The 56,384-nt window shown below is 70.6% G+C and carries 52 protein-coding genes (2 of these 52 only partly in view); 16 read left to right on the forward strand and 36 right to left on the reverse strand.

Annotated elements, in window-relative coordinates; all coding sequences use genetic code 11:
* Positions 1 to 788 carry the 3' portion of a DNA/RNA non-specific endonuclease gene (locus tag ACFWJ8_RS11470; RefSeq protein WP_378811453.1) on the forward strand. 31 nt of this gene lie to the left of the window's left edge, so the window shows 788 of its 819 coding nt (coding positions 32–819); its start codon lies off the left edge, out of view; its stop codon occupies positions 786 to 788.
* Between the two features lie 9 nt (positions 789 to 797).
* Here ACFWJ8_RS11470 and ACFWJ8_RS11475 read toward each other — a convergent pair whose 3' ends face one another.
* The 3 genes from ACFWJ8_RS11475 to ACFWJ8_RS11485 all read right to left on the reverse strand — a co-directional run bounded on the left by ACFWJ8_RS11475 (position 798) and on the right by ACFWJ8_RS11485 (position 3,962).
* The gene (locus tag ACFWJ8_RS11475) at positions 798 to 1,442 is read right to left on the reverse strand and encodes an FMN reductase (protein ID WP_378811455.1); all 645 of its coding nucleotides are present in this window, start codon (positions 1,440 to 1,442) and stop codon (positions 798 to 800) included.
* Between the two features lies 1 nt (position 1,443).
* Positions 1,444 to 2,649: an LLM class flavin-dependent oxidoreductase gene (locus ACFWJ8_RS11480; RefSeq protein ID WP_378811714.1), complete on the reverse strand. Its 1,206-nt coding sequence runs from the start codon at positions 2,647 to 2,649 to the stop codon at positions 1,444 to 1,446.
* 197 nt (positions 2,650 to 2,846) lie between these two features.
* Positions 2,847 to 3,962 carry an ROK family protein gene (locus ACFWJ8_RS11485; RefSeq protein WP_378811457.1) on the reverse strand — a complete coding sequence of 372 codons (1,116 nt, stop codon included), beginning with the start codon at positions 3,960 to 3,962 and terminating at the stop codon, positions 2,847 to 2,849.
* Positions 3,963 to 4,084: 122 nt separating this feature from the next.
* Here ACFWJ8_RS11485 and ACFWJ8_RS11490 point away from each other — a divergent pair, with 122 nt between their 5' ends.
* Genes ACFWJ8_RS11490 through ACFWJ8_RS11505 form a run of 4 tightly spaced genes read left to right on the forward strand, consistent with a single transcriptional unit; the run spans position 4,085 to position 9,428 of the window.
* Positions 4,085 to 6,253 (forward strand): alpha-galactosidase, encoded by a 2,169-nt coding sequence (locus tag ACFWJ8_RS11490; RefSeq protein ID WP_378811459.1) that lies wholly within the window; start codon positions 4,085 to 4,087, stop codon positions 6,251 to 6,253.
* A 34-nt stretch (positions 6,254 to 6,287) separates the two neighbouring features.
* Complete coding sequence (locus ACFWJ8_RS11495; RefSeq protein WP_378811460.1) at positions 6,288 to 7,574, forward strand: ABC transporter substrate-binding protein; 1,287 nt, start codon at positions 6,288 to 6,290, stop codon at positions 7,572 to 7,574.
* Between the two features lies 1 nt (position 7,575).
* The gene (locus ACFWJ8_RS11500; protein ID WP_378811461.1) at positions 7,576 to 8,511 is read left to right on the forward strand and encodes a carbohydrate ABC transporter permease; all 936 of its coding nucleotides are present in this window, start codon (positions 7,576 to 7,578) and stop codon (positions 8,509 to 8,511) included.
* Positions 8,511 to 9,428, forward strand: a complete 918-nt coding sequence (locus ACFWJ8_RS11505) for a carbohydrate ABC transporter permease (RefSeq protein ID WP_378811462.1) — start codon at positions 8,511 to 8,513, stop codon at positions 9,426 to 9,428. The genes ACFWJ8_RS11500 and ACFWJ8_RS11505 overlap by 1 nt, the downstream gene beginning before the upstream one ends.
* 54 nt (positions 9,429 to 9,482) lie before the next feature.
* Here the strand turns inward: ACFWJ8_RS11505 and ACFWJ8_RS11510 are convergent, their stop codons facing one another.
* The 3 genes from ACFWJ8_RS11510 to ACFWJ8_RS11520 form a co-directional block, all read right to left on the reverse strand.
* Positions 9,483 to 10,367 carry an alpha/beta fold hydrolase gene (locus ACFWJ8_RS11510; protein ID WP_378811463.1) on the reverse strand — a complete coding sequence of 295 codons (885 nt, stop codon included), beginning with the start codon at positions 10,365 to 10,367 and terminating at the stop codon, positions 9,483 to 9,485.
* Between the two features lie 13 nt (positions 10,368 to 10,380).
* On the reverse strand, positions 10,381 to 11,877 hold the full coding sequence (locus ACFWJ8_RS11515; RefSeq protein ID WP_378811465.1) for a carboxylesterase/lipase family protein: 1,497 nt from the start codon (positions 11,875 to 11,877) through the stop codon (positions 10,381 to 10,383).
* A gap of 126 nt (positions 11,878 to 12,003) precedes the next feature.
* Entirely contained in the window at positions 12,004 to 13,107 is a 1,104-nt protein-coding gene (locus ACFWJ8_RS11520) for a hypothetical protein (protein ID WP_378811467.1), read from the reverse strand.
* Positions 13,108 to 13,309: 202 nt separating this feature from the next.
* On the opposite strand from ACFWJ8_RS11520, the gene ACFWJ8_RS11525 reads away from it, so the two are divergent.
* Positions 13,310 to 14,509, forward strand: coding sequence for an acyltransferase family protein (locus ACFWJ8_RS11525; protein ID WP_378811469.1), 1,200 nt, complete (start codon positions 13,310 to 13,312; stop codon positions 14,507 to 14,509).
* Positions 14,510 to 14,678: 169 nt separating this feature from the next.
* Entirely contained in the window at positions 14,679 to 15,878 is a 1,200-nt protein-coding gene (locus ACFWJ8_RS11530) for an oxygenase MpaB family protein (RefSeq protein WP_378811471.1), read from the forward strand.
* Positions 15,879 to 15,943: 65 nt separating this feature from the next.
* Here ACFWJ8_RS11530 and efeB read toward each other — a convergent pair whose 3' ends face one another.
* The 4 genes from efeB to ACFWJ8_RS11550 form a co-directional block, all read right to left on the reverse strand.
* Entirely contained in the window at positions 15,944 to 17,311 is a 1,368-nt protein-coding gene (gene efeB / locus ACFWJ8_RS11535) for an iron uptake transporter deferrochelatase/peroxidase subunit (protein ID WP_378811473.1), read from the reverse strand.
* Positions 17,308 to 18,537 carry an iron uptake system protein EfeO gene (efeO, locus tag ACFWJ8_RS11540; RefSeq protein WP_378811475.1) on the reverse strand — a complete coding sequence of 410 codons (1,230 nt, stop codon included), beginning with the start codon at positions 18,535 to 18,537 and terminating at the stop codon, positions 17,308 to 17,310. Before efeO ends, efeB begins: the two co-directional genes overlap by 4 nt.
* Positions 18,534 to 19,517, reverse strand: a complete 984-nt coding sequence (efeU, locus tag ACFWJ8_RS11545) for an iron uptake transporter permease EfeU (protein WP_378811477.1) — start codon at positions 19,515 to 19,517, stop codon at positions 18,534 to 18,536. Before efeU ends, efeO begins: the two co-directional genes overlap by 4 nt.
* 99 nt (positions 19,518 to 19,616) lie before the next feature.
* Positions 19,617 to 20,603, reverse strand: a complete 987-nt coding sequence (locus tag ACFWJ8_RS11550; protein WP_378811479.1) for a helix-turn-helix transcriptional regulator — start codon at positions 20,601 to 20,603, stop codon at positions 19,617 to 19,619.
* Positions 20,604 to 20,672: 69 nt separating this feature from the next.
* Between ACFWJ8_RS11550 and ACFWJ8_RS11555 the strand changes: the two genes are divergently transcribed.
* Positions 20,673 to 21,815, forward strand: coding sequence for an epoxide hydrolase family protein (locus tag ACFWJ8_RS11555; protein ID WP_378811481.1), 1,143 nt, complete (start codon positions 20,673 to 20,675; stop codon positions 21,813 to 21,815).
* 90 nt (positions 21,816 to 21,905) lie between these two features.
* Positions 21,906 to 22,925, forward strand: coding sequence for an isopenicillin N synthase family dioxygenase (locus ACFWJ8_RS11560; RefSeq protein ID WP_378811483.1), 1,020 nt, complete (start codon positions 21,906 to 21,908; stop codon positions 22,923 to 22,925).
* A gap of 152 nt (positions 22,926 to 23,077) precedes the next feature.
* Here the strand turns inward: ACFWJ8_RS11560 and rpsO are convergent, their stop codons facing one another.
* On the reverse strand, positions 23,078 to 23,347 hold the full coding sequence (rpsO, locus tag ACFWJ8_RS11565) for a 30S ribosomal protein S15 (RefSeq protein ID WP_005048780.1): 270 nt from the start codon (positions 23,345 to 23,347) through the stop codon (positions 23,078 to 23,080).
* 173 nt (positions 23,348 to 23,520) lie between these two features.
* On the opposite strand from rpsO, the gene ACFWJ8_RS11570 reads away from it, so the two are divergent.
* The 3 genes from ACFWJ8_RS11570 (at position 23,521) to ACFWJ8_RS11580 (ending at position 26,108) form a co-directional block, all read left to right on the forward strand.
* Positions 23,521 to 23,742: a DUF167 domain-containing protein gene (locus tag ACFWJ8_RS11570; protein WP_378811485.1), complete on the forward strand. Its 222-nt coding sequence runs from the start codon at positions 23,521 to 23,523 to the stop codon at positions 23,740 to 23,742.
* A complete protein-coding gene (locus ACFWJ8_RS11575) occupies positions 23,739 to 25,052 on the forward strand; it encodes an MFS transporter (protein WP_378811487.1) in 1,314 nt (437 codons plus the stop codon). The genes ACFWJ8_RS11570 and ACFWJ8_RS11575 overlap by 4 nt, the downstream gene beginning before the upstream one ends.
* Before the next feature lie 108 nt (positions 25,053 to 25,160).
* On the forward strand, positions 25,161 to 26,108 hold the full coding sequence (locus ACFWJ8_RS11580) for a DMT family transporter (RefSeq protein WP_378811489.1): 948 nt from the start codon (positions 25,161 to 25,163) through the stop codon (positions 26,106 to 26,108).
* A 51-nt stretch (positions 26,109 to 26,159) separates the two neighbouring features.
* Here ACFWJ8_RS11580 and ACFWJ8_RS11585 read toward each other — a convergent pair whose 3' ends face one another.
* The 3 genes from ACFWJ8_RS11585 to ACFWJ8_RS11595 all read right to left on the reverse strand — a co-directional run bounded on the left by ACFWJ8_RS11585 (position 26,160) and on the right by ACFWJ8_RS11595 (position 28,686).
* Positions 26,160 to 26,723, reverse strand: a complete 564-nt coding sequence (locus tag ACFWJ8_RS11585; RefSeq protein WP_378811491.1) for a YceI family protein — start codon at positions 26,721 to 26,723, stop codon at positions 26,160 to 26,162.
* A 169-nt stretch (positions 26,724 to 26,892) separates the two neighbouring features.
* Positions 26,893 to 27,261 (reverse strand): FKBP-type peptidyl-prolyl cis-trans isomerase, encoded by a 369-nt coding sequence (locus tag ACFWJ8_RS11590; RefSeq protein ID WP_378811493.1) that lies wholly within the window; start codon positions 27,259 to 27,261, stop codon positions 26,893 to 26,895.
* A gap of 201 nt (positions 27,262 to 27,462) precedes the next feature.
* On the reverse strand, positions 27,463 to 28,686 hold the full coding sequence (locus tag ACFWJ8_RS11595; protein WP_378811495.1) for a PrsW family intramembrane metalloprotease: 1,224 nt from the start codon (positions 28,684 to 28,686) through the stop codon (positions 27,463 to 27,465).
* 94 nt (positions 28,687 to 28,780) lie between these two features.
* Here ACFWJ8_RS11595 and ACFWJ8_RS11600 point away from each other — a divergent pair, with 94 nt between their 5' ends.
* Positions 28,781 to 29,644: a fumarylacetoacetate hydrolase family protein gene (locus ACFWJ8_RS11600; RefSeq protein ID WP_378811497.1), complete on the forward strand. Its 864-nt coding sequence runs from the start codon at positions 28,781 to 28,783 to the stop codon at positions 29,642 to 29,644.
* A gap of 57 nt (positions 29,645 to 29,701) precedes the next feature.
* On the opposite strand, the gene ACFWJ8_RS11605 is transcribed toward ACFWJ8_RS11600, so the two are convergent.
* From ACFWJ8_RS11605 to ACFWJ8_RS11625, 5 genes are all read right to left on the reverse strand, one after another.
* Positions 29,702 to 30,283 (reverse strand): DUF4190 domain-containing protein, encoded by a 582-nt coding sequence (locus ACFWJ8_RS11605; protein ID WP_378811499.1) that lies wholly within the window; start codon positions 30,281 to 30,283, stop codon positions 29,702 to 29,704.
* A gap of 105 nt (positions 30,284 to 30,388) precedes the next feature.
* A complete protein-coding gene (locus tag ACFWJ8_RS11610) occupies positions 30,389 to 31,867 on the reverse strand; it encodes an aspartate ammonia-lyase (protein ID WP_378811500.1) in 1,479 nt (492 codons plus the stop codon).
* A gap of 148 nt (positions 31,868 to 32,015) precedes the next feature.
* Positions 32,016 to 32,927: a phosphodiesterase gene (locus tag ACFWJ8_RS11615; RefSeq protein WP_378811502.1), complete on the reverse strand. Its 912-nt coding sequence runs from the start codon at positions 32,925 to 32,927 to the stop codon at positions 32,016 to 32,018.
* A 23-nt stretch (positions 32,928 to 32,950) separates the two neighbouring features.
* Entirely contained in the window at positions 32,951 to 33,283 is a 333-nt protein-coding gene (locus ACFWJ8_RS11620; protein WP_378811504.1) for a peptidase, read from the reverse strand.
* A complete protein-coding gene (locus tag ACFWJ8_RS11625; protein ID WP_378811506.1) occupies positions 33,280 to 34,644 on the reverse strand; it encodes an anion permease in 1,365 nt (454 codons plus the stop codon). Before ACFWJ8_RS11625 ends, ACFWJ8_RS11620 begins: the two co-directional genes overlap by 4 nt.
* 204 nt (positions 34,645 to 34,848) lie before the next feature.
* On the opposite strand from ACFWJ8_RS11625, the gene ACFWJ8_RS11630 reads away from it, so the two are divergent.
* A complete protein-coding gene (locus ACFWJ8_RS11630; protein WP_378811715.1) occupies positions 34,849 to 36,945 on the forward strand; it encodes a S9 family peptidase in 2,097 nt (698 codons plus the stop codon).
* Between the two features lie 69 nt (positions 36,946 to 37,014).
* On the opposite strand, the gene ACFWJ8_RS11635 is transcribed toward ACFWJ8_RS11630, so the two are convergent.
* From ACFWJ8_RS11635 to coaBC, 5 genes are all read right to left on the reverse strand, one after another.
* A complete protein-coding gene (locus ACFWJ8_RS11635) occupies positions 37,015 to 38,043 on the reverse strand; it encodes an ATP-dependent 6-phosphofructokinase (RefSeq protein ID WP_378811508.1) in 1,029 nt (342 codons plus the stop codon).
* A gap of 112 nt (positions 38,044 to 38,155) precedes the next feature.
* Positions 38,156 to 40,309, reverse strand: a complete 2,154-nt coding sequence (locus ACFWJ8_RS11640; protein WP_378811510.1) for a DEAD/DEAH box helicase — start codon at positions 40,307 to 40,309, stop codon at positions 38,156 to 38,158.
* 237 nt (positions 40,310 to 40,546) lie between these two features.
* Positions 40,547 to 41,194 (reverse strand): hypothetical protein, encoded by a 648-nt coding sequence (locus ACFWJ8_RS11645; protein ID WP_378811512.1) that lies wholly within the window; start codon positions 41,192 to 41,194, stop codon positions 40,547 to 40,549.
* A 102-nt stretch (positions 41,195 to 41,296) separates the two neighbouring features.
* Positions 41,297 to 42,193, reverse strand: a complete 897-nt coding sequence (locus ACFWJ8_RS11650) for a glycerophosphodiester phosphodiesterase family protein (protein ID WP_378811513.1) — start codon at positions 42,191 to 42,193, stop codon at positions 41,297 to 41,299.
* 79 nt (positions 42,194 to 42,272) lie between these two features.
* Positions 42,273 to 43,511: a bifunctional phosphopantothenoylcysteine decarboxylase/phosphopantothenate--cysteine ligase CoaBC gene (gene coaBC, locus ACFWJ8_RS11655; RefSeq protein WP_378811514.1), complete on the reverse strand. Its 1,239-nt coding sequence runs from the start codon at positions 43,509 to 43,511 to the stop codon at positions 42,273 to 42,275.
* Between the two features lie 65 nt (positions 43,512 to 43,576).
* On the opposite strand from coaBC, the gene ACFWJ8_RS11660 reads away from it, so the two are divergent.
* Positions 43,577 to 44,293, forward strand: a complete 717-nt coding sequence (locus ACFWJ8_RS11660) for an NRDE family protein (protein ID WP_378811515.1) — start codon at positions 43,577 to 43,579, stop codon at positions 44,291 to 44,293.
* Between the two features lie 60 nt (positions 44,294 to 44,353).
* Here the strand turns inward: ACFWJ8_RS11660 and ACFWJ8_RS11665 are convergent, their stop codons facing one another.
* The 10 genes from ACFWJ8_RS11665 to ACFWJ8_RS11710 all read right to left on the reverse strand — a co-directional run bounded on the left by ACFWJ8_RS11665 (position 44,354) and on the right by ACFWJ8_RS11710 (position 52,703).
* Positions 44,354 to 45,217: an aldehyde dehydrogenase family protein gene (locus ACFWJ8_RS11665; protein ID WP_378811517.1), complete on the reverse strand. Its 864-nt coding sequence runs from the start codon at positions 45,215 to 45,217 to the stop codon at positions 44,354 to 44,356.
* The gene (locus ACFWJ8_RS11670) at positions 45,214 to 46,704 is read right to left on the reverse strand and encodes an aldehyde dehydrogenase family protein (RefSeq protein ID WP_378811518.1); all 1,491 of its coding nucleotides are present in this window, start codon (positions 46,702 to 46,704) and stop codon (positions 45,214 to 45,216) included. Before ACFWJ8_RS11670 ends, ACFWJ8_RS11665 begins: the two co-directional genes overlap by 4 nt.
* 16 nt (positions 46,705 to 46,720) lie before the next feature.
* Entirely contained in the window at positions 46,721 to 47,728 is a 1,008-nt protein-coding gene (gene deoC, locus ACFWJ8_RS11675) for a deoxyribose-phosphate aldolase (protein WP_378811520.1), read from the reverse strand.
* Between the two features lie 46 nt (positions 47,729 to 47,774).
* Entirely contained in the window at positions 47,775 to 48,719 is a 945-nt protein-coding gene (locus tag ACFWJ8_RS11680) for a sugar-binding transcriptional regulator (protein ID WP_378811521.1), read from the reverse strand.
* 114 nt (positions 48,720 to 48,833) lie between these two features.
* Positions 48,834 to 49,214, reverse strand: coding sequence for a hypothetical protein (locus ACFWJ8_RS11685; RefSeq protein WP_378811522.1), 381 nt, complete (start codon positions 49,212 to 49,214; stop codon positions 48,834 to 48,836).
* A gap of 46 nt (positions 49,215 to 49,260) precedes the next feature.
* A complete protein-coding gene (locus ACFWJ8_RS11690; RefSeq protein WP_378811524.1) occupies positions 49,261 to 50,232 on the reverse strand; it encodes a bifunctional riboflavin kinase/FAD synthetase in 972 nt (323 codons plus the stop codon).
* Positions 50,229 to 50,672, reverse strand: a complete 444-nt coding sequence (locus ACFWJ8_RS11695) for a hypothetical protein (RefSeq protein WP_378811526.1) — start codon at positions 50,670 to 50,672, stop codon at positions 50,229 to 50,231. Before ACFWJ8_RS11695 ends, ACFWJ8_RS11690 begins: the two co-directional genes overlap by 4 nt.
* 86 nt (positions 50,673 to 50,758) lie before the next feature.
* On the reverse strand, positions 50,759 to 51,127 hold the full coding sequence (locus tag ACFWJ8_RS11700) for a hypothetical protein (protein WP_378811528.1): 369 nt from the start codon (positions 51,125 to 51,127) through the stop codon (positions 50,759 to 50,761).
* On the reverse strand, positions 51,124 to 52,029 hold the full coding sequence (truB, locus tag ACFWJ8_RS11705; protein WP_378811530.1) for a tRNA pseudouridine(55) synthase TruB: 906 nt from the start codon (positions 52,027 to 52,029) through the stop codon (positions 51,124 to 51,126). The genes ACFWJ8_RS11700 and truB overlap by 4 nt, the downstream gene beginning before the upstream one ends.
* On the reverse strand, positions 52,029 to 52,703 hold the full coding sequence (locus tag ACFWJ8_RS11710) for a uridine kinase (protein ID WP_378811531.1): 675 nt from the start codon (positions 52,701 to 52,703) through the stop codon (positions 52,029 to 52,031). The genes truB and ACFWJ8_RS11710 overlap by 1 nt, the downstream gene beginning before the upstream one ends.
* A 94-nt stretch (positions 52,704 to 52,797) precedes the next feature.
* Between ACFWJ8_RS11710 and ACFWJ8_RS11715 the strand changes: the two genes are divergently transcribed.
* Positions 52,798 to 53,664, forward strand: a complete 867-nt coding sequence (locus ACFWJ8_RS11715; protein WP_378811532.1) for an A/G-specific adenine glycosylase — start codon at positions 52,798 to 52,800, stop codon at positions 53,662 to 53,664.
* A gap of 87 nt (positions 53,665 to 53,751) precedes the next feature.
* Here the strand turns inward: ACFWJ8_RS11715 and rbfA are convergent, their stop codons facing one another.
* Positions 53,752 to 54,186, reverse strand: coding sequence for a 30S ribosome-binding factor RbfA (gene rbfA, locus ACFWJ8_RS11720; protein WP_378811533.1), 435 nt, complete (start codon positions 54,184 to 54,186; stop codon positions 53,752 to 53,754).
* A gap of 67 nt (positions 54,187 to 54,253) precedes the next feature.
* A protein-coding gene (gene infB / locus ACFWJ8_RS11725) for a translation initiation factor IF-2 (protein ID WP_378811534.1) crosses the window boundary here: on the reverse strand, positions 54,254 to 56,384 show its 3' portion. Its footprint extends 725 nt past the window's final position; the window shows 2,131 of its 2,856 coding nt (coding positions 726–2,856); its start codon lies off the right edge, out of view; its stop codon occupies positions 54,254 to 54,256.

Here is a 56,384-nt window from a genome sequence, read left to right on the forward strand (position 1 = left end):
GCTTCCTCGGGGTCGAGGTGCCGCTGCCGCGGCCCGCGGACGGCCGCGAGACCCGCGAGCTGACGTATCCGCGCTTCACCGTGCTGCTCGATCCCGCGCGGCGTCTCGCCGCGGTGACCGGGGTGAACATCGACGGCGGGGCGCTGCTCGATCTGCCGAGGACAGGCCAGTGGCGCCTCGACCCGCGCGTCCCCGTCGACGAGCAGGCGGGGCCCGCCGTGTACGCCGACAACGACCTCGACCGCGGGCACCTGGTGCGCCGGCGCGATCCGGGCTGGGGCACGCCCGCTCAGGCGCGCGCGGCCACGGCGGCGACCTTCGTCTACCCGAACGCAGCACCGCAGGCGAGCGGGTTCAACCAGTCCAAAGAGCTGTGGCTCGGCCTCGAGGATCACGTCCTCGAGTTCGCGGATGCCACCGACGAGCGCCTCGCCGTGTTCACCGCGCCAGTGCTGGCCGACGATGATCCGGCGTATCGCGGCATCCGGATCCCTCGCCGGTTCTTCAAGGTCGCAGCGTGGGCCGATCCGGGCGAGGACTCGCCGCAGCTCGCCGCGGCCGGGTTCGTGCTGGACCAGTCCGACCTCATCGACGTCGTGCAAGGAGCCCTCGCGGTGCCGCCGCTGGGCGCGTTCCGCACGTTTCAGGCGCCGATCGCCGACATCGCGACGTTGTCGGGCATCGACCTCGGCCCGCTCGTGACCGCCGACGTCCTGCCTCAGACAGCAGTGCGCGGAGAAGACGGCTGGCGTCTTCTCCGCGCACCGGAGGATGTGTTCCTGGGCTGATGTGCCGGGCTACTCGCCCGACAGGCCGCCCAGCAGGTGTCCGAACGAGCGGCCGTCGCCGAGGTAGTTCGCGGGGTCGAACGGGTCGCTGTCTTTCGCGGGCTCGCGACGGGCGATGGCCTCGGCGAGCTCACGCGCACCGCGGTCGACGCGCTCGGCGAGCGGGGCGACGTTGTCGGCGCTCGCGCCCCAGTCGCTCGACGCCGCGAACACGCCCGTCGAGACGGGCTCGGCGTGCAGGTACGTGAACAACGGCCGAATCGCGTAGTCGATCGCGAGCGAGTGGCGCGCCGTGCCGGCGTTGGCGCCGATGAGCACCGGTTTGCCGGTGAGCGCGTCGGGGTCGAGCACGTCGATGAACGACTTGAACAGCCCCGAATAGCTCGTCGAGAAGATCGGCGTCACGACGATGAGCGCGTCGGCCGAGACGACCGCGTTGATCACCGATTCGAGCGCCGGCGGCGCGAAGCCGGTCAGCAGGTTGTTCGTGATGTCGTGCGCGTAGTCGCGCAGCTCGAACACGTCGACCTCGATCTCGATGTCGCGCTCCGACAGCTGCTTGGCGGTCGCCGCGGCGAGGCGGTCGGCGAGCATGCGCGTGGACGACGGGTTCGACAGGCCCGCCGAGACGACGGCGATACGGCGCGCGGTCATCTCACGCCTCCTTCCGGCCGAGACCGAACGCGGCGCCCGCGGGGGCCACGGCACCGGCGTCCTGGTACGGCGATCCGGCGGTGAGGTTGTCGCCGCGGTTCGCGCCGGGGACGGCCTGGCGGGCCGGTCCGTCGCCGTACTTCGCCGTCACGAGGCCTGCGTGGGTCGGGGCGTCGGGCACGTCGACGGGACGGTCCTTCTGCAGCTCCTTGCGGAGCACCGGCACGACCTCGCCACCCAGGATGTCGAGCTGCTCGAGCACGGTCTTCAGCGGCAGGCCGGCGTGGTCGACGAGGAACAGCTGGCGCTGGTAGTCGCCGAACGTCTCGCGCATGGCGGCGTAGCGGTCGATGACCTGCTGCGGCGAGCCGACCGTGAGGGGCGTCATCTCGCTGAAGTCCTCCAGCGACGGGCCGTGGCCGTAGACGGGCGCGTTGTCGAAGTACGGGCGGAACTGGTTCACCGCGTCCTGCGACTTGGCCGCCATGAACACCTGGCCGCCGAGGCCGACGATCGCCTGCTCGGGGGTGCCGTGTCCATAGTGCGCGTAGCGCTGGCGGTACAGCTGGATGAGCCGCTGGTAGTGCTCCTTGGGCCAGAAGATGTTGTTCGCGAAGAAGCCGTCGCCGTAGTACGCGGCCTGCTCGGCGATCTCGGGCGTCCGGATCGAGCCGTGCCACACGAACGGCGCGACGCCGTCGAGCGGACGCGGGGTGGCCGTGAAGCCCTGCAGGGGCGTGCGGAACTGGCCCTCCCAGTCCACGACGTCCTCACGCCACAGGCGGTGCAGCAGGTTGTAGCTCTCGATCGAGAGCGGCAGGCCCTGGCGGATGTCCTTGCCGAACCACGGGTAGACCGGACCGGTGTTGCCGCGGCCGAGCATGAGGTCCATGCGCCCGCCCGACACGTGCTGCAGCATCGCGTAGTCCTCCGCGATGCGCACCGGGTCGTTCGTGGTGATGAGCGTGGTCGCCGTCGACAGGATGAGGCGCTCGGTCTGGCCCGCGATGTACGCGAGCGTCGTCGTGGGCGACGACGACCAGAACGGCGGGTTGTGGTGCTCGCCGATGGCGAAGACGTCCAGCCCCACCTCTTCGGCGTGCTTTGCCAGGGTCACCGCGTTGCGGATCTTCTCGGCCTCACTCGGGGTCTTGCCCGTCGTGGGGTCCTCGGTGATGTCGCTCACCGAGAAGATGCCGAACTGCATGCCCTGCCAGGTGGTGCTCTCGCTCACGATCGCTTCTCCGCTTCCCCTTTTGTGAAGGTCTATGCAAATGAATGTATCTCGTGCAACGCGTTCGCACCAAGATTATTCCGCCAGGCGCGAAGGCAGATGCCCGGTGCCCGCAACGCAGCCGCCGCTCCGGCGTGCAGCTCACGGTGATCGGACCGCTCAGCGCCGCGTCAGTCCAGCCGCAGGCGGTCGACCGCGGCCTGGATCGCGACAGCGGCGGCCCCGCGCGCCCACGCCGTGAAGCCGGAGTCGTCGATGAACAGTCGCACCGGCTCCGCCCGCGGATCCCGACCGGCGGCGACGGCGGCCCGCACGCGATCCTCGGCGATCGAGAAGAGCCCGATCCCCTCGCCCGCCAGGACCGCCGCGCTCTGGAACGTGAGATTGGCCGCGAGGGCGATGAATCGGCCCAGCGCGTCCGCCGCAGCCTCGACCACCGCGACCGCGGCAGGCTCGCCGGCGACGGCGAGCTCCAGGGCCTCCGCATAGGCGACCGGTCGCTGCAGTGCCGCCGACACCTGGGCGGCGATCGATCCCGACGTGAGCATCGCCTGCGAGCAGCCGCGATGACCCTCGTGGCACAGCGGTCCGCTGTCGCTCAGCGGGATGTGACCTCCCAGCCCGAGCCCCGCTTCGGCCGAGCGCACCACTTCGCCGCCGACGACGAGCCCGTACCCGACACCCGCGCCGATGGTGAGCACGACGAATCCCGCGATGCCGCGGCCTCGCCCGAACCAGCGCTCGGCCTCAGCCAGGGCGACGAGGTCGTTCTCGAGCGCGACCGGCACGCCGAGTTCGCGCTCGAGGATCGCCGCGAACGCGACGTCCTCCCACCCCAGGAAGGGGGCGTAGCTCACGGTGCCCCCCTCGACGGCGCCACCCAGCGCGACTCCGACACCGACGAGCGGGTCGGACTCCAGTGCGCGGATCGCGACGGCGATCTGGGCGGCGACCGCGCCGGGCTCGTGAGTGTCGAGCACCTCGGCACGCCGCGCCAGGAGGCCCGCGCGGATATCGGTCACGACGACTTCGATCGCGTCGCCGGTGATCTTGACCCCTCCGAACCGGCCGAGGCCGGGAGCGACGTCGAGCGGGCGCACCGGGCGGCCCACCGACCCGTCGGCGAGGTCGTCCAGCTCGACGAGGTAGCCCTTGTCGAGGAACGGCTTGGCCAGCCGCGTGAGACTCGCCGGCGACAGGCCGAGACGGTTCGTCAGCGCGCTGCGAGCGATAGGGCCGTGAATGAGCACGGCGCGCGCAAGTGCGCGTTCACTGTCCGTCAGCATCGGCCGCTCCCTCCACACCGGGCAATGTTTTCATTCTGGCACGAATCAGGCCGGCATCCGCGGGTTGCACGCCCGTGCGGCCCACCCTTGCCCTGTTATTATTTCCGTGGTAGAACTAACCCATGCACAGCACCGACCCGATGCTCGACGCCGAGCGCACCGTCGCGGCCCCCGCGCCGCGCCTGATCCACCTCACGCGAGGCGGAACGAGCGTGGTCGTCGACCTGGATGCCTCGCCGGCGCCGGCGATCGTGCACTGGGGCGCAGCACTGCACGGCTCCACCCCCGACACGCTGCACGCGCTCGGGATCGCCGCACGCGCCCAGCGCGTCTCAGGCGGTCTGGACTCCACTCCCGCACTCTCGCTCGTCCCCACGGCGGCGGAAGGATGGCTGGGCACGCCCGCCCTCGAGGGTCACCGTGAAGGCTCGGGCGTCGGCATCCGGCTCGCGCTCGCGGACGCGCAGGCCGGCGAGCACCGTGCGAGCATCGCCCTCGCCGACGCCGAGGCGGGGCTCGCCGTTCGCGTGGAACTGCGGGTGGGTCCGAGCGGACTGCTCCACCAGCGGGTCACCGTCCGCAACACCGGAGCGACGGCTTACACCCTGCAAACGCTCCAGCCGACGTTCCCTGTGCCGTGGGATGCCACCGAGCTCTTCGACACCACCGGGCACCACCTGCGCGAACGGTCGCCGCAGCGGCACCGCTTCACGCTCGGCACCCACGTGCGCGAGAGCCGTCGCGGGCGCACCGGCGCGGACGCGGCGATCCTCGTCGCAGCGGGAAGGCCGGCGTTCGGGTTCGAGCGAGGGCGCGTGCACGGCCTCCACGTGGCGTGGAGCGGCAACCACCGCGTCGTCGCGGAACGCAGCGTCACCGGCGACGCGTTCCTCGCCGGCGGGGAGCTCCTGCTTCCCGGTGAGATCGTGCTCCCGGCCGGCGGATCGTACGGCTCCCCCTGGGTGATCGGATCGTGGGGCGACGGCCTGACCGAATTGTCGGGGCGCTTCCACGACGAGTGGCGTGCTCGGCCGCAGCATCCTCGACGGTCTCGCCCGGTCACGCTGAACACGTGGGAGGCCGTCTACTTCGACCACTCGCTGGAGCGCCTCACCGCGCTGGCCGATGCTGCCGCCGCGGTGGGCGTCGAGCGCTTCGTGCTCGACGACGGCTGGTTCGAGGGGCGCCGCGACGACACCGCCGGCCTCGGCGACTGGACGGTCGACGGCGAGGTGTGGCCCGATGGCCTTCATCCCCTCGTGGACCACGTGCGGACTCTCGGCATGGAGTTCGGCCTGTGGGTCGAGCCCGAGATGGTCAATCCCGCCAGCGACCTCGCGCGGCAGCATCCGGAGTGGATCCTGCGCGGGCGGATGGCACTGCCGCCGTCAGCGCGCCAGCAGCAGGTCCTCGACCTGTCGAACCCCGATGCGTACGCCCACATCGCCGGGCGACTGCACGCGCTTCTGGACGACTACCCCATCGCCTATCTCAAGTGGGACCACAACCGCGATCTCGTCGATGCGGCGAGCGGCCCGGCCGGCGGTGCCCGCGTGCACGAGCACACGCTCGCCGTCTACCGCCTGCTCGACGAGCTGAAGTCCGCACACCCCGGGCTCGAGATCGAGAGCTGCGCATCAGGCGGCGCTCGCGTGGATCTCGGGATCCTCGATCGCACGGATCGCGTCTGGACCAGCGACAGCCTTGATCCGCTGGAGCGGCTCGACAACCAGAAGCACACCGGGATCGTCGTGCCACCCGAGATGCTGGGCATGCACCTCACGAGTCCCGTGGTCCACTCGTCGGGCCGGACGGTCCCGCTCGGACTGAGCGGGGCGGTCGCGCTGTTCGGCCACTTCGGCATCGAGTGGGACCTGACGACGCTCGACGAAGCCGGTCGCGCCGCGGTCGCCCGGTGGGTCGCGCTCGCCAAGAGACTGCGCCCGCTCATCGCCTCCGGGCGGGTCGTCCACGTGGACGACATCGAACCGGGCATCGACGTGCGCGGCATCGTCGCGGCGGACGCCGCATCCGCGGTCTTCACCGTCGTGCAGACGGCGACGAGCGCCGCCTACCCGCCGGGCCGCATCCGGATGCCGGGACTCGACCCCAGCCGCATCTACCGCCTTCGCGTCGTCATGCGGGACGACGAGGAGGCCGGCCAGTCGGCCCTCGAATGGACGTCGTCCTCACCCGTCATGACCGGGCTGGAGCTCGCCGAAGTGGGCGTGCGCCCACCCGTCCAGCGTCCGCAGCAGGCGATGGTGCTCGAACTCACCGCCGAGGACTGAGACTCCCCACACCCCACGCGCAAGGAGGCGCACGATGAGAACCACTCAACGACGATGGATCAGGCCGCTCGCGGTCGCGTTCGTCGCCGCCGCAGCCGTCGCCGTCGGCGGCTGCGCCCAGAACCCGGCCGACGGTGTGACGACCCTGAACTTCTTCCAGTTCAAGGGCGAGGCGCTCGAGGACTTCAACGAGATCATCGCTGACTTCGAGGCTGAGAACCCCGATATCAAGGTCGTCCAGAACCAGGTCGCCGATGCCGACACCGCGATCCGCACGCTGCTCGTGAAGGATCGCGTGCCCGATGTCATCACGCTCAACGCCAACGGCAACTTCGGCAGGCTCGCCCAGGCAGGTGTCTTCTACGACTTCTCCGACGAGCCTGTGCTGCAGACGATCAACCCGGCCGTGCAGGAGATCCTCGCCGACCTCGGCACCCATGGCGACGAGGTGAACGGCCTCGGCTACGTCAACAACGCCAACGGCGTGATCTACAACCAGGACATCTTCGAGGAGCAGGGCCTCGAGGTCCCCCAGACCTGGGACGAGTTCATCGCGGTCTGCGATGCGCTGACCGATGCCGGTATCCAACCGTTCTACGGCACCCTCGGCGACTCGTGGACCGGCATCCCGTCGTGGAACGCCCTCGGCGCCTACCCCGCGCAGGACGGGTTCTTCGACAAGATGCGCGAGGAAGGCGCTGATGTCGGCCCCGACTCCGACGTGTCGTTCGAGAAGGACTTCTCCGAGGCGATGGACCGGCAGCAGCAGCTGTACTCCTACATGCAGGACGGCTATCGAGGCAAGACCTACGACGACGGCAACGCGGCGTTCGCGCGGGGCGAGTCGGCGATGCTGCTGCAGGGGATCTGGGCCACGAACCCGATCAAGCAGGTGAACCCCGACATCCGCATGGGGATCTTCCCCTACCCCACCGACGAGCCCGACAAGAGCCTTCTGGTCTCAGGGGTGGACGTCGTCTTCACCCTGGGCAAGGACAATCCCAAGAACGAGGCGGCGATGCGATTCATCGACTACGTCTTCCAGCCCGAGGTGATCGAGCGCTTCGCGGCGTCGCAGAACATGGTCCCTTCCGTCGAGGGCGCCGAGCTCAGCGACGACCCCGCACTGCAGTCGGTGCGCCCGTACTTCGAGGACGGCAGGATCACCGGCTTCATCGACCATCAGATCCCGCCGGCGATCCCGTTGATCCCGACCGACCAGCAGTTCCTCTTCGACGGCGACGCCGAGAAGGCGCTCCAGACCCTCGATCGCGAGTGGGCCAAGGTGGCCGCCCGCACGATTCCCGTGACGGGAGAATGACATGGCGACCATCACTCAGGCGGTTCGGTCCACACCGGCCGGCACCACCCGCAGTCGAGCCTCACGCACGCGCACAGACTCGTCGCGCGCCCTCCCCGCCTACTACTGGATGGTGTGGCCCGCGGTCATCGCGTTCGCGGCGTTCCACACGCTGCCCGTCGTGGTGGGCATCTTCTTCAGCTTCACGAACTACGCCGGCTACGGCGGATGGAACTTCGTGGGCCTGTCGAACTACCTCAACCTGTTCCGCGACGACCGGGTGCTGCAGGCATACGGGTTCTCGTTCCTGTTCGCGATCGTCGCGACGATCCTCACGAACGTGTTCTCCCTCGCGATCGCCCTGGGGCTGAACGCGAAGATCAGGGCGCGCAACTTCTGGCGCGGGGTGTACTTCGTGCCCTACATCCTCGCGATCCTCGTGATCGGCTACGTCTTCCAATTCTTCTTCTCGAACTCGCTTCCGAAGATCCTCTCGGGCATCCCGCTGTTCCGCGACAACATCCTGACCAACGAGACGTGGGCGTGGACGGCGATCGTGGCGCTCGCCGTCTGGCAGGCGTGCGCATTCGCGATCATCATCTACCTGTCCGGGCTGCAGACGATCCCGTCCGAGCTCTACGAGGCGTCCTCGCTGGACGGCGCGAGCGCCTGGCGGCAGTTCCGGTCGATCACGTTCCCGCTCATCGGGGCGTTCTTCACCATCAACGTGGTGCTGAGCCTCAAGGGGTTCCTCCAGGTCTTCGACCCGATCGTCGCCCTCACCAACGGCGGCCCGGGCACGGCGACCGAATCGGTGACGCTGCTCATCTTCCGGGGCGGCTTCTCGGGCGGCGAGTTCGCCTACCAGACGGCCAACGCGGTGATCTTCTTCATCGTCATCACGGTCGTCTCGCTCCTGCAGTTCCGGGTCCTTCAGCGCAGAGAGGCCGACTTCTGATGACCACCATGACCAACACCGCGTCCCAGCTCCAGCAGGAGGCCGACGCCGTCACGGCGAACGGCCGCCGCAAGCGCCGCGGCGAGACCGACGACGACACGCGCAAGACCAACTGGTGGGCCACCGCGCTCATCGCGGTGTGCTCGCTGACCGTGCTGATCCCCCTCTACCTCGCCGTGGTCGTCGCGCTCAAGACGCCCGAGCAGCTCACGGATGGCACCGGGTTCGAACTGCCCAACCCGATCCGCTGGGAGAACTTCGCGGACGCCTGGGTGCGCACGAGCTTCCCGCAGGCGCTGCTGAACACGGCGATCATCACCGTCGGCTCCGTCGTCTTCACGCTGCTGACGAGCTCGATCGTCGCGTACGCACTGGCACGCAACATCCACCGGCCGTTCTTCAAGGGCGTGTTCTTCTATCTGCTGGCCGCCCTGTTCATCCCGTTCCCGATCATCATGCTGCCGTTGGTGAAGCAGACCTCGATCCTGGGGCTCGACAACCAGGCCGGCATGATCATCCTTTACACGATCTACGGGCTGTCGCTGAACATCTTCATCTACACCGCGTACATACGATCGATCCCGATCGAGCTCGAGGAAGCGGCGCGGGTCGACGGCGCTTCGACGTGGCGCGTGTTCTGGCAGGTGATCTTCCCGCTGCTCATGCCGATGAACGCCACCGTCGGCATCCTCACGTGCGTGTGGGCATGGAACGACTTCATCATGCCCCTGGTGGTGCTGACCGAGCCGTCGGCGCGCACGCTGCCCCTCGCGCAGTACGTGTTCCAAGGCCAGTTCAACACCGACTACACCGTGGCCTTCGCGTCCTACCTGATGGCGATGGCGCCGCTGCTCATCGTGTACATCTTCAGCCAGCGCTGGGTGATCTCGGGCGTCACGCGCGGATCCATCAAGTGACGCGGATCCCGGGCAGCCGCCCGGAGAGCGGATGCCGAGGACTCCGGCATCCGCTCAGCCGTTCGCGTCGGCGAACAGCGCCAGCATGTCGCGCGCGAGCTGGTGCGGCGCGGTCTCGCACGGCGCGTGGCCGGTAGGGTACGTCGCGACGCGCGCGCCGATGCGGGCCGCGTACTGGTCATGCTGCGCCTGCGGCCACAGATCCTGCTCGCCGACCGCGATGAGCTTCGGGATGCCGGCGGCCGCGACCTCGTCCGTCATGTCGGGCGTCGTCATCATGAGGCCGACGACGTCGTCGATGCACGGGCGTCCGGTGACGCCGAGGCGCTCCCGCACGAAGGCGATGCGTCCGGGCGGCGTGCGGTTGAGGTTGTAGCGGATGCCCCACAGGATGAGCCCCGCCGCGCGGTGCGGCGACATGTCGGAGATCGGCCCGATGTGCTTGACGCCGCGGAACACCTGACCCGTCGCCGGCGGCGCCGACATTAGTGTCAGGCTGCGGAACAGATCGGGGCGCGCCACGAGGGCCAGCTCGGTGACGACCCCCGCGAAGCTGTACCCGAGGACGTGGGCGGGGCCGCCGTCCTCGAGGATCGCGATGAGGTCGTCGACGAACAGCGGATAGTCGTAGTGTTCGCGCGGCGGGACGAGGCGGTGGGGACCGGCATCCACCGATCCGTAGTGACCCGCGATGTCGTAGGACTCCACGCGGTACCCGGCCGCCGCGAACAGCGGGAACATCAGGACGAAGTCCTCCTTCGATCCGGCGACGCCGGGCACCAGGACCACCCGCGGAGCATCCGGGTCACCGAGCCGCACGCGCGCGAGGCCGCCGCTCGGAGCGGGGAACACGTCCCGCTCGGTGCCGTCGGGGAAGACGTGCCAGTCGAAGTCGGGGAGAGCCTGGTCGCGCTGCAGCGCGTCGTCGATCGTCGTCATCGCGAGTGCGACACTACCGCTCGGGAAGACCCTCCAGCTCGTCCTGGCGCGGCGCGTAGTCGATGTGTCCGCCGTCGGCGTCGAACGCCTGCACCGGGCGCCGGGCCGACCAGGGCGTCCACCCCGGGTCGCCGTCGACCACGAACGACACCCACGCGCCGTGCATCGCGTCGGCGAGCGCCTGCGGGCCGTCGGGGCCGCCGATGCCGATCGCGTCGGGCTCGGAGAGGCGGTCGAACACGAAGCCGAGCTCCATGACATGTGCCGCGCCGAGGCGGTCGACGGGGCTCTTCCAGCGGAACTCGTACACCCAGGTCGGCGCGGCACCCGCGGCGGAGGCGCGGCTGTCGGCGAACCTCGTGATCGGGCCGCGCAGCAGCATGTCGGTCATGACCTCGCCGAGTACCTCGCCCGGCAGCGCGTCAGGACGCCGCGCGCGATGCGCACGGACCACTCGGGCAGGAACCCGCGCGGCCAGGCGCGCGAGCGTCACCGTCGGCCAGCCGGGCTTGTCGACCGCGCCCGAGGGCACGAGCCACAGCCGGTACTCCTCGCTCGTCGAGCCGATGAGCACGGGGACCGCGCGCCCCTGCCCCGCGAGGAGTGCGTCGAGCGGATTGCGCGGCACGGCCTCGCCGCCGATCGCCAGCGCCACCGTCGGGCCTCCGCCGAGCGGTGAACCGCCGGCTGCCACCTCGGTCTGCTGCGCGACGAGGTCGTCCGCCGGCACGGCGGCGAATCCCGCGCGCGTCAGCGGCGTCTTCAGCCGCTTCGCGATCTCGCGCGTCATGCGCCCGGCCTTCTTCGGCGGCTGCGCGACGAGCGGCCCCGACTGGAGGATCGCCCGGTCGAACAGCTCCTTCGCGTGCGGCAGCGCCAGCAGCGCGGTGAGCGTGTTGGCGCCCGCCGAATGTCCCATCGCCGTCACCCGCGCCGGGTCGCCGCCGAACGCGGCGATCTCGCGACGCACCCAGCGCAGCGCCTCCTGCTGGTCGATCACGCCCAGGTTCTGCGGCACGCCGTCGAGCACCGCGAACCCCTCCTGCCCGAGCCGGTACTGGACCGACACGAACACGATGCCGTGGCGCGCGAACCTCTCGCCGTCGTACGTGGGCAGCGCGGCAGCTCCCCGCGTGAGCGCGCCGCCGTGCACGAAGACGAGCACGGGCAGCGCCGCGTCCGGGCCGCGATCGGCCGGCGTCCACACGTTGACCGTCAGGATGTCGTCGCCGGGCACCTCCACCGAGCCGAGGTAGCGGGCGATCGCCGGGGCGTACGGGCGCTGCGGGGCGGTCGGGCCGAAGGCCGCGGCATCCCGCTCCCCCTCCCACGCCGCCGGCGGCGCGGGAGGACGGAACCGCAGGTCGCCGACCGGCGGCGCCGCGTACGGGATGCCGAGGAACCGGTCCAGCGCGCCGTCGCGCGTGCCGCGCACGGCGCCGGTCGAGATGGTCACGACGGGACGCGCGGCAGCGGCCGTCGCTCCGGTCCCGGTGGCGGCATCCGTCATGTCATCCCCTTTGCGCGGCACCCGCGGCACGCTCGTACTCAGACTCAGCCAGCGTGGGACTCGGTGTCAAGCAGGGACACGCACGGCCCACGTCCGAGGACGCGGGCCGTGCGGCATGTCGGGGCGTCAGTCCTGCGACTCGGCGACCGTCGCCGGCTGCGGCTCCGATGCGCCGCCGGTGGGCTCAGGCTGCACGGCGGGCGACGCAACGCCGACGGGAACGGGAACGGGAACGGCCGGCGCCGCTTCGACCGGAGCTGCGGGTGCGGCGACAGGAACGGGAACCGCCGTCGCACCCTCTGCCGAGGTGGCGGGAGCGGTCGCGACCGCGGGCGCGCCGGCCGCGAGCGGGAACGGGTCGTTGGGGTCGTACAGCGGCGCGGAGCCCTCGCGGCGCACGGTCGCGGCGGCGACGAAGTACTGCACGAGACCCACGATCGACAGGACGACGCCCGCGGCGAGCGGGTACCAGAACACGTTGTACGTGTACTCGCCGTTCGCGTCCGGCTGGGCGAAGGCGACCTGGAAGAACGGGATCGCCGCGCCGACGACGAACACGCCGGCCCACAGCACGACCATCCAGCGCAGCCGCTGCAGCGACGTCTGCTGCATGGCGCCCTTCTTGTCCGGCTTGGCCGGGAGCAGGCCCTGGTGCTTGCGCGTGACCAGCGCGAACACCAGCGCCAGGATCAGGAAGACGACCGCGACGGCCAGCACGATCAGCCAGCCGACGAAGGCCGGGTCGGCCAACGGCGAGACGGGCACCGTGGCGAGGTAGGCGTTGTAGGCATCGGCGCTCGCGGAGTACGCGTCCATGGCGGCGGACAGATCGGTCTCGGCCTGCGAGAGCGCGTCGACGTCCTCCGCACCGAGTGCGCCGGCGATGTCGCCCGCCGCGGCCGCCATGTCGCCGGCCTCACCCGCGAAGTCCTCCGCGTAGCCGGCGAGCTCGGCGTCGGTGGCCTCGTCAGCGATCGACTGGAAGTCGGTCTGCGCGGACTCGGCGGCCGTCTGGAAGGTCTCCGCGGCGGCGGCGGCATCCTCGTTGGACGCCGTCTGGTCCGAGTAGACCGTGGCGAACGCGTCGACAGCGGCACTGAGCGATCCGTCGACCGTGATCAGGTCATCCATCGGGTCCGCCCACGCGGCCCCGCTCGCACCGATGGCGAGCATCACGCCCGCCACGACAGCTGCCACGGTCACTCGCGCACGAGTCGCGATTCCGGCCATCCTGCATCCTCCTCGAGCCGCTTGCGCGGCACTCTCATCAGCTCGCGACGGGTCCGCCGCGGACCGACCCTATGGGAAAGCTGAGAAAACGCCGAATCCGCGAACCATGGCGTGTCGAGTGCCTGCCCGGGGGCGCCACGCGTGTCCCTCGGCGGCGAGCGGGACCGCGGTCGCCTAGTCTGGTCTGCGCCCGGAGGTGACCATGACCGGCCACGACGCCAGACCCCCCGCGACCGCCCCGACCACCGGGGCGATCGCCCGCCCGCGGCGGCGCACGCCCTTCTGGGACAACGCCCGCTTCGCGTGCATCGTGCTCGTTGTGCTCGGACACGCGGTGCAGCGGCTCACGTACGACTCCGACATCGCGCTGAGCGTCTACCTGGTCGTCTACGCGTTCCACATGCCCGCGTTCGCCGTCATCTCGGGGTACTTCTCCAAGTCCGACGCCCCGACCAAGACGCAGATGGCGCGCGTGATCACCGACATCCTCGTGCCGTACCTCGTGTTCGAGGGGCTGTGGACGCTCACGAAGTGGCTGGTCGAGGGGCAGGCGAACCCCAACATCACCGAGCCGTCGTGGACGCTGTGGTTCCTGCTCGCCCTCGGCATCTTCCGGGTCGTGCTGCCGTACCTGGCGCTGCTGCGCTGGCCGCTGCTGTGGACGGTCGTCATCTCGATCGGCGCCGGGTACCTCCCGAACATCGACTCGACGTTCTCGCTGTCGCGCACGCTGGGCCTGCTCCCGTTCTTCACGCTGGGCTGGTGGCTCAACGAGCACGACGTCGTGGCGCGGCTGCAGCTGCTCGTGCGGAGGCCGTGGTGGGTCTTCGCGACGGGGCTCGGCCTCTTCGTCGTCGCCGCATGGGCGGCGTGGTTCTTCGTCGACGAGTGGCGCGACATGAACCTGCGCGAGTGGCTGTTCTACGACGAGAACTACGCGTCGATCGGCGGCACGCAGTGGTGGGCCGGCGGCGTGCGCCTCGCCCTCATGCTGGTCGCGCTGGTGCTCGCGACGGCGTTCTTCGCCCTCGTGCCCCGCGGCACCCACTGGTGGACGCACTTCGGGCAGTACACGATGTACGTCTACCTGCTGCACTCGTTCGTGCTGTACCCGTTCCGCGAGAACGGCCTGCTGCGCAACGCCGAGCCCACCTGGCTGTGGCTGCCGCTGGTCGTCGTCGGTTCGGTCCTCATCGCGCTCGCGCTGGCGACCAAGCCGGTGCGGCGCGTGTTCCGGCCGCTCGTGGAACCTCGCCCGGCATGGCTCTTCGCCGACCGGACCCTCGCCCGGCGCGAGGGGCGCCGCAGCGATCCCACGGGATCGAGGCGACCGCGCGAGCAGCCGCGCGCTGCGCGCGGAGGATCCGGGATGCCGCCACCCGATCCCCGCCAGAACGGCTGATCCCTCTCCGACACCCCTTTGCGATGAGGGGTTGTGCGGCGCGCCCATCACCCATATGTTAACGGCGAATCACATTCGTCCCGGATGGATAGAAGGTGCGGGAACGACGTCGAAGGTGTCGTCGCGGCGTGGTCCATCCCTGTCTGGAAGCAGGTTCCCCATGCCTGAGATGAGCAGGCGTTCTGTCTTGACGCTCGGGGCCGCGCTCGGCCTCGCGGGCGTCGCCCTCCCCCGGGCCGCATGGTCGTGGTCCCCCGTCGGGTCCGTCCTCGGCAGCGGCGCCGGCACCGATCCGCAGTGGGTCTGGGACGACGAGATCGACCGGATCATGGCGACCGTCATCGACTCCGGCCAGGTGCCCGCCGTCAACGGCGCCCTCGCGTCGTGGGTGGACAACGGCCAGCCCGTGCCGGCCGGACTGCCTGCCGACCTCGCCGGGTTCCTCCAGCGCAGCACCGCCATGCCGGCGTGGGCCGACATGGCCAAGCTCCGCCGGGCGGCGGACTTCAACCGGCGCAAGGACACCTACCTGTTCCTCATCTACGGTCTCGGCGGCGGCATCATGAGCACCGTCATCCCGCGCGAGGCGAAGTCCGTCTACTGGTCCAAGGGCGGCGCCGACATGCAGGACCGCGCCGCGAAGACCTTCACGTTCGGGTACGACCTGAGCGACATCGACGCGTTCGAGCGCACGGGGCAGTTCACGGTCACCTCGAACAAGACCCGCCTGGTGCACGCCGCGGTGCGGCACCTGCTCCCCCGATCGCCGTACTGGAAGGCCGTCGCCGACGAGACGATCCCGATCAGCAACCAGGACATCCTCGTCACGTTCCACAGCACCGGCACCTTCGCGCACAAGAAGCTCAAGGAGTGGAAGGTGCCGATGTCGGCCGCGGACGAGGACGCGTTCCTGCACGCCTGGCAGGTCGCGCTGCATTTCCTGGGCGTGCGCGACGAGTACATCCCGGCGACGTGGGCGGCCGCCCACTCGCAGGCGGCGCAGATCCTGACGCCGAAGCTCGCCTGGACGCCCGAAGGCCAGGACCTCGCGGAGGTCCTCCTCGGTCTGACCGCACAGGTCGACCTCGGCGTGACCCGCGGGTTCCTCAACGAGTTCGTGCGCTACCAGCTCGGCAACGACATCGGTGACTGGCTGGGCCTCAAGCGGGACTATGTCTCGGCGGCGACGATCCGCACCGGCTGGCCGGCGTACATCGCCTTCCGCGAGGGTCTGCTGCCGATCGCCCCGATCGGCTTCTACATGTTCGACCAGTTCGTGCGGGCACTCGCGATGGCGTTCCTCAACCGCGGCGGCTCGGGCACGACGACGCCGATCACGATCCCCGACATCAACCGGCCGGGGCTGTGACCGATGCGGTGCCGGGCGGGTGCAGTGCAGACCTGACCGCCTGGCATCGCGGCTTGCGGCATCCCTCAGGAGAACAGCGCCGCCCCGACGTACGAGCCCTGCGCGGCACCTGCGGGGATCGCCCAGATGCCCGAGCCGACGTGACGGATGTACTCGTTCATCGCGTCGGTCGACAGCGAGCGCTGGACGGTCACGAACTGCTCGGGCGAACGCTGGTACGACAGGAAGAACAGGCCCGCATCGAGGCGGCCGAGCTCGTTGTTGCCGTCGACGAAGTTGTAGCCGCGCCGCAGGATCTGGATGCCCTTGTTCAGGTCCGGATGCGCGAGGCGCACATGGCTCGTGACGGGGATCGCGGGGGTGCCGTCCTTCGCCTTCGCGTCGAAGTCGGGCTCGGTGAACTCGTCGCCGCCCGACAGCGGGGCACCAGGGCCCTTGTCGCGGCCGATGATCGACTCCTGCTCGGTGAGCCGCACGCGGTCCCACGTCTCGACGAGCATCGCGATCTTGCGCGCCACGAGATACGACCCTCCGGCCATCCACGCCGGGTCGTCGGATGCCGCCACCCAGACGCTCTTGTTCAGTGCGGCGTCGTCGGTCGCGAGGATGTTGGCCGTGCCGTCCTTGAAGCCGAACAGGTTGCGCGGCGTCGACTGCGCCGCCGTCGTGCGCGATGTGCGCCCGAACCCCAGCTGCGACCAGCGTAGCCGCGCACGCCCGAAGGCGATGCGGCTGAGGTTGCGGATGGCGTGCACGGCGACCTGTGGGTCGTCGGCGCACGCCTGGATGCACAGGTCGCCGCCGGAGTGCTCGGGGTCGAGGTCGTCGCCGAGGAACGCGGGCAGCTTCTGCAGGTGCGCCGGCCGCTGCGCGGCGATGCCGTAGCGGTCGCCCTCGTCGTTCTCGAACAGGGTGGGCCCGAAGCCGAAGGTGATCGTCAGGCCGCTCGCCGCGAGCCCCTGCGCCTCGCCGGTGTCGTCCGGCGGCGCCTCGGGCGATCCGCCGACCGCACCCGTGGCGCTGACGTCGAGCCCCTGCGTCATGCGCGACGCGGCGTACGACCACTCCTGCAGGAGTGCGATGAGATCGTCGCGGTCGGTGCGGGCCATCATGTCGAACGACGCGAAGTGCAGATGGTCCTGCACGGGTGTCGTGATGCCCGCCTGGTGCTTCCCGAAGAAGTCGTAGGCGGATGCCGCCGCCTCGGCCTCCTGCGCGCGGCCGATCGCGGTGGCGGCTGCGGCCCCCGCTCCGGCGCCGATGGCCAGGCCTGCGGCCCCGGCGCCGATGGCGAGGCCGAACAGCCCGCGGCGCGAGACGCCCGGGCGCTGCGCCTCGACAGGCTCAGCGGCCGACGGCGCGGCCCCCGAGTTCGGGAACTCGGTCTCTGAGCCCGGGAACTCGGTCCCTGAGCCTGTCGAAGGGCCGGTCACGCCAGGACGGTGTTCGTGAGCTGCGCGAGCGGCTCGGCGAGCGCGTTGATGAGGTCGGTCAGCTCGCGCTTGTCGTCGTCCGACAGATCGGTGTACGACACGAAGCCGGCGTCGAGCGAGCCGTACTGCGCGAGCGCGGCCTCGAGGTCGGCGTAACCGCCGTCGATCTCGTCGGCGAGCGCCGCGCCGTCGTCACCCTGAGCCTCGGCGAAGTCGCGCACCAGCGAGAACGCCATCTTCGAGCCCTCGACGTTGGCGGCGAAGTCCGAGAGGTCGGTGTGCGACCACCAGTCCTCCTCGCCCTGGATCTTGCCGGTCGCGACCTCGTCGAGCAGTGCGATGGCCCCGTTCGAGATGCCGCCGATGCCCTGGTCCGCGAGCGTCGAGGCGAAGTCGTCGCCGTGGACGTAGTCGTAGAGCTCCTGCACATCGGCGATCAGCTGGTCGCCGTAGGCGGCGCGCTCGTCGGTCGTCGACGGCGCCCAGTCCTGCCACGCCGGGGTCTCACCGTCGGCGTTGAGCGCGTCGGCAGCCGGCACCCACAGGTCCTTCTCGATGCGGTGGAAGCCCGTCCAGTCGAGGCCCTCGGCGACGGCATCCACTTCGCGGTAGTCGATGCGCGGGTCGAGGTCGCCCAGCGCCTCGGCCACCGGCTCGATGCGCTCGTAGTACGCGCGCACCTGCGCGAACTGCGTGCGGGCGGTCTCGTCGTCACCGGACTCGTACGCGGCGACGAAGTCCGAGACGGCGGGCACGAGCTGCCCGACCTGGTCCTTGACGAACGCGGCGTAGAGGTCGACGGCCTGCTGCTTCTGCTCGGCGTCCTCGCCGGTCAGCGCCACCGTGTCGCCCGACACGGTGAACGCGGCGCGGCCCACGCCGTCGCCGGTCATGCCCGGCTTGCAGACGGTGAAGTACTCTCCCGGCTGCGCGACGAGCGTGAGCGTGCGCGACGTGCCCGGCGCGATGTTCTCGACCTCGCCGACGATCCGCAGGCCGTCCTCGGCGAGCAGGTAGAACTCGGTCACGTCGTCGCCCTTGTTGCTCACGTCGAACGTGAGGGTGCCGCTCGTGGCTGCATCGCCCGACACGTCGCAGGCCGAGGCGGTCGACGACACGGTCAGCGCGTCGGTGGCGGCGGCATCGCTCTTGGCGACGCAGCCCGACAGGGCGAGCGCGCCGAGCGCGGTGACGGCGAGGGCCGGGATCAGGCGGCGGGGGGTCATGCTTCTCCTTGCGAGGACAGGACGGAATTCGAGGACGGAACGGCGGCGGGCGCAGCGGTCGCCGGCTCGACGGCGGGAGACGTGGATGCCGTCGCGGCGGGCTTGCGCGGAGCGAAGAACTGCCGGCGCGCCCAGACGGCGCCGACGATCGCGACGTAGAGGATCCACGCGACGACCTGGATCCACGACATGCGCGGCATGAAGCCGATGGTCGCCTGCAGCACGGTCGCGAGGACGGATCCCGGCGGGATCGCGCCGGTGACGTCGAAGGCCCAGCCGAACGGGAACGCGGCCCAGCCGACGAGTACCGCACCGGTGGCGGCATCCACGGGCGCCGCCTCGGTGAACGGCCCGGGGAGGACTCCGGCCTCCTGCAGGTCGTGGATCGCGTACGCCAGCACGCCGGCGGCGACGATGATGAGGAACCCGCCGGTCCAGGCGAAGAAGCGGCGCAGGTCGAGCTTCAGCATGCCGCGCGCGAGCAGCCAGCCGAGCACGACGGCGAGACCGAGACCCAGCAGGGCCCCGGCGAGCGCTGCGGGAGCGTCGCCGAACGACTGCACCATCGACCACAGCAGCAGCGTCGTCTCGACGCCCTCGCGGGCGACCGACACGAAGCCGATCGCGACGAGCGCCCACAGGCTTCCGACGGCGAGCGCCCGGTCGAGCCCGCCCTCGAGAGACCGCTTCATGTTGCGGGCGGTCTTCTGCATCCAGAAGATCATCCAGGTGACCATGGCGACGGTCAGCAGCGACAGCGTCCCGCCCAGGATCTCCTGACCCTGGAAGGTCATCGTGTACGACCCGAAGGTGAGGGTCGCGCCGATCGCCACGGCGAGGGCGACGGCCAGGCCGATCCCGATCCACAGCCGGGGCAGCACGTCCCGGCGGTCGAGACGGGTGACGTAGGCGACGAGGATGCCGACGACGAGCGCGGCTTCAAGGCCTTCGCGCAGGCCGATGAGGAAGGTGGCGAGCAAGGGGATTCCTGAGGTTCGAGCAGATGAGCGGCGCTCCGTCGCACCCGGCACAGCCGGGGACGTCGTTCGGGACGACATCCATCGTAAGGTGAGCCTTACCTATGACGCTACTCGACCCGGTGTCCGGTTGTCCATTCCACCCGTCGCGCGGGCGTAACGTTCGGCGAGCAGTTGCAGATGGGGCACCAGTTCCGCCGGCGAGTCCACGGTGAAGTCCATGCCGAGCATGCCGATATAGGCCGCGATCGTCTCCAGGCTGTCAGCACCCGTCACGAGCACCGAGGTGTCCGGATCGACAGCCTCGACGACCCCCACGGTCGGGTTGATCCGTGCGATGACCCGCTCGGCGGGCGCGGCGATGCGCAGGCGGGCATGGACGTTCCAGCCGCCTGCGGCGATGGAGCGCAGCGCGAACGCCGTGAAGTCGCCGCCCGGGACCGGCACCGGCTCGAATCGCCGGCGCGTCGGCATCCGCGGTTCGATCCAGTCGAGGCGGAAGGTCTCCCACTGTCCGGTCTCGGGATCCCGCGCGACGAGGTACCACCGACGCTGCCAGCTCAGCAGCCGATACGGCTCGACGCGCCGCGCGGCACCGCGATCGTCGAAGCGCAGCCACTCCCCCGCGTGCACGGCCTGGGCGACCGCACTCAGCACCGCCGGATCGACCTCGGGATCGGGTGCGTCGGTACCGATGTTCTCGGGACCGCTGTCGACCGTGGCGGCGACCGCGTCGACGGTGGGCCTCAGGCGCTCGGGCAGCACCTGCAGGAGCTTCGCGAGCGCCCGGGCGCCCGCTTCGTCGACACCCGCGACGCCGCGCGCGACCCGGAGCCCGATCGCGACCGCCACGGCCTCTTCATCGTCCAGCAGCAGCGGCGGCAGCTTCCCCCCTGCCGCCAGCCGGTACGAGCCCGCCCGTCCGCGTTCGGCCTCGACCGGATACCCGAGGCCACGCAGCCGCTCGATGTCGTTGCGGATGGTCCGCACCGAGACCCCGAGTCGTGCCGCGAGTTCGGGGCCCGGCCACTGCGGCCGCCCCTGCAGCAGCGCGAGCAGGGCGAGCATGCGCGCGGAGGTGTCGGCCATCGGCGATCTCCTCAGAGAGTTGCGATAACAGGAAGAAAACGTGCCTGATTGGACCGTAACGTCGAAGACATGAACAGCGCAACCACCCAGACCGCCGGCATCCACCCGTTCCGCATCGACGTGGCGCAGGCCGACGTCGACGACCTGACCGCGCGTCTCTCGCGCACGCGGCTCCCCCAGCCCGCACCGGGCGACGACTGGGAGTCGGGCACCCCGAACGCCTACCTCGCCGAGGCCGTCGCCCGCTGGCGGGACGGCTTCGACTGGCGCGCCGCGGAAGCCCGCATGAACGAGTTCCCGCAGTTCACGACCGAGATCGACGGGCAGAACATCCATTTCGTGCACGTGCGTTCGCCCCACGTGGGCGCGACCCCGTTGCTTCTCGCACACACGTACCCGGGCTCGTTCGTGGACTACCTCGACATGATCGGACCGCTCGTCGACCCCGTCGCGCACGGCGGCCGCGCCGAGGACGCCTTCGACGTCGTCGTTCCCGACGCCCCCGGCTTCGGGTTCAGCCAGCCGGTCACCGAGGCGGGGTGGACGACGGCGCGCGTCGCCGCGGCCTACGACGTCCTCATGCGCCGCCTCGGCTACGACGCGTACGGCATCCACGGCAGCGACAACGGCGCGATGGTCGCCCGCGAGCTCGGCCTGCGCAGCCCCGAGGGCTTCCTCGGCCTGCACGTGCTGCAGCTGTTCTCGTTCCCCTCGGGCGACCCCGCCGAGTTCGAGAAGCTCGAGCCGCAGGACTACGCCGGACTCGAGCACATGCAGTGGTTCCAGTCGGTGGGCGCCTACAACACCATGAACGCGGCGCGTCCGCAGACGATCGCCGCCGCACTCTCGGACTCGCCCGTCGGCCACCTCGCCTACGCGGAGCTGTTCAACTCGTTCGGCAACGGCACGTCGCTCGTTCCGCTGGACACGATCCTCACCGAGGTGAGCGTCGCGTGGTTCGCCAACGCGTCGGCGGGAATGAGCCGCGCGTACCGTGAGAACGCCCTCGCGGATGCTGCACCGCAGGTGAGCGACGCGCGCACGGGGGTCGCCGTGTTCAAGGACGACTTCCAGACGATCCGCGTCTTCGCCGAGCGCGACAACTCGAACATCGTGCACTGGAGCCGCTTCGAGCGCGGCGGGCACTTCGCCGCCCTCGAGGTGCCCGAGCTCGTCGTGGACGACATCCGGACATTCTTCGCCGCGGCGTGACGGGATGCCGGGGCCGGCGCCTGCGCCGGTCCCGGCTTAACCCTGGGCAACAATCGGGCGGATGCCGCGGCATCCGCCTAGCCTCGCCTCATGAGCGACCTCAACCTGCCGATCCTCGACCTCTCCCGGCTCGACGCGGGGCCCGAGGCCGCCGCGCAGTTCCGCGACGACCTGCGAGCCGCGACCCACGACGTCGGCTTCTTCTACCTCACCGGGACGGGCGTCTCGCCCGAGCTCGAGGCGCGGCTGCACCGGGCGGCGCGCGACTTCTTCGCCCTGCCCGAGGCCGACAAGCTCGCGATCGAGAACGTCAACAGCCCGCACTTCCGGGGCTACACGCGCATCGGCGGCGAGCGCACGCAGGGCAAGGTCGACTGGCGCGAGCAGATCGACATCGGGCCCGAGCGCCAGGCGATCAGCGACCCCGACGCGCCCGACTTCGCTCGCCTGATCGGCCCGAACCTGTGGCCGGCGGCCCAGCCGGAGCTGCGCGACGTCGTCTCGGAATGGCACGACCACCTGTCGGGTGTGGCACGCAAGCTGCTGCGCGCGTGGGCGCTGTCGCTCGGCGCTCCCGAGAACTACTTCGACGAGCACTTCGGCGAGCCCTCGACGCTCATCAAGATCGTGCGCTACCCCGGCAAGGAGGACCCGACTCCCCAGCAGGGGGTCGGCGCGCACAAGGACTCGGGCGTGCTGACGCTGCTGTGGGTCGAGCCCGGCAAGGGCGGCCTGCAGGTCGAGCGCGACGGTGACTGGGTCGACGCTCCCCCGGTGCCCGGCGCCTTCGTCGTCAACATCGGCGAGCTGCTCGAGTACGCGACGCAGGGCTACCTCATCGCGACGAAGCACCGCGTCATCTCGCCGACCTTCCCGGACGACCGGATCTCGGTGCCGTTCTTCTTCAACCCCGCCCTCGACAAGCGCCTGCCCCTCATCGAACTGCCGGACGAGCTCGCGGCGCAGGCCCGCGGCGTCACGCAGGACCCGTCGAACCCGATCCACGCCCTCTACGGCGAGAACGCGCTGAAGTCGCGTCTGCGCGCCCACCCGGACGTCGCCGCGATCCACCACGCCGACCTCGTCGCGGCACGCGCCGCCTCGGCGTGACGGCATCCCGGACGATCGCCCGGGAATGACGAAGGCCTCCCCACACCGTGGGGAGGCCTTCTCAAGAATGTTTTGCGCGATTGAACGCTGGTCGATGCCTTATCGACACTTCGTCTCGCCCGCTTCGCGGGCTCGCTCAGTGTGAACTGCGCTTAGCGGCGCAGACCGAGGCGCTCGATGAGCGAGCGGTAACGGTTGATGTCGATGTCCTGCAGGTAACCCAGCAGGCGACGGCGCTGACCGACGAGCAGGAACAGACCACGACGCGAGTGGTGGTCGTGCTTGTGCTCCTTGAGGTGCTCGGTGAGGTCCTTGATGCGCTGCGTCAGCATCGCGACCTGCACCTCGGGGGATCCGGTGTCACCGGGGTGCGTCGCGTACTCTTCGATGATCGCCTTCTTGACGTCTGCTTCCAGTGCCATAGGTGATCCCCTCTCTGCTTGTTGCGCGGTGCCCGTCACCCGATGTGCGAGCTCTCTTTCTCCGCGGCCGATCCAACGGCAACCTGAAGAGTCTACCAGCCCCGCGACGGACTCAGGGACCGCGGGTGCTGCGGCGGACCGCCCACCGCCCGGGCGACAGTAGGCTCGACGACGTGCAGTACACCGTCCGCGTCAAGCCCGGAAGCCGGCGCGGACCGCTGGTCGAGACCCTCGACGACGAGCTCGTCGTCCACGTGAAGGAGCGGGCCGTCGACGGCGCCGCCAACGACGGGGTGGTACGGGTGCTCGCCGACCACTTCGGCGTCGCCCCACGCGATGTCACGATCCTCCGCGGCCACACCGCCCGCATCAAGCGGGTCGAGGTCGACGAGTGAGCGCGGCCGGGGAGCATCGCAGCCACTTCATCGACCTGCGGCCGTTCCGCGCCAGCCCCGCGTTCACGCGCATGTGGATCGGCTCGACCCTCGCGGGGCTCGGCGGGCAGCTGACGATCGTCGCGATCATGCTGCAGATGTTCGACCTCACGGGCTCGACGTTCGCGGTGTCGATGATCGCCGTCGCAGGTCTCGTGCCCATGATCATCGCGGGCATCTACGGCGGAATGCTGGCCGACGCCTTCGACCGCCGCAAGGTCGCGCTCATCGCCGCGACGGTGACCTTCGGCTCCGCTGCGCTGCTGGCCGTCCTCGCCTGGACGCAGCTGGAGACCGTGTGGTGGCTGTACGCGCTCAGCATCGTCAACTCGGCGGCCAACTCGATCGTGCTCGCGACCCGCCAGGCGATCGTGCCGCGCCTGCTCCCCCGCGAGCTGCTGGCCGCGGCATCCGCTCTCGGCGGGATCACGGTGGGGATCATGGTGATGGCAGGGCCCGCTCTCGCGGGCGTCCTCGTCGCGTTCACCGGCTACGCCTGGACCTACACGCTCGACGTGCTGCTCATGACATCGCTGTTCCTCGGGCTCTGGACGCTCCCCCGCCTGCGCCCAGAGGGCGCGATCGTTCGCCCCGGCCTGGAGTCGCTGCGCGACGGCTGGCAGTTCCTCCGCCGGGCGTCGAACATCCGGCTGCAGTTCATCCTCGACATCACGGCGATGACGTTCGGGCAGCCGCTGTCGCTGTTCCCCGCGATCGGGGCGCTGCTGCTCGGCGGCGGCCCGATCACCACCGGCGTGCTCACCGCATCGGTCGCCGCGGGGGCGTTCGTCTCGAGCCTGTTCTCGGGTCGCGTCGGCGCCGTGCGGCGCCAGGGCGTCGGCATCGAGCGCGCCATCCTCGTCTACGGCGCCGCCATCGCCGCCCTCGGCCTCGTGCTCGGGGCCGCGGCCCTCGGCTGGTTCGCGCCCGATGGCGTCGACGCCGACACTCCCAACCTCGTGCTGATCGCGGCCGCCTGCGTCGTGCTCGCCGTGTCGGGCGCCGCCGACAACGTGAGCTCGATCTACCGCAACACGATGGTGCAGGCCGCCGTGCCCGACACGATCCGCGGGCGCCTGCAGGGCATCTTCATCGTCGTGGTCGCCGGTGGTCCGCGCCTCGGCGCCCTCTACGCCGGCACGCTCGCAACGCTCACCGCCCTGTGGTTCCCGCCGCTGCTCGGCGGATTCGTCATCATCGGGATCGTGGCGACGCTCGTGCGGCTCAGCCCGCGCTTCCGCGCGTACGACGCCGAGAACCCGGTGCCCTGACGCGGTGACGCCCCGACACCGTAGCCGGGCGGTCGCACGTCGGCGGATTTCGGACGTCGCACCGGCCCGACGGCACGACGCCCGCGCAGCGCGCGTACCGTGGCCACCGTGACCTCGACATCCACGACATCCGCGGCGCCCGCGACGCGCCTGCCCTCCCCCGGCTGGATCACCGTCCAGTTCGTGCTGGCGGGCATCGTGTGGGGCTCGAGCTTCCTCTTCATGAAGGTCGCGCTCACCGGCATCTCGCCGGCGCAGGTCGCGTGGACGCGCATCCTCCTGGGCACCGTCACGCTCGGCGCCCTCGTGCTGCTGCGGCGGGAGCACCTCACCCGCAGCCTCCGCGTGTGGGGCCACCTGCTCGTGCTGGGACTGACGTTCTGCGTCATCCCGTTCCTGCTGTTCTCGTGGGCGCAGCAGCACGTCAGCTCGGGGGTCGCGAGCATCTTCAACGCCACGACCCCCATCATGACCGCGATCATGGCGTGGCTGGTGTTCCGCGTCGAGCGGCTGAAGGCCCTGCAGGTCGTCGGGATCGGCGTCGGCATCCTCGGCGTGATCGTGATCATCGCGCCGTGGCAGGGCATCTCGCTCGACGGCAGTCTCGTCGCCGAGCTGGCGATCCTCGGGGCCACCGCCAGCTACGGCTTCAGCTTCGCCTACATGCGCCGGTTCGCCTCGAACACCGGCATGTCGGCGCTCGCGTTCACGTTCGGCTACATCGCGATGGCCGGGCTCGTGATGGCCCTGCTCACACCGTTCCTCGTGCTCACCCCGGTGCAGCTGGACGTGCCGATCGTCGTCAGCCTCGCCCTGCTGGGATGCCTCGGCACCGGCATCGCGTACGTCTGGAACCAGAACACGGTGCGCGCGTGGGGTCCCACCCGCGCGTCGACGGTCACCTACATCACCCCCGTGGTCGGGGTGATCCTCGGCGTGCTGATCCTCGGCGAGACGGTCACGTGGAACGAGCCGATCGGCGCGCTCGTCGTCTTCCTCGGCATCCTGCTGGCCCAGGACCGGCTGCGCCGCAGGCCCCGATCCCCGCAGACATGAGAAGAGTGGATGCCTCGGCGCGAGGCATCCACTCTTCGTCGGTCCGTGCGATCAGGCGGGCTGGTGCGCGCCCTGCAGGTCGAGGGTGATCGTGATGTCCTTGCCGACGAGGACGCCACCGGTCTCGAGAGCGGCGTTCCAGGTGAGGCCGAACTCCTCGCGGTTCACGACGGTCTTGGCCGTCGCGCCCGCCTTGTAGTTGCCCCACGGGTCGACGCCGAAGCCGCCGAACTCGAACTCGAACGTGACGGGCTTGGTGATGCCGCGGATCGTCAGGTCGCCGTCGACGAGGAAGTCGCCGTCCTCGATGCGCGTGCCGGTCGAGCGGAACTCCATCGTGGGGTGGTTCTCGACGTCGAAGAAGTCGGCCGAGCGCAGGTGGTTGTCGCGCGCCTCGTCCTTCGTGTCCACCGAGGTGACGTCGACGCTCGCCGCGACCTTCGCGTCGAGCGGGTTCTCAGGCGCGACCAGGGTCGCGCTCTTCATGCCGAACGTGCCGCGCACCTTCGAGATCATCATGTGGCGGACGCTGAACGTCACCTCGCTGTGGGCGGGGTCCAGCACCCAGGTGCCGGTGCGGTAGCCGGGGATGTCGATCGTCGTGGCGTCGGTCATGGGTTTCCTCCGTGGTGGTGAGAGAAGCTGTGGCGCCCGCGTGCTGCGGGCACGTGGGTGACAACGCCACGTCTCCCACGGTCTATTCCCATGAATGTAAAACTCGTCAGAGAAATGGACGGGGCGGATGCCGCAGCATCCGCCCCGAGAACAGCCAGGAGTGTCGGGCTCAGCCGACCTTGATGAGGTCGATCACGAAGATCAGCGTCTTGCCGCCGAGGAAGTGTCCGCCGGCCGGGCCGTAGGCGAGGTGCGGCGGGATGACGAGCTCACGACGGCCGCCCTCCTTCATGCCCGGGATGCCGTCCTGCCAGCCCTGGATGAGGCCCCGGAGCGGGAACTGGATGCTCTCGCCACGGTTCCACGACGAGTCGAACTCCTCGCCGGATTCGTACTCCACGCCCACGTAGTGGACGGTCACGGTGTCGCCCGGCTTGGCCTCGGCGCCGTCGCCCACGACGATGTCGCGGATGACCAGGTCGGCCGGCGCGGGTCCGGCGGGGGCGTCGATCTCGGGCTTGGTGCGGTCGTCAGTCATGCCACCATCCAACCACCCCGAGGCCACGACCGCAGTGCCGGTTCGCCGTCAGGGGAACCGGACAGCACGTCTTGACACCCGCGTGGGGCACCCGGCATCCTGGTGGCAGACCAGCTCAGCGCTCGGGAGTCACGCAGGCATCGCCGCGGCACCGAGCGCTGAGTTTGTCTGCGGGAGTCCCTCGTACGACCGCTGTTCGACCTACGGGGCGAACATCGCCGCCCGCGTCTGCACGATGCGCCCGAGCAGTTCGTGCTCCTGCGCGGCGGCCTGCGGGTCGCGTCCGGTGAGGGCGCGCTGCCGTGTGGCGGCGAGCGCGGTCGCGTCCGAGATGAACGAGCGCATCATCGGCCGGCGGTCGCCGCGCAGCGTCGCCGCCCAGGCCAGCGCCGACTTTCGACCGGCCGCGGTCGCCAGCATGTCGACCTCCTGCGGCGTGAACCAGCCCGCCGCGGCGTAGTCGCCGAGGCGTCGCCTGGTCAGCCGTGCCTCCTCGCGGCGCAGCGCCACGATGCCGAGGATGAACCCGATGAACAGCGGCACCTGCAGCGTCAGGTACAGCACGAAGAAGTCGCCGAACGTCGCCGAGCCGTTCCAGAACGCATGCAGCGCGATCGCGCCGGCGAGCCCCACCAGCCACGGCCCGACCGCCTGCCCTGTCGTCAGTCCCCGCCGCGCGGCGAGGCCGAGCGCGAAGCCCGTCACGCTGGTGAACATCACGTGTGCGAACGGCGAGAGGATGCCACGGAGGAAGAACGTCGTCGACGTCTCGACCGCCCCGCCCTCGATGAAGCTCACGGCGAAGTACTGGATGTTCTCGGTGAACGCGAACCCGGCGCCGACCAGGGCGCCGTAGACGACGCCGTCGACCGGCCCGTCGAACGAGCGGCGCGCGATCGCGAAGATCAGGAGGACGCCGAGCCCCTTCGCGAACTCCTCGACCACGGGCGCCTGCACGACCGTCTGGAGCACCTCGCCGACGCCGGTGCGCAGCCCGAACAGCAGCGTCAGCACCCAGTCGACACCCAGCGCGATGCCCACCGCGGCGATCGCGCCCCAGGCGACGGCGAGCAGCAGCAGCCGACGCGGCTCGGGCTCCCACCGGTCGACGAGGCGCACCGCGAACCACACGCCCACGAGCGGCACGAACGCCAGGATCATGCCGAGGAGCGACGCGCCCGGGCCGAGCGCGTTGAGGAAGTACCCGATGAGCCCGACGAGGACGAGGACCAGCACGCCGACGAGCCAGATCGTCGCCGAACTCCCCCGCTTCGGCGCGGCCGCCGCCACCGGCACCGGCGCGTGCGACGTCGTCGGCGGCACGATCGTCGCGGGCTCTGCGTAGTGCGGCTGGGCGAACGCCGAAGCGAACTCGGGAGGCGTGAGCGAGGGCCGCTGAGGCGCGGCGCCGGGATCGAACGTCATGCGGACAGCCTAGGGGCGGGCACCGAGGGCGGGCGCGCTCGCGGCACGCCCTGTGGACGGCCCCGGCGCGCACCGCGCCGAGTAGGTTGGGGGCATGCGCTTCGCCCACGTCGTTCCGCCCGGCAGCGCCCTGCCGAGACTCGTCCTGGTGGACGGCGAGAACGCGGTGTTCGTCGACGAGCTGTTCGACGGCGCCCCCGCGACGCTCGAGCGGCTGATCGCCGGCGGCGACGGCCTGCTGGATCGGGTTCGGGATGCCGCCGACCGCGGCGCTCGGCATCCACTGAACGCCATGCGGTTCGCGTCCGCCCTGCTGACCCCGCCGGTCGTCCTCGCGATCGGCCTCAACTACGCCGCCCACTCCAGCGAGCTGGGGCTCAAGACCGACTCGACGCCCACGGTGTTCGTGCTGTGGCCGAACTCGCTGGCGGGCCACGACGGCACCACGGCGTGGCCCCGATCGCTCAGCGAGTCCGTCGACTACGAGGCCGAGCTCGGCGTCATCATCGGCACCCCGGCGAAGGACGTCGAGCCCGAGCACGCGCTCGACCATGTGTGGGGCTACACCGTCGTGAACGACATCACCGCACGCGACATCCAGTACTCCGAGGCGCAGTGGTCGCGGTGCAAGTCGTTCGACGGCTTCACGCCGACCGGACCGTTCGTCGTCACGCGCGACGAGATCCCCGACCCGCAGGCGCTGCACATCTGGACCGTGCTCGACGGCACGACACTGCAGGACGCCACCACGGCGCAGATGGTGCGTCCCGTCGCGACGCTCGTCTCGCACCTTTCACGGTCGGCCACGCTGCTCCCGGGGACCCTCATCTCGACGGGCAGTCCCGGCGGCGCCGGGTACTCGCGCGACCCGCAGGTGTTCCTGCGCGACCGCTCCACCGTGACCGTCGGGATCGACGGCATCGGTGCGCTCACCACGCACTGCCGCATCCTCGGCTGAGCAGCGGAGACGACGAAGCCCCTCTCCGGTGGAGAGGGGCTTCGTGCTTTCAGCGGATCACGGGCAGGTGATGGTGCTGCCGTCCGAGAGCGTGTACACGCCGGGGTCGTAGCCGGCGCAGATCTGTGCAAGCGACGAGCCGAGGCTCACCAACACGATCGTGAGGATGATCGCCGCGATGATGCCGAGGACGAGGAAGATCCAGCCCAGGATGATCGCGACCTTCGCCGGCGTGTTCGGGACGCCGGCCTTCTTGCTCTGCGACCGCGCGATATAGCCGAGGATCAGGCCGATCAGCGACGCGAAGAAGACGACGACGAGCGCGACGATGCCGAGGGTCTTGCCGGGCACCGGGGCCCCGGGCGCCGGCGCGCCGTACGGCGCGGGCGGGGCGGCGGCGTACGCCGGAGCGGCACCGGGGGCGGCGGGTGCGCCGTACGCGGGAGGCGCGGGCGGGACGGCACCGTACACGGGTGCGACGGGCTCGGCCGCAGGAGCGGCCGGGGCGTCGTAGGCCGGGGCGGCCGGCGCGTCGTACGCGGGGACCTCGGGCGCAGCCGGGGCAGCGTCACCGGCCGGCGGCACCGGCGGCACGGGCGGCTGCTGCGCCGGGTCGACGGGGCTCTGGGGGTCGGTCATGTGGGTTTCCTCTCGCATGTGACTCTGCACGACGGTATCGGCAGTCGCATGCCCGAGGCAATCGGCCGCGCCGGGGCGGGTTCCCCGGCGCGGCCGATGAACGTCTCAGCGCGGGAGGGTGTCGGACGGCACGATGTCTTCCGCCGCCTGCACGATCGGGATGGCGGCCGTGATGGTCTCCAGACCCGACAGGCGCGCCGGCGAGAGCTGCTTGGTGACCTCGTCGCGCGACATCAGGCCCGCCTCGACGACGAGGTCGGCGACGTTGCGGTTCGTGAGCAGGGCGGTCTTGGCGAGGGCCGCCGACGCCGCGTACCCGATGAACGGAGTGAGGGCGGTGACCACCCCGACCGAGGCGCCGACCATGGCACCCAGGCGCTCACGGTTCGCCGTGATGCCGTCGACGCAGTTGACGCGCAGCGTGTACATCGCCTGACGCAGCCACGTGATCGACTGGAAGATCGAGTGCGCGATCACGGGCTCGAATGCGTTCAGCTGGAGCTGCCCGCCTTCGACGGCCATCGTCACCGTCAGGTCGGCGCCGGCGATCGAGAAGGCCACCTGGTTGACGACCTCCGGGATCACCGGGTTCACCTTGCCCGGCATGATGCTCGAGCCTGCCTGGCGCGCCGGGAGGTTGATCTCGCCGAGGCCCGCCTGCGGACCGGACGACAGCAGTCGCAGGTCGTTGCAGATCTTGGAGAGCTTGATCGCGTTGCGCTTGAGCGACGCCGAGAACGACATGAACGAACCGGTGTCGCTCGTGGCCTCGACGAGGTCGCTCGCGGTCGCGAGGTCGAGGCCGGAGATCTCGCGCAGGTGGCGCAGCACCGCGGGTGCGTAGCTCGGGTGCGTGGTGATGCCGGTGCCGATCGCCGTGGCGCCCATGTTGATCTCGTACAGCAGGTACGCGTTCTCGTTCAAGCGCTGGTAGTCGTAGCCGAGCGTGGTCGCGAAGCCGTGGAACTCCTGCCCGAGCGTCATGGGCACGGCATCCTGCAGCTGCGTGCGACCCACCTTGAGCACGTCGTGGAACTCGACGGCCTTGGCCAGGAACGACTGGCGCAGCAGGTCGAGCTCTTCCAGGAGCGTGCGCAGGTCGAGTCCCAGACCGACCTTGATAGCGGTCGGGTACACGTCGTTCGTCGACTGGCTGCGGTTGGTGTCGTCGATCGGCGACAGGAACGCGTAGTCGCCCTTCTCGCGGCCGGCGAGCTCGAGCGCGATGTTGGTGATGACCTCGTTCGCGTTCATGTTGGTCGAGGTGCCGGCGCCGCCCTGGATGACGCCCACGACGAACTCGTCGTGGTACTCGCCGTCGATCACGAGCTGTGCGGCGCGGTCGATGAGGTCGGCCTTGGCCGGGTCGAGCACGCCGATCTCGCGGTTGGCGCGCGCCGAGGCCTGCTTGACCATCGCGAGCCCCCGCACCATGTCGGGGTAGACCGAGATGGGGCGCTTCGAGATCGGGAAGTTCTCCAGCGCGCGGGCGGTGTGGATGCCCCAATACGCGTCGGCGGGGATCTCCATGGATCCCAGGGAATCGGTCTCGATGCGGGTTCGCGTCATTGCGTCCAGAGCCATGTGTGCAGTCCTCGTGGGTCGTTCACAGCGGTGTGCGGGGTTGTCTTCGACCCTACCCGCGCGACGGGGACCCGGGGCTGTACAGGACGTACACTCAGCGGCTTCGGACCGTACGCGGCGGAGCCGGCGAGAAACCCCGCCGGACCGCTCACAACCGCTTGCGCGAGAACTCCTCGAGCCGCTGCTCCGGCGTGAGCCGCGCCATATGCGCCACCCAGTCGGGCGAGAAGAAGTCGGCGGTCGACGACTCGACGACGGGAACCACGGCGTGGGTGATCGTGTCGTCGTAGACGTGCACGAGGTGGAACGACTGACCGGCATCCATCCCGTTCACGAGGTCCGCGGGACGGGCGAGGTTCATCGTGTAGCACGTGGCCGCGGCCACGCTCACGGGCACGCCGGCGAACGTGCCGCTCGTCGAGAAGTGCAGGTGGCCCGCGAGGATCGCGCGAACGTCGGTCCCGGCGATCACCTCGGCGAACCTCCCCTGGTCGCGCAGCTCGAGGATGTCGAAGAAGGGGATGTGCGACGGCAGCGGCGGATGGTGCATCGCGAGGATCGTGCCGAGCGGCGCCGGCGTGGCCAGCACCTCGCGCAGCCATTCCAGCTGCGCCGTGTCGAGGTCGCCGTGGTGCCAGCCGGGCACCGTGGAGTCCAGGGCGATGAGGCGCAGCCCGCCGAGGTCCCACACACCCGTGACCGGCTCCTCGGTCGGCGTCGCGTCGAGCAGCTCACGCCGCAGCGCGGGGCGCTCGTCGTGGTTGCCCGCCACCCACACCACCGGCGCGCCCAGGCGCTCGGCGAAGGGCTCGACCGCCGCGCGCAGCGCGCGGTACGCCTCGGGCTCGCCCAGGTCGGTCAGATCGCCGGTGAAGACGATCGCCGCGGGACGGATGCCGGTGGCCTCGGCCGCTTCGAGCGCCCGGCGCAGATTGGCGGCGGTGTCGTAGCGGCCGCCCAGCGGCGGATTCCCGGCCAGCAGATGCGTGTCGCTGATGTGCAGCAGCGTGCGTCGTGCGGGCGGATGCTGGCCGAACTGGACGGGAGCCGCAGGGAACATGCCCCCACCCTAGGCGGTGGTGCTCAGTGCCCGAAGACGATCAGCAGCAGGCCGCCCAGCACCGCGAGCCCGCACATCCCGAACGAGGCATACGCGCCGACGAGCGCGAGGCGCTTCTGCCCGTCGGTGAGCGGCGACTTCTTCGCCGCCTTCGCCGCGGCCTTCTCGGCGCGACGCGCCTCCTTCTCGGAGATGACGGTGATGGCGTCGGTGAACTCCGCGGGTGCCACCACGGGCACACGTCCCGCGCGCACCAGCAGCCGCACGGCGATGGCATAGAAGCCCACGACGAGCAGCGACGCGATGAGGGCCGCGACGAACACCTGCACGAAGGCGAGCCAGTCGATGTCGATCACTTCTTGTCGCCTCCCTTGCTCGGGCGCGCGGCCGACTTGGCTGCGGCATCCGCCTTCGATCGCTCCCCCGCGGCCTTGGCATCGGCCTTCGCCTTCGCCTTCGCGGCGGCCTTCGCCTCGGCCTTGACGCGCGCCTCCTCCTCGGCGCGGAGGCGGGCCTCCTCGCGCGCGATGCGGCGCTGGCGGCGGGTGGGCGGCGGGTTGCGCTTGACCTTGACCGCGAGGCCCGAGTCGGCGACCTCGCTCATGGCGTTGCTCGCGTTGACCTCGTCGCGCCGCGAGCGCAGGAACAGTCCGACGATGATGATGACGGCGAGGACCGCGTCGATGAAGACGCCCCACCCGCCGAGCCACGTGACGATCAGCGCGGCGACGGCACCGACGGCGCCCGCGGCGGGAAGCGTCAGCAGCCAGCCGATCGCGATGCGGCCGACCGTGCGCCAGCGCACCGTCGACCCGCGGCGACCGAGGCCGGAGCCGATCACCGAGCCCGATGCGACCTGCGTCGTCGACAGCGCGAAGCCGAACGCGCTCGAAGCCAGGATGGTCGATGCGGTCGCGGTCTCGGCCGAGAAGCCCTGGGCAGGCTTGACGTCGGTGAGGCCCTTGCCGAGCGTGCGGATGATGCGCCAGCCGCCGACGTACGTGCCGAGCGCGATCGCGAACGCACACGCGAAGACGACCCACGTGTAGGGGTCCTCCTGGCTCGAGCTCTGCCACCCGGCCACGATCAGCGTGAGGGTGATGACACCCATCGTCTTCTGGGCGTCGTTGGTGCCGTGCGCGAGTGCGACCAGCGACGACGTGAAGATCTGGCCCCACCGGAAGCCGTCGCGGCCGTCGGGCTTGCTGTCGTACCGCCGCGTCAGCAGGTACGCGAGACGGGTCGCCGCGAACGCGATGACACCGGCGGTGAACGGCGCGATGACGGCCGGGAGCACCACCTTGCCGAGCACCTCGCCGAAGTTGATCGACGACAGCGACATCGTGCCGACGATGGTCGCGCCGATGAGGCCGCCGAACAGCGCGTGGGACGAGCTCGACGGCAGACCCAGCAGCCACGTGAGCATGTTCCAGGTGATGGCGCCGATGAGGCCCGCGAAGATGATGGGCAGCATCTCCGAACTGGATATGGCGTCTTCGTTGATGATGCCGTGCGAGATCGTCTTCGACACCTCGGTCGACAGGAACGCGCCGACGAGGTTGAGGCAGGCTGCGAGCAGCACCGCCACCTTGGGCTTGAGCGCACCGGTCGCGATCGGCGTCGCCATCGCGTTCGCGGTGTCGTGGAAGCCGTTCGTGAAGTCGAAGAAGAGCGCGAGAGCGATGACCAGAACGACGATCAGGGCTGCGGTTTCCACCGTTCGCTTTCCGAGAGGGAGTGGGAGAAGGAAGTGCCGACGGGATCGGCGCGACGAACGAAGAGTTCACCAGGACGTAAGGAACCGGCAACCGGCCACGAGAATCCTACAACGCCGAACTGTCGATCAACTCAGCCCAGGAGTTAGCGTGGAACGGTGACTCTCTCAGGCTCCGCTTCCGCCCCGTCCACGCCTGACGACGGCATCCATCCTCCCGTCGCCGCGATCCGCGCGACCGTCCGCTCGCACCACGGCGACGACGTCGAAGACCGCTACGAATGGTTCCGCGCGAAGGAGGACGCGCAGGTCGTCTCCCATCTCGAGGCGGAGAACGCGTACACGCAGCAGCGCACCGCCCACCTCGACGGTCTCCGCCAGCGCATCTTCGACGAGATCAAGGGGCGCACGCTCGAAACCGACCTGTCCGTGCCGACCCGTCGCGGCGACTGGTGGTACTACGGCCGCACGGTCGAGGGCAAGCAGTACGGCATCCAGTGCCGCGCTCCGCTGGCCTCGCCCGACGACTGGACGCCCCCGTCCCTGACCGCCGACACGGAGGTGCCGGGCGAGCAGATCCTGCTCGACAGCAACGTCGAGGCCGAGGGCAGCGAGTTCTTCTCGCTGGGCAGCTTCGAGGTGTCGAACGACGCACGGCTCATGCTCTACGGCGTCGACGTCGCCGGCGACGAGCGCTACACCGTCCGCGTCCGCGACCTCGAGACCGGAGCGGACCTCCCCGACGTCATCCCCGGCACGTTCGCCGGCGCGACCTTCTCGCCCGACGGCCGCTTCATCGTCTACACGACCGTCGACGACGCGTGGCGCCCCGACACCGTCTGGCTGCACGAGCTGGGCACGCCCGTCGAGGACGACGCCAAGCTCTTCCACGAGCCCGACGAGAAGTACTGGGTCGGCGCCGGCTTCACCCGCAGCGACCGGTTCCTCGTCATCGGCCTCGGTTCGTCGATCACGAGCGAGGAATGGCTGCTGGATGCCGACGACCTGCGCGGCGAGCCGCGTGTGGTGTGGCCGCGCACCGAAGGGGTCGAGTACGACTCCGAGCACGCCGTCATCGACGGCGAGGACGTGCTCTTCATCCTCCACAACGACGGAGCGCTGGACTTCGAGCTGGTGCGGGTGGCGGCATCCGACCCGTCCGGTCCCCGTGAGGTGGTCATCCCCCATCGTCCGGGCGAGCGCCTCCTGGGCGTCTCGACGTTCCGCGACTGGGGCGTCGTCGGCTACCGCCGCGGCGGCCTCGCGCGCCTGGGCATGCTGTCGTACGCCGACGGCGCCGTCGACGAGATCGAGTTCGACGAGCCGCTGTACTCGGTCGGCACCGGCGGCAACCCGGAGTGGGCGCCGCCGCTGCTGCGTCTCGGGTACGGCTCGTTCGTGACCCCCGGCACCGTGTACGACCTCGACGTCGCGACTCGCGAGCTGCACCTGCGCAAGCGCCAGCCCGTGCTCGGCGGCTACGAGCCGTCGGAGTACGCGCAGGAGCGCGTGTGGGCGACCGCCCAGGACGGCACGCAGATCCCGATCTCGCTCGTCTACAAGCGGTCCTTCGGCGACGCGGGTGTGGCTCCGCGCCCCGTCCACCTGTACGGCTACGGCTCGTACGAGCACTCGATCGAGCCCGGCTTCTCGGTCCCGCGCCTGTCGGAGCTGGACCGCGGCGTCGTGTTCGCCGTCGCACACGTGCGCGGCGGCGGCGAGATGGGCCGGCAGTGGTACGAGGACGGCAAGCTGCTGGCCAAGCGCAACACGTTCACCGACTTCGTCGACAGCGCGCTGCATCTCATCGACCACGGCTACACGACGGCCTCGCAGCTGGTCGCCGAGGGCGGCTCGGCCGGCGGCCTGCTGATGGGCGCGGTCGCGAACATCGCGCCGGAGCTGTTCGCCGGCGTCCTCGCCGACGTGCCCTTCGTGGACGCGCTCACCACCATCCTCGACCCCTCGCTCCCCCTCACGGTCATCGAGTGGGACGAGTGGGGCGACCCGCTGCACGACCCCGAGGTGTACGCGTACATGAAGACGTACTCGCCGTACGAGAACGTGCGCGAAGGCGTCGAGTACCCGAGGATCCTCGCCGTGACCTCGCTCAACGACACCCGCGTGCTGTACGTCGAGCCCGCCAAGTGGGTCGCGCGCCTGCGTGAGGTGGGCGCCGACGCGCTCCTCAAGTGCGAGATGGTCGCCGGTCACGGCGGCGTCTCCGGTCGCTACAACGCGTGGCGCGAGCGCGCGTTCGAGCTCGCCTGGCTGCTGGACGTCCTCGGCGTCGCCGACGCCTGACCTGCGGCCCGCAGAAACAGCGAGAGAGTGGATGCCTCGGCCCGAGGCATCCACTCTCTCGCTGTCTGATCAGCCGAAGAGCGCGGCGGCCTCTTCATAGCGGTACAGGGGCACCGTGTTGAGCTCGCCGAGCGCTTCGGCGAACGGGACGCGGACGATGTCGGTGCCGCGCATGGCGACCATCTGGCCCCACGCGCCGTCCACGACGGCGTCCGCGGCGTGGAGGCCCAGGCGGGTCGCGAGCACGCGGTCGAAGCCCGACGGCGAACCGCCGCGCTGGATGTGACCGAGGACCGTCGAGCGGGTCTCGATGCCCGTGAGGCGCTCGATCTCGGGCGCGAGGACCTCGCCGATGCCGCCCAGACGCGGGCGGTTGAAGGCGTCGAGGCCCTTGTCGCTGTAGGCCTCGTCCATGCCGGTGAGGGTGAAGCCCTCCGACACGACGACCAGCGGCGCGCGGCCGCGGTCGTGGGCCTTGGTGACGAGGTCGGCGACCTCGTCGATCGACATCGGCACCTCGGGGATGCAGATCGCGTGGGCGCCGGCGGCCATGCCGGCGTGCAGGGCGATCCAGCCGACGTGACGGCCCATCACCTCGGCGACCATGCAGCGCTGGTGCGAGTCGCCGGTCGTGCGCAGGCGGTCCATCGCGTCTGTGGCGATGTTGACGGCGGTGTCGAAGCCGAACGAGTAGTCCGTGGCGCGCAGGTCGTTGTCGATCGTCTTCGGCACGCCGAGCACGTTGATGCCGTCGTTGGCGAGCCGGTTGGCGGCCGCGAGGGTGCCTTCGCCGCCGATCGCGATGATGCCGTCGAGACGGTGGCCGTACATCGTCTTCGCGATGTTCTCGGCGCCGCCCCGGGGACCCTCGTACGGGTTCGTGCGGCTCGTGCCGAGGATCGTGCCGCCGACCTTCGACAGGCCCTTCACCTCGTGACGGGTCAACGGGAAGAAGTCGCCGTCGACGACGCCGCGCCATCCGTCCCGGATTCCCACGAACTCGAGGTCATAGGTCGTCGTGCCCTTGAGCACGACGCCGCGGATGACCGCGTTGAGTCCGGGACAATCGCCGCCACTCGTCAGGATGCCGATCTTCATTGCTGTGTTCCTCGCTGTCGGTGAAGAGGGACGGCGACGCTGCCTCACCCGACATTAGTGCCGGATGCCGCGACCTGCCACACGGCAGGTCGCGGCATCCGTCCGACAGGGCTCAGGCGGCGCCGAGCGCCTGACGCAGCAGGTGCATGAGCGCCGACAGCTGCACCGAGTCGCTCGACTGCGGATCGACCGCCTCGCCGTCGAGCGCGCGGGCCGCGAGACCCTGCTTCGAGTCGATGAGCTCCGCGATCTTGGTGTCGATCGTGTGCGCCGCGATGATGCGCCACGCCGTGACGGGCTCGTCCTGGCCGATGCGGTGCACGCGGTCGATCGCCTGCGTCTGCTCGGCGGCCGTCCACGACAGCTCGGCGAGCACGACGTTCGAGGACGCCTGCATGTTGACGCCCACGCCGGCGGCCGTCAGCGAGCAGACCGCGATCCCGACCTCGGGGTCGTTGTTGAACGCGTCGATCGCCTGCTGGCGGGCGGTGGCCGCCTGGTCGCCGCGCAGCGACACCGTCTTCAGGCCCGCCGCGGCGAAGTGCGCCTCTGCGGCGTCCATGACGTCGATGTGCTTCGCGAAGAAGACGACCTTGCCGACCGAGCGCTGCAGCTGCACGGCGTAGTCGGCGGCGAGCACCGCCTTGGCCTGGCCGATCTTGCGGACCATCGTGAACACGTTCTCGGAGCCCGTGCCGGCGGCCTTGGACTCTTCGAGCTCGTTGTGGGCCACCAGACGCACGATGTCGTCGTCGATCTCACCGGGCGCGAGACCACGGTCGCCGCGCGCCTCGATGATGCGACGGTACTTCGCGGCCAGACGCTCGCCGAGCTCGCGCTCGGCCTGGCGGATCGAGCGGCCGAACTCGTCGTCCAGCTCGACCGGCAGATCGGCGATGAGCTTGTCGGGCAGGTCGGTGGCGACGTCCTTCTTGCGGCGACGGACGATGCCCATCGAGATGACCGCGTCGCGCGCCTCGGGGTAGAACGACTTGTCGGCGGGCGTGAGCCCCGTCTCGTCGAGCTTGTCCATCAGCTCCGGGCCCGGCTTCTCGCCGTTGGTCCAGCCGAGGAACCGCCAGATCGCGTCGAAGTCCTCGACGTCGTTGATCAGCGGCGTGCCGGTGAGGGCGAGCAGCAGCGGATTCGGCACCTGCTCGCGGATGCGGTTCGCGAGCGCCAGCACGTTCTGCGACCGCTGCGACGTGAGGTTCTTGATGAAGTGCGCCTCGTCGACGACGAGCCCCTTGAGACCGATCGAGCTCAGCCACGACAGGTGGCGGTCGAGGATCTCGTAGTTGACGATGAACACGTCGGCGAATGCGTCGATCGCCTCGCCGTCGCCGTGGATGACGGTGGCGCGGCGCTGCGGTGTCCACCGCTCGACCTCGCGCGCCCAGTTCATCTTGACGACGTTCGGGACGACCGCCAGCAGCGGGTAGGCGTCCGCGACGGATGCCGCCAGCACCGACTCGGCCGTCTTGCCGAGGCCCGGCTCGTCGGCGAGGAGGAATGTGCGGTGCCCGGCGCGCACGGCTTCGAGGAAGCGCGACTGGTGCGGCATGACCTCGAGTCCGCGCGGCGACAGCCGGTCGAACTCGGGCACGGGCGGAAGCTCCATCGTGGCGCTGCCGCCGCCGGCGCCGGTCTCGAACGCCTTGTACAGCGGGCCCATGAGCTCCCAGCTGTCCAGTCGCCGGCGCGGCGTCTGCTTGGGCGCGCGCATCGTCAGGTCCGGCGCGAGGAACGGGTTCGCCTCGCGGCGCGCCTCGACCTGCGACGGCACCACCTGACGCTCGGCGAGGGCGGCGGGCACCACGGTCGCGACGACCGGGGCGACGTCGGTGATGATGAGCTCGTCGGGCGGGAGCTCGGCGCCGGACTCGAGCAGCCAGTCACGGCGCATGCGGCGCGCGACCGGCGACGTGGCCTGGTCGACCTCGAGCAGCTGGATGAGCGACGTGTCACGGGCGGCGGTCTTCGCCAGGATCGTGGCGACGCCGTCGAGGCGCTTGAGCAGCTCGGCGCGGGCTGCGTCGGTGAGCGAGGTGTCGCCCTTGACGCGGGCGCGCTCCTCGCGCACCAGGAACGCGATGACCTGGAACTTGACGCGGTTGGTCGGCCCGAGCTTGCCGCGCTGGGCCTTCGCCTCGACCTCGCGCACCTTGCGGGCGAGGATCGGGATGATCGGGGCCTCGTCGTCGCGGCGCGCGGACGAGGACTTGCGGCGACGCTGCGCCGTCTGGGCGGGTGCCGTGGTCGGCATGCTCCTCCTGAGCGTGAGTGCCGGAAACTCGACCGGCGATGATCGGATGACACCGATGGTGCTGCGTGCTCCCGCGGGCGGCGCGAACGCCGTCGCGAACGCGGGATCAGAGTTCGGCTCGGGCGGTCGCGGGCACTCGCTTCTGCGAGCTGCGACGTCGCCTCAGGCCTTCCCCGCCGTCCATTCTAGGGGAAAACGCCTCACCCAGGTGAGGACAGGCCGCGGCATCCCGAGGATTCAGCCCCAGAGCGTCGCCACGATGTCTTCGGTGTAGCCTTCGGGCGCGAAGTTGATCCACGCGGTCGTGATGACGGCGTCGTCGGCGATGTAGTGCGTCTCGCCGCGCGTGTACTCGTTGTCGTCGAGCGTCACGCCCTTCTGCTCGATCCGGCAGACGGTGCCGTCGCCCATCGGCTCGCAGCCGAACCCGGCAGCGCCCAGCGCCGACACGAGGGTCGCGGACTGCTGCGGTTCGATCGCGGTGACGTTGGTGGCCAGGCCGTACTCGCTGGGCTTGCCCCACGAGCAGCGCAGCGTGGGCGCTCCGCTGTGGATGACCTCCAGCAGGTCGGCGTTCTCGGTCGACAGCATCGTGACGCCGGGGTCGTTGAGGGGCGGATTGGCCGACTCGAGGCTCGCGAGCATCGCTGCGGAGTAGATGGTCTCGCACGTCGTCGGCATCTCGAAGCCGGCCTGCGGCTCATCGGTCTCGAACGGCGTGACAGAGGGACCCGGCGTCGGGTCCTTGACCGTGATCGACGGCGAGCTCGACGGCGTCTGCGTGGGGGTGCCTCCCTCCGGCCGGCACCCGGTCGTGACCGCGGCGATCAGCAGCAGCGCCGCCGCACCCACCACGAGCCTCGGCATCCCGATCCGTCCGGTCATCAGGCCTCCGCTCCACCGGTCACGGTCCGAGACTAACGACGACGACCGACGGATGCCGCGGGCCACGCCGTGCGGCCGGGCCGGCGTGGCGGCGGCGGTGGCTCACGGACCCGCGTATGCGCTCTGCCACTCCGACAGGGTGTGCGGGTCGTCGGTGACGATGCCGTCGACGCCGAGCGCGGTGACGGCATCCCACTGCGAGTCGCGGTTGAGCGTGTAGACCACCACGCGGGCGCCGGCAACGTGCAGCTCGTCGACGATGCCGGGTCTGGCGAGCACGGCCTTTCGGCTGACGACGACGCCGCGCGCGCCCGCTTCGGCGACCGCGCTCACGACGTCGGCGGGCAGCTGCTTCAGGATGAGCAGCCGCGAGATGACGGACGATCCGCTCGCGGCCAGGGCGAGCGTGCGGGCGTCGAAGCTCGCCAGGACGATGCGACTCTCCAGGCTGCGCGCGGCCACCTCGGCGATCGCGGCGTCGACGGCCCCGGCATCCCACCGTCCCTTCAGCTCCACGATGGCGCGGCCCTGCGCCCCGGCGAGCGTGTCGAGGAACTCGGTCAGCGTCGGCACCGGCGTGCCCGTGTAAGAGGCGTCGAACCACGAACCGGCGTCGAGCTGCCGCACCTCGGCGAGCGTCAGCGCGGCGAGGCGGCCGTGGCCGTCCGTGGTGCGGTCGACGGTCGCGTCATGCATCAGCACCGGCACGCGGTCGGCGGTGAGCGCGACATCGACCTCGACGTAGTCGAAGCCGCTCGCGAGCGCCGCGGTGATGGCCGGCAGTGTGTTCTCGGGGGCACTGGCGGCTCCCCCGCGGTGGCTGGCGATGAAGGCGGCGTCTCCGGGAGTCCGTGCGGCGCCGAGGAGCTCGCTCGAACTGACGCGTGCGGGCGTCGCACCGAGGAACGCGATGACGATGCTCGCGATGGCGAGCACGCACATGACGGACAGGGCGTGGATCCGGTCGCGGGCGCGATCGGATGCCGCGGATTCGGGCATCGGGCATGTCCTCCGGGGTCGTGCACCACGTCCTCGTCGACGTGGTGCGGACCACTCTACATGCGCCGTTACACTTTCGTTACTTTAGATTCGCGCGGGATCGGCGCACCGCCAGGACCGCGTCCCACAGCGCCTCCGCGACGTCCCGCTTGCTCCCCCGGCGCGCCGCGACGACCTCGCCCGCCGCATCGATGACGGTCACGGCGTTGTCGGCCGACTCGAAGCCGCGCGCCCACCCGACCTCGTTCACGGCGAGCAGATCGGTGCCCTTGCGTGCCGCCTTGCGCCGACCGCGGTCGAGCAGCGTCTCGCCCTCGCCGGGCGTCTCGGCGGCGAACCCGACGATCGTCTGGCCCTCGCGCCGACGGCGCACGAGGCCCGCGAGGATGTCCGCGTTCTCGACGAGATCGAGCGTGATCCCGCCCTCGGGCGCGGCGTCCTTCGAGCGCTTGAGCGAGGACACCTCTGCGACACGGTAGTCCGCGACGGCGGCGGCCATCACGACCACGTCGGCCGTCGTCGCCTCGGACGCCATCACGGTGCCGAGCTCGGCCGCCGTGCCGGCGCTCACGATCCGCACGGACGGGCGAGCGGATGCCTCGGCCAGCACCCCCTCCTCGACGTGGGCCGCGACGAGCACGACGTCGGCGCCGCGGTCCGCCGCGGCGAGCGCCACGGCGATCCCCTGCCGCCCGCTGGAACGGTTGCCGATGAAGCGCACGGGGTCGATCGGTTCGCGGGTGCCACCCGCGCTGACGACGACCCGCAGTCCCGCGAGGTCGGCTGGTGCCGCTGCGGCGACAGCAGCGAGCGCCGCGTCGAGCACGACCTCGGGCTCCGACATGCGCCCGGGTCCGCTGTCGCCGCCCGTGAGCTCCCCGTCCTCGGGGCCGACCACGATGACGCCGCGCTCGCGCAGGACCGCCATGTTGTGGACGGTCGCGGGGTGGCGCCACATCTCGGTGTGCATCGCCGGCGCGACGACGACCGGGGCCGTGGTGGCGAGTAGGGTCGTTCCGAGGAGATCCTCCGCGATTCCCGCGGTCATCTTCGCCAGCGTGTTCGCCGTCGCGGGCGCCACGATCACGAGGTCGGCCGACTGGCCGAGCGAGACGTGACGCACGCGTGCGACGTCCTCGTGGACGGAGGTCGTCACGGGGTTGCGGCTGATCGCCTCCCACGTCGGAAGCCCTACGAACCGCAGCGCGTCGTCCGTCGGGACGACGTGGACGTCGTGCCCCGCCTTCACCAGCAGGCGCACGAGCTGCACCGTCTTGTAGGCGGCTATCCCGCCCGTGACCCCGACCACGACGAACACCCTCCGATCTTGGCACGAAGCGCGACACCGGGTCCGCTCGCCCCGAAACACCCCAGGAGCCCCGCATGTGCACCGTCGTGATCCGTGTCCCGGAATCGGCCGACGAGCCGACGCGCGTGCTGGCCGTGCGCGACGAGGATCCCGCCCGCCCGTGGAACCCGCTCGGCCGCTGGTGGCCTGAGGCGCACGACGGCGTCGTGGGGGTGCGCGACGTGCGCGCCGGCGGGGCGTGGCTCGCCGCCGACCCCGCTGCCGGCCGCCTGGCCGTGCTGCTCAACCGCGCCGACATCGACACGCGCCCCGAGTCCGAGTTTGTCTCGCGCGGCGGGCTCGTGCTCGACGCCGTCGCCGGCCGCTCCCCCGAGGGCGAGCCGCGCACGCACGGTTTCAACCTCGTCGAGGTCGACGGCGGCCGTGCCCGGGTGCTCATGTGGGACGGCGACGAGCTGCGCACCGTCGACCTCGCCCCCGGCACGCACATGATCGCCCATGACGACGTCGACGACCCCGCGACGCCGCGTATCGCCCGGTGGCTGGGCGAGTTCCAGGCGACGCCGCCGGCGGGCGACGGCGATTGGTGGATGCCGTGGGTCGGGGTGCTGGCCCGCTCGGCTGAGCTCGCGCCGACCGACGACGACGCGATCATCCGCGACAACCGCCCTTACGGCTACCCGACCCTGTCGCTCCTCGCGTGCGTGGCCTCCGTCTCGGCGCACGACGTCGACGTGCACTATGGCGAGCTGGCCGAGCCCGGCCAGTGGGGCGGGCTGGAACTGGATTGACCGCCACGATCGCCGAAGGCCCCGCCTCCTCCCGGAGCCGGGGCCTTCGCCGTCCAACGGTCAGATCAGGCTCTTGGTGTGCCAGACCGTCTTCGTCTCCGTGAACGCGGAGATGCGCGCGAGGCTCGGAGCGGCGGCATCCACTCCGTTCTCCGGCGGGAGCACGCGCGTGAGGGTCTCGGCGGCGGCGATCTGCAGGTCGATCCAGTCGAGTTCGCCCGCACCGACGAGGTCGAGCGCGTGCACCTCGGGGTGCGACGCGAGCCACGGCGCGATCTCGGCCGGCGAGCCGGTGAGCACGTTGACGACTCCCCCTGGCACGTCGCTGGTCGCGAGCACCTCGGCGAGGCTGATCGCCGACAGCGGGTACCGCTGCGAGGCCACGACGACGACCGAGTTGCCGGTCACCAACGCGGGCGCGATCGCCGAGACGAGTCCGACGAGCGCGGTGTCCTGCGGAGCGATCACGCCCACGACGCCGGTCGGCTCAGGCACCGAGATGTTGAAGTACGGGCCCGCGACCGGGTTGCCGTTGCCGGCGACCTGGCCGAACTTGTCGCACCAGCCGGCGTACCAGACCCAGCGGTCGATCGCCTCGTCGACCTCGGCCCCGGCGACGGCCGCCGACACACCCGTCTGCTGCACGATCTCGTCGACGAACTGCGCGCGGCGGCCCTCGAGGATCTCGGCGACCCGGTAGAGCACCTGACCGCGGTTGTAGGCCGTGGCCCCCGACCAGCCCTTGACGGCACCGCGGGCGGCGGCGACGACATCCCTCGCGTCCTTGCGCGACGCGAGGGCGGCGTTCGCGAGGAACTCGCCCTTCGGCGAGACGACCTCGTAGGTGCGGCCGGACTCGCTGCGCGGGAAGGCGCCGCCGATGTAGAGCTTGTACGTCTTGGGCACGGTGAGGCGCTTGCTCACTTGGCCACCTCCTTCTTCGCGGCGCGGGCTTCGACGGCACGCGGCGCCGCCGAAGCGCTCTTGAGATACGCGGCCAGGCCGTGTCGGCCGCCCTCGCGACCGTAGCCGGACTCCTTGTACCCGCCGAACGGCGACGACGGGTCGAACCGGTTGAACGTGTTCGCCCACACGACGCCCGCACGCAGCCGGTCGGCGACGGCGAGGATGCGCGAGCCCTTGTCGGACCACACGCCCGCAGACAGGCCGTACGGGGTGTTGTTGGCCTTCTCGATCGCCTCGGCCGGCGTCCGGAACGTGAGCACCGACAGCACCGGGCCGAAGATCTCGTCGCGCGCGATGCGGTGGGACGCCTGCACGTTCGTGAAGATCGTGGGCGCGAACCAGAACCCGTTGTCAGGGATGACGCACGGGGCGCTCCAGCGCTCGGCGCCCTCCTCCTCGCCGATCCTGCTCAGCTCGCGGATGCGGTCGAGCTGCTCGCGCGAGTTGATGGCGCCGATGTCGGTGTTCTTGTCGAGCGGGTCGCCCAGGCGCAGCGTCGACAGGCGGTCCTTCAGGCGGTCGACGACCTCGTCGTGGATCGACTCCTGGACGAGCAGGCGGCTGCCCGCGCAGCACACGTGCCCCTGGTTGAAGAAGATGCCGTTGACGATGCCCTCGATGGCCTGATCGATCGGCGCGTCCTCGAACACGATGTTCGCGGCCTTGCCGCCGAGCTCGAGTGTCAGCTTCTTGTCGGTGCCGGCGACGGCCTTGGCGATCTCGCGGCCGACGGCGGTCGAGCCGGTGAAGGCCACCTTGTCGACATCGGGATGCCGCACCAGGGCCGCGCCGGTCGCACCGGCGCCCGTGACGATGTTGACGACGCCGGGCGGCAGGTCGGCCTGCTGCAGGATCTCGGCGAAGATGAGCGCCGAGAGCGGCGTCGTCTCGGCCGGCTTGAGCACGACCGTGTTGCCCGCGGCGAGCGCCGGCGCGATCTTCCACGCCAGCATCAGCAGCGGGAAGTTCCACGGGATCACCTGGCCGGCGACCCCCAGCGCACGCGGATCGGCGCCGAGACCGGCGTAGTCGAGCTTGTCCGCCCAGCCTGCGTAGTAGAAGAACCACGCGGCCACGAGCGGCACGTCGACGTCGCGGCTCTCCTTGATCGGCTTGCCGTTGTCGAGGCTCTCGGCCACGGCGAGCTCGCGGGCCCGCTCCTGCACGAGGCGCGCGATGCGGAACAGGTACTTGCCCCGATCACGGCCGCTCATCTTCGACCACGTCCGGTCGTACGCGCGACGCGCGGCGGCGACCGCCGCGTCGACGTCGGCCTCGGCGGCCGTCGCGATCGTCGCGATGTGCGACTCGTCCGCCGGCGAGATGGTCACGAACGGGTCACCGGAGCCCGCGCGGAACTCGCCGTCGATGAAGAGCCCGTACTCGGGCTTGAGGCTGAGGATCGCCCGCGACTCGGGGGCGGGTGCGTATTCGAGGAAGCTCATGTTCGTCGTCCCTGGGTCAGTCGATCGTCACGTAGTCGGCGCCGGAGTAATGTCCGGTCTTCAGCTTCTGGCGCTGCAGCAGCACGTCATTGAGCAGGCTCGACGCGCCGTAGCGGAACAGGTGCGGCTGCAGCCATTCCTCCCCCACGGTCTCGGCGACGGTGACGAGGTACTTGATCGCGTCCTTGGAGGTGCGGATGCCGCCCGCCGGCTTGACGCCGATCTTGTCTCCCGTGGCCCGATGCCAGTCGCGCACGACCTCCAGCATCAGGAGCGTCACGGGCAGCGTCGCTGCCGGCGACACCTTGCCCGTCGAGGTCTTGATGAAGTCCCCGCCGGCGAGGATCGCGAGCCACGACGCGCGCTTGATGTTGTCGTAGGTGTTGAGCTCGCCGGTCTCGAGGATCACCTTGAGCGACGCGAACGTGCCGTCCTCGCGGCGGCACGCCTGCTTCACGCGCGCGATCTGGTCGAACACCTGGCCGTAGCGACCCGCGAGGAACGCCCCGCGATCGATCACCATGTCGATCTCGTCGGCGCCGTGCGCGACGGCCTCCGCGGTGTCGGCGAGCTTGATGTCGAGCGACGCGCGACCGCTCGGGAACGCCGTCGCGACCGCCGCCACGCTCACGCCGCCGTCGTCCGGGTCGCCGTGCGCGGAGCCGAGAGCCTCGACCGCGTACGGCACCATGTCGCCGTAGACGCACACGGCGGCGACCCGCGGCGTGGTCTGGTCGGAGGCATCCGGGTTCAGCGCCTTCGCGACGAGCGATCGCACCTTTCCGGGGGTGTCGGCGCCCTCGAGCGTCGTCAGGTCGATCAGCTGGATGATCTTGTCGAGCGCCCATGCCTTGGAGGTGGTCTTGATCGAGCGCGTGCCGAGCCCGGCGGCGCGCTGTTCGAGGCCGACGGCGTCGACGCCGGGGAGGCCGTGCAGATAGCGGCGCAGCGTCGTGTCGTCGGGTTCGCCGCCGAGGAGCTCTAGGGCCCGCTCGGGCAGCGTCACGATGGAGGTGCCTGACATGTCGGGACTGCCTTTCGATGTGTGCGCGGAGCGCGAGGACAGGGTGTCAGCCGTCGAGCAGCTGAAGGGCGATGGACTCGTCGGTCACGAGTACGGTGCACAGCCCGGAGGCGACGACGGCGGCCGCGACGGCGCGTTTGGGCGCACCGGCGATCGCGGCGATCGCGACGGGGGCGCGTCGCAGCTCGTCGAGCGAGAGTCCGACGGTGCGGGCGTCGAGCTCGGGATCGACGATGCGCCCGTCGGCGTCGATGTAGCGGCCGACGACGTCACCGACCGCACCCGCAGCCACGAGGCGGTCGATGTCGGCCTCCGAGAGATAGCCGCTGTCGACGTGCACCGAGCCGTGATCGGCGGCACCCGCGCTGAACAGGTAGGCGTCGGCCGAGCGGGCAAGGTCGAGCACGCGCGCGACGACCCGGTCGGCCTCGATGGCGTCTTTCGTGGCGCGGCGCTCGAGGATCGCCGGGCTCGGCAGCAGCGCGGCGCTGCCGCCGCCCTTCTGCGCGATGCCGACCGCGGTGGCCGCGGCGGTGCCCGGCCGCGGGCTCATGCTCACGCCGCCGTTGATCTGCACGACGTCGGTGTGCGACGACCAGCCGTTGCGCAGGTCGTGCGCGACGTCCGACAGCGTGCGGCCCCAGCTGACGCCCAGCACACGGGGACTCGGGCGCAGCGACGCGAGGTGATCGGCGGCGGCCTGCGCGACGCGCTGCTGCAGTTCGTCCTCGCTGCGCACGCCGACGCGCGAGACGACGACGGCGTCGGCGAGACCGCGCTCATCGCGCAGTCGGCGCTCGAGCTGGGGCCGGCGTGCGCGCGAGTGGAGGATCTCGATGCGGACGAATCCGGCGTCCTTCGCCTGCGTCAGCAGGCGACCGACCTTCCAGCGCGTGATCTGAAGGCTCTTGCCGATCTCCTCCTGCGTGAGGTTCGCCTCGTAGTAGAGCTCGGCGGCGCGGATCGAGAGGAGTTCATCGACAGCGTCCACGATCCTCCCTTCGTCGTCCCTTCCAGGCTGACACAACCCGCACATCCGAGCAACATCTGCACAGACATTGCTCAGATGAGCACCGTGAGCGGGGCCCAGGCGCCTCTGGAACGGTCAGCCGCTCGCCTTCGCCGACGCGGGAGACCCGGGCGCCGCCTTCGCATACCGCAGCAGCACGACCACGCCGATGCCCACCACGACGACGAACGCGATCGTGAGGCTCGTGAAGGCGAACCAGTTCGCGTCGAGCGCCAGCACGATCGCGGCGGACACGACGGCGATGGCCGCGGCAGCCAGCTTCGAGGCGAACTTCAGCCCCACTCCGGGTGTGAGGCGTCCCGCCGGAGAGTCGCCACGCGCAAGGATCAGGTCGGCGAAGGCATCGAGCGTCGCCAGGAGCGATGCGGAGTACGCCACGGCGCAGCCGAGCGCACCCCACAGGTTGACCGAATCCGCGGACGCCGTCTCGGCGAGCCACACCTCCAGTGCGTGCACGCCTCGATGGTAGGGCGGTCGCGGCGCGGGGTCTACGGCAGGCGGATCACGCGAGCTGTTGCCGCACCCGCACGATGTCGTCGGTCATCTGCTCGATGAGCGGGTCGACGCCCTCGAACGCCACCATGCCGCGGATCCGCGACACGAACTCGACCTCGACGACATGGCCGTACAGGTCGAGGTCGGTTTCGTCGAGCACGTACGCCTCGACCTGACGCACGTGCACGTCGTCGAACGTGGGGTTCGTTCCGATGCTGATCGCCGCCGGGTACCGCACGCTGCTGCGAGGGGCGGATGCCTCGTCCCCCGGAGTCCCCTCGTCCACCAGCCAGCCGGCGTAGACGCCCTCGGCCGGCACGAAGCCCTCGAGGTCGGCCGACAGGTTGGCTGTCGGGAAGCCGAGCTCGCGCCCGCGCTTGAGGCCGTGCACGACCTCGCCGCGCACCGCATGCGGCCGGCCGAGCAGACGCGCCGCGCCCGTCACGTCGCCGGCGTCGAGCAGCTCACGCACCCACGTGGACGACACGCGCCGCCCGGCGTCGATCGCGCGCACATCGTCGACGACGTGCACCTCGAACCCGAACTCGGGGCCGAGCTCGCGCAGCAGGTCGGGGTTTCCCGCGCCGCCGCGGCCGAAGCGGAAGTCGGCGCCGACCATCACGATGCGCACGCCGAGCGCGCCCACGAGCACGTGCTCGACGAACTCGCGCGCACCGAGGTCGGCGAGGGCGCGGTCGAACGTCAGCATCAGCGTGGCGTCCGCGCCGGCGTCGGCGAGCAGACGCAGCTTCTGCTCCACCCCGACCAGGCTCTGCGGGCAGATCTCGGGGCGCAGCAGCGCCAGCGGGTTGCGGTCGAACGTCACCGCGACGACCCGCGCACCGGCGGCCTCGGCATCCACTCTCGCGCGGTCGATCACCGCGCGGTGGCCCGAGTGCACGCCGTCGAACTTGCCGATCGCGACGACCGAAGGGCCGAAGCCCGCGGGCACCTCGCCCGGGTCGCGGAAGACGATCACGACGCCACCGCCGTCGTGTCGGGGGCCGCCTGGCGAGTGACCGGACGATGCGTCGCCAGCCACCACAGGCCGAGGAACGGCAGCACGAGCGGCACGAACACGTACCCCATCCCGAACCACGACCACACCGTGGGGTGGCCGAACAGCTCCGGGGCGACGAGGCTCAGCGTGCCGATGATCAGCACGCCGGCGAGCTCGAACACGATCGCTATCCACGCCACGAGGTACCAGCCGGGCCGGCCGGCGAACACGAGCGCGAGCGTCGCGACGATGTACACGACGGCCGAGACGGCCGACAGCGTATAGGCGAGCGGTGCCTCGTCGAAGCGTTCGACGATCTGCACGAAGGACCGACCGGTGGCGCCGAGGGCCATGATCGCGTACACGATCACGAGCACACGGCCGATGCCGGTCATACGGGGGCGGGCGGGCGACGACATAACCACCTGAGTTTAGTTCGTGCGCCCGAAGGCGGGATCCGGATGCCGCGACCCGGCGTCACACGCGCCGCGGCGGAATGCGGCCATCAGGCGGGCTGCAGCGTCCAGATCACCTGCATGCGCCACACCATGACGGCGATCGACAGTGCCGCGACGCCCATGATGACGGTGCTCCATCGGCTGCGTTCGAGGAGGGCCCACGCGACCGCCGCGAACGGCAGCAGCACGGCCGAGACCAGGTACACCCAGAACTCCAGCAGGCTCCCGGTGGGCGGGTTGCCCGCGAACGGGGCGACGATCGCGATGACGACCTGGGCGACGAGCAGCAGCTCCACGAGCGCCAGTGAGCCGACGGTCCAGTCGCTCGGGCGCCGTCCGGCCAGCCCCGCGATGATGCAGAACAGTCCGGCCGCGACGGCGACCACCACCTGCACGATCGTGAACCACAGGATCATCGAGCCGCCTCCTCGGGCATGTTCATCGCGCTCTTGACGTCCGCGCCGCGCCGCTCGACGATGCCGACCAGCACGCCGTCGGGGTCGATCGCGGCGGTCGGGTCGGCTGCCAGCCTCACCGCCGCGCCCGCGAGCCGTTTGCCGTGGCGCAGGTCGCGCGCCTCGTCGGCAGTCACGTCGAACCGCCCGAGGACGGCTGCCGCCGCCTCCGCCGGTGCGAGGAGCGGGGCGTCGGCGATGGCGTCGACCGCGGCCGCTCGCGCGACGTCGAAGGGCCCGATGCGCGTCCGGCGGAGGGCCGTGAGGTGCCCGCCGACCCCGAGCGCGGCGCCGAGGTCGCGGGCGAGCGAGCGGATGTACGTGCCGCTGGAGCAGTCGACGACGACGTCGAGGTCGACGACTCCTCCGGTGCCTGAGCTGGTCGAAGGGCGCCGCTCGGCGAGCACGTCGAACCGCGACACGGTGACCTCGCGGGCCTTCAGCTGCACGTCCTCCCCCGCACGGGCGAGGTCGTAGGCGCGGCGGCCGTCGACCTTGATCGCCGAGTACGTGCTGGGCACCTGCGAGATGCGGCCGGTGAGGGGCGTGATGCGCTCGGCGATCCGGGCGGAGTCGAGGGAGGAGGCATCCACCGTCGCCACGGTCTGTCCGTCGGCGTCGTCCGTGTCGGTCGAGACGCCGAGCCGGATGGTCGCCTCGTACGTCTTGTCGAGGCCGACCACGAAGGTCAGCAGGCGCGTCGCGCCCTCGACCCCGAGCACGAGCAGGCCCGTCGCCATCGGGTCGAGGGTGCCCGCGTGACCGATCTTGCGGGTCCCCAGAGCGCGCCGCGCGCGGGCGACGACGTCATGGCTCGTGATGCCCTGCGGCTTGTCGACCAGCAGGATGCCCGCGGCGGCCATCAGGCGACGATCCGGGGGTGGGCGAGGTCGGCGTTGTCGACGACGATGGATGCCGCCTCACGCGGCCGCGCCTCGTCGAGGTACAGCTGCTGCCCCTGGCGGTAGCGGGCATTGGAGGGAGCGTCCGGGTCCGGGTCCGAGCCGTCGCGGAGCGCCATGCGCGCGTAGGTCATGGCGAAGGGCACGTCGAGCCAGATGGACCAGTCCCACAGGTCCTGGAGCTCGGGGCGGTTCAGGAAGATGCCGTCGACCACGAGCACCGCGTCGAGAGGCGCCGTCACCCACTGCGACTCGACCGGGGTGTCGCGCGTCACATCGAACGCGGTCAGCTGGAACCCCGTCGTCCCGGCCGTCTGAGCGCCGTCGCGGAACGGGTCCAGCAGCACGCGCCGGAAGGTGGCGTAGTCGTACGAGTCGCGGTAGAAGCCCTCGGGGCTGCGGCGGCCGAGGGCGTACCGCTCGGCGCGCGGCCGGTGGAACCCGTCGATGCCCGCCCGGAACACGGCGTCGCCCGCTTCGGCGAACACCTCGGCCAGGCCGTCGGCGAACACCGTCTTGCCGGCCCCGTCGAGGCCGTCGACGGCGAGCACGACGCGTCCGGCCGGGTACCTCCGCCGCGCCCGGTCGCGTACCTCGCGCCACAGCGTCGTGGTCGGTGTGACGGGAAGGCGCATGCCTCCAGCCTACGGCGCGGCGACGGCCCGGCCGTGCGCCCGGTCGACCGCGTTCGGGGTCGGGCAGGACGAGCGGAGACCTAGGCTGGAGCCCATGCCTGATCTCGCGACGCCCCTCGTGGCCTGGTACCGCGAGAACGCACGCGACCTGCCGTGGCGGCGCCCCGGGTTCGGGGCGTGGGGCGTGCTGGTCAGCGAGTTCATGCTGCAGCAGACGCCCGTCACCCGGGTGATCCCGCACCTGGAGGCGTGGCTGCGACGCTGGCCGACGCCGAGCGACCTGGCCGCCGCCGCGCCCGCCGACGCCGTGCGGCAGTGGGCCAACCTCGGCTATCCGCGCCGCGCGCTGTGGCTCCATCGCGCCGCGGTCGAGATCCGCGACCGGCATGACGGCGTCGTGCCGCGCGACGTCGACGCGCTGCTGGCCCTCACCGGCATCGGCGACTACACCGCGCGAGCCGTCGCCGTGTTCGCGTACGGGGACCGGCATCCCGTCGTCGACACGAACACGCGACGCGTCCTCGCACGCGCCGTCGACGGACGTTCGCAGCCCGGACCGCCTTCGCGCCGTGATCTCGACGCGATGTCGGCCATCCTGCCCGACGACGTCGCCGCGGCAGCCGTCGTCAACGCCGCCGCCATGGAGCTCGGCGCCACCGTCTGCACGGCACGGTCGCCGCGCTGCGACGTCTGCCCGCTGCGCGACCGATGCGCGTGGCTCGCCGCAGGGCGCCCCGACACGGGCGACGACCGCCGCAAGCAGGCCAGGTACGAGGGCAGCGACCGTCAGGCGCGCGGCGCCGTGCTGAAGACGCTGAGGGATGCCGCCACCCACGCCGTGCCGCTGGCCGAGGTCGTGCCCGACTGGCCCGACGCGCTGCAGCGCGACCGCGCGATCGACTCGCTCATCGCGGACGGGCTCGCAGAGGCGTCCGACGGGACGCTGCGGCTCCCCCGGTAGCGAGGCCGGGGACTGCACAGAATCGCGCCGGAACCCTGCGATTCCGACGCGATTCTGTCAAGGCAGTCAGCCTCGAGGACGCTGTGCTTACTCGTCGTCCTCGAGTTCGCGGGGCTTGACGTACGGGTCGGCGTCGCCGGCATACGTCGCGCCGACCGCGAGACCGGCGACGGACTCGTCGCGCTCGCGCGCCTCGCGCAGCAGGTCCTCGATGTGGACCGCGTTCTCGGGGATCGCGTCGGCGATGAACTCCAGACTCGGCGTGAGCCGCACGTTGAGGTGCTTGCCCACCTCGGAGCGCAGCATCCCGGTCGCCGACTTCAGCGCCTTCGCCGACTCCTCGCGCTCCTCGGCCGAGCCGAGCACGGTGTAGAACACCGATGCGTGCTGAAGGTCGCCGGTCACGCGGACGTCGGTGATCGTGACGAAGCCGAGCCGCGGGTCGCGCAGCCCCTTCTCGAGACGCTCGGCGAGGATCACGCGGATGCGGTCGCCCAGCCGGGCCTGACGTTCCGAAGACATGAGTGCTCCTTAAGGGGATGATTCCGGATGCCTCCCGAAGGAGGCATCCGGAATCAGTGACGCGGACTCAGCCGCGCGGCTTCTCGACCATCTCGGTGGTCTCGATCTCGTCGCCCACCTGGATGTCGTTGTACTTGCCGAGGCCGATACCGGCTTCGTAATCGGTGCGCACCTCGGTGACGTCGTCCTTGAAGCGACGCAGCGACTCGATCGCCAGGCCGTCGGCGATGACCACGCCGTCGCGGATGACGCGCGCCTTGGCGTTGCGCGTGATCGTGCCCGAGCGGACGATGACACCGGCGATGTTGCCGAACTTCGAGGAGCGGAACACCTCGCGGATCTCGGCGACGCCCGACTGGACCTCTTCGTACTCCGGCTTGAGCAGACCCTTGAGCGACTGCTCGACGTCGTCGATCGCGTTGTAGATGACCGAGTAGAACCGGACATCCACACCCTCGCGGGCGGCGCGCTCGCGCGCCTTCGTGTCGGGACGGACGTTGAAGCCGATGACGATCGCGTTGTCGATCGTCGCCAGGTTGATGTCGGACTCGGTGATCGCACCGACGCCGCGGTGGATGATCCGCAGCTGCACCGAATCGTCGACCTCGATCTTGAGGAGCGACTCCTCGAGCGCCTCGACGGCACCCGACACGTCACCCTTGATGATGAGGTTGAGCGACTCGACCTTGCCCTCTTCGAGAGCACGGGTGAAGTCCTCGAGCGAGATGCGCTTGCGGGCCTTGGCCAGCTGGGCGTTGCGCTCGGCCGCTTCACGCTTCTCGGCGATCTGGCGGGCCGTGCGGTCCTCCTCGGTGACGATGAACGTGTCACCGGCGCGGGGCACGGAGTTCAGACCCTGCACCTGGACCGGACGCGACGGGTAGGCCTCTTCGACCGGGTCGCCGTTCTCGTCGATCATGGCGCGCACGCGGCCGTAGGCCGTGCCCGCGACGATCGCGTCGCCGACGCGCAGCGTTCCCGACTGGATGAGGACGGTGGCCACCGATCCGCGACCCTTGTCGAGCTTCGCCTCGATGGCGACACCGCGCGCGTCCTTGTTCGGGTTGGCCGTGAGGTCCAGGCCCGCGTCCGCGGTGAGCAGCACCGCATCGAGGAGCTCCTGGATGCCCGTGTTCTGGCGGGCCGACACGTCGACGAACATGACGTCGCCGCCGTACTCCTCGGCGACCAGGCCGTACTCGGTCAGCTGCTGCCGCACCTTGGCCGGGTTGGCCTCGGGCTTGTCGACCTTGTTCACCGCGACCACGATCGGCACGTTCGCCGCCTGGGCGTGGTTCAGGGCCTCCACCGTCTGCGGCATGATGCCGTCGTCGGCCGCGACCACGAGGATCGCGATGTCGGTGACCTGCGCACCACGGGCACGCATGGCGGTGAACGCCTCGTGACCCGGGGTGTCGATGAACGTGATGGCGCGCTCGATGCCGTCGTGCTCGGTCCAGACCTGGTACGCACCGATGTGCTGCGTGATGCCGCCGGCCTCGCCCGCGACCACGTTGGTCTGGCGGATGGCGTCGAGCAGTCGCGTCTTACCGTGGTCGACGTGGCCCATGACGGTGACCACGGGAGGACGGATCTCGAGGTCTTCCTCGTTCTCCGCCTCCAGTTCGGCCTCGAGGTCGAGACCGAAGCCCTCGAGGAGCTCCTTGTCCTCGTCCTCGGGCGAGACCATCTGGATCTTGTAGCCGAGCTCGGCGCCGAGCACCTCGAACGTCGCCTCGTCCAGCGACTCGGTGGCCGTGGCCATCTCGCCGAGGTTGAAGAGGATCGTCACGAGCGTGCCGGGCTGCACGGTGTAGCCGCGCAGCGCCTCGAGCTTGTCGGCGAAGTCCGCGATCGACGCACCGCGTCGCATGCGGATGATCTCGCCGTTGCCCTTCTGGACGTTGACGCCGCCGACGACAGGCGCCGACCGCATCTCGAACTCCTGCCGCTTCGCGCGACGCGACTTGCGCTGCTTCGACTTGCCGCCGCCCTTGCCGAAGGCACCCGCGGTGCCACCGCCGGGACCGCGGCCACGACCGCCGCCACCGCCGGGACGACCCGCGAAGCCGCCGGGCGCGCCTGCGCCGGGGGCACCGCCGGGGCGCTGGAAGCCGCCGGCACCGCCGGGACGACCGGGGCCGCCGGGACGCTGCTGGAAGGGAGCGCCGGGACGACCGCCGCCACCGGGACGACCC

The organism is Microbacterium sp. NPDC058389 (assembly GCF_042722305.1).
GTDB lineage: Bacteria > Actinomycetota > Actinomycetes > Actinomycetales > Microbacteriaceae > Microbacterium.

Excerpts from the sequence above, each read along its gene's own strand:
- ACFWJ8_RS11695 (WP_378811526.1), bottom strand. The coding sequence starts at position 50,672 with ATGTCGTCGCCCGCCCGCCCCCGTATGACCGGCATCGGCCGTGTGCTC.
- ACFWJ8_RS11550 (WP_378811479.1), bottom strand. The coding sequence starts at position 20,603 with ATGGCCGACACCTCCGCGCGCATGCTCGCCCTGCTCGCGCTGCTGCAG.
- rbfA (WP_378811533.1), bottom strand. The coding sequence starts at position 54,186 with ATGTCTTCGGAACGTCAGGCCCGGCTGGGCGACCGCATCCGCGTGATC.
- ACFWJ8_RS11500 (WP_378811461.1), top strand. The coding sequence starts at position 7,576 with ATGGCGACCATCACTCAGGCGGTTCGGTCCACACCGGCCGGCACCACC.
- ACFWJ8_RS11640 (WP_378811510.1), bottom strand. The coding sequence starts at position 40,309 with ATGCCGACCACGGCACCCGCCCAGACGGCGCAGCGTCGCCGCAAGTCC.
- ACFWJ8_RS11660 (WP_378811515.1), top strand. The coding sequence starts at position 43,577 with ATGTGCACCGTCGTGATCCGTGTCCCGGAATCGGCCGACGAGCCGACG.
- deoC (WP_378811520.1), bottom strand. The coding sequence starts at position 47,728 with ATGTCAGGCACCTCCATCGTGACGCTGCCCGAGCGGGCCCTAGAGCTC.
- ACFWJ8_RS11605 (WP_378811499.1), bottom strand. The coding sequence starts at position 30,283 with ATGACCGACCCCCAGAGCCCCGTCGACCCGGCGCAGCAGCCGCCCGTG.
- ACFWJ8_RS11715 (WP_378811532.1), top strand. The coding sequence starts at position 52,798 with ATGCCTGATCTCGCGACGCCCCTCGTGGCCTGGTACCGCGAGAACGCA.
- efeO (WP_378811475.1), bottom strand. The coding sequence starts at position 18,537 with ATGACCCCCCGCCGCCTGATCCCGGCCCTCGCCGTCACCGCGCTCGGC.
- ACFWJ8_RS11495 (WP_378811460.1), top strand. The coding sequence starts at position 6,288 with ATGAGAACCACTCAACGACGATGGATCAGGCCGCTCGCGGTCGCGTTC.
- ACFWJ8_RS11560 (WP_378811483.1), top strand. The coding sequence starts at position 21,906 with ATGAGCGACCTCAACCTGCCGATCCTCGACCTCTCCCGGCTCGACGCG.
- ACFWJ8_RS11490 (WP_378811459.1), top strand. The coding sequence starts at position 4,085 with ATGCACAGCACCGACCCGATGCTCGACGCCGAGCGCACCGTCGCGGCC.
- ACFWJ8_RS11485 (WP_378811457.1), bottom strand. The coding sequence starts at position 3,962 with ATGCTGACGGACAGTGAACGCGCACTTGCGCGCGCCGTGCTCATTCAC.
- ACFWJ8_RS11480 (WP_378811714.1), bottom strand. The coding sequence starts at position 2,649 with ATGCAGTTCGGCATCTTCTCGGTGAGCGACATCACCGAGGACCCCACG.
- ACFWJ8_RS11610 (WP_378811500.1), bottom strand. The coding sequence starts at position 31,867 with ATGGCTCTGGACGCAATGACGCGAACCCGCATCGAGACCGATTCCCTG.
- ACFWJ8_RS11590 (WP_378811493.1), bottom strand. The coding sequence starts at position 27,261 with ATGACTGACGACCGCACCAAGCCCGAGATCGACGCCCCCGCCGGACCC.
- ACFWJ8_RS11505 (WP_378811462.1), top strand. The coding sequence starts at position 8,511 with ATGACCACCATGACCAACACCGCGTCCCAGCTCCAGCAGGAGGCCGAC.
- ACFWJ8_RS11645 (WP_378811512.1), bottom strand. The coding sequence starts at position 41,194 with ATGACCGGACGGATCGGGATGCCGAGGCTCGTGGTGGGTGCGGCGGCG.
- ACFWJ8_RS11600 (WP_378811497.1), top strand. The coding sequence starts at position 28,781 with ATGCGCTTCGCCCACGTCGTTCCGCCCGGCAGCGCCCTGCCGAGACTC.
- ACFWJ8_RS11710 (WP_378811531.1), bottom strand. The coding sequence starts at position 52,703 with ATGCGCCTTCCCGTCACACCGACCACGACGCTGTGGCGCGAGGTACGC.
- ACFWJ8_RS11515 (WP_378811465.1), bottom strand. The coding sequence starts at position 11,877 with ATGACGGATGCCGCCACCGGGACCGGAGCGACGGCCGCTGCCGCGCGT.
- ACFWJ8_RS11615 (WP_378811502.1), bottom strand. The coding sequence starts at position 32,927 with ATGTTCCCTGCGGCTCCCGTCCAGTTCGGCCAGCATCCGCCCGCACGA.
- ACFWJ8_RS11670 (WP_378811518.1), bottom strand. The coding sequence starts at position 46,704 with ATGAGCTTCCTCGAATACGCACCCGCCCCCGAGTCGCGGGCGATCCTC.
- ACFWJ8_RS11530 (WP_378811471.1), top strand. The coding sequence starts at position 14,679 with ATGAGCAGGCGTTCTGTCTTGACGCTCGGGGCCGCGCTCGGCCTCGCG.
- ACFWJ8_RS11635 (WP_378811508.1), bottom strand. The coding sequence starts at position 38,043 with ATGAAGATCGGCATCCTGACGAGTGGCGGCGATTGTCCCGGACTCAAC.
- ACFWJ8_RS11595 (WP_378811495.1), bottom strand. The coding sequence starts at position 28,686 with ATGACGTTCGATCCCGGCGCCGCGCCTCAGCGGCCCTCGCTCACGCCT.
- ACFWJ8_RS11525 (WP_378811469.1), top strand. The coding sequence starts at position 13,310 with ATGACCGGCCACGACGCCAGACCCCCCGCGACCGCCCCGACCACCGGG.
- rpsO (WP_005048780.1), bottom strand. The coding sequence starts at position 23,347 with ATGGCACTGGAAGCAGACGTCAAGAAGGCGATCATCGAAGAGTACGCG.
- ACFWJ8_RS11585 (WP_378811491.1), bottom strand. The coding sequence starts at position 26,723 with ATGACCGACGCCACGACGATCGACATCCCCGGCTACCGCACCGGCACC.
- ACFWJ8_RS11650 (WP_378811513.1), bottom strand. The coding sequence starts at position 42,193 with ATGCCCGAATCCGCGGCATCCGATCGCGCCCGCGACCGGATCCACGCC.
- truB (WP_378811530.1), bottom strand. The coding sequence starts at position 52,029 with ATGGCCGCCGCGGGCATCCTGCTGGTCGACAAGCCGCAGGGCATCACG.
- ACFWJ8_RS11510 (WP_378811463.1), bottom strand. The coding sequence starts at position 10,367 with ATGACGACGATCGACGACGCGCTGCAGCGCGACCAGGCTCTCCCCGAC.
- ACFWJ8_RS11555 (WP_378811481.1), top strand. The coding sequence starts at position 20,673 with ATGAACAGCGCAACCACCCAGACCGCCGGCATCCACCCGTTCCGCATC.
- ACFWJ8_RS11700 (WP_378811528.1), bottom strand. The coding sequence starts at position 51,127 with ATGATCCTGTGGTTCACGATCGTGCAGGTGGTGGTCGCCGTCGCGGCC.
- ACFWJ8_RS11520 (WP_378811467.1), bottom strand. The coding sequence starts at position 13,107 with ATGGCCGGAATCGCGACTCGTGCGCGAGTGACCGTGGCAGCTGTCGTG.
- ACFWJ8_RS11475 (WP_378811455.1), bottom strand. The coding sequence starts at position 1,442 with ATGACCGCGCGCCGTATCGCCGTCGTCTCGGCGGGCCTGTCGAACCCG.